46 protein-coding genes (1 of these 46 running past the window's edge) are annotated in these 57,671 nt (G+C 62.9%); 29 read left to right on the top strand and 17 right to left on the bottom strand.

Annotated elements, in window-relative coordinates:
- Positions 1-179: 179 nt before the first annotated feature.
- Positions 180-1,481, top strand: coding sequence for a citrate synthase (gltA, locus tag DK391_RS23165; protein ID WP_109480327.1), 1,302 nt, complete (start codon positions 180-182; stop codon positions 1,479-1,481).
- A 294-nt stretch (positions 1,482-1,775) separates the two neighbouring features.
- On the opposite strand, the gene DK391_RS23170 is transcribed toward gltA, so the two are convergent.
- Positions 1,776-2,516, bottom strand: a complete 741-nt coding sequence (locus tag DK391_RS23170) for a hypothetical protein (protein WP_239482925.1) — start codon at positions 2,514-2,516, stop codon at positions 1,776-1,778.
- Between the two features lie 103 nt (positions 2,517-2,619).
- On the opposite strand from DK391_RS23170, the gene leuC reads away from it, so the two are divergent.
- The 17 genes from leuC (at position 2,620) to DK391_RS23255 (ending at position 21,452) form a co-directional block, all read left to right on the top strand.
- Positions 2,620-4,029, top strand: coding sequence for a 3-isopropylmalate dehydratase large subunit (gene leuC / locus DK391_RS23175; RefSeq protein ID WP_109480328.1), 1,410 nt, complete (start codon positions 2,620-2,622; stop codon positions 4,027-4,029).
- Between the two features lie 7 nt (positions 4,030-4,036).
- On the top strand, positions 4,037-4,189 hold the full coding sequence (locus DK391_RS23180; protein ID WP_109480329.1) for an entericidin A/B family lipoprotein: 153 nt from the start codon (positions 4,037-4,039) through the stop codon (positions 4,187-4,189).
- Between the two features lie 76 nt (positions 4,190-4,265).
- Positions 4,266-4,919 carry a 3-isopropylmalate dehydratase small subunit gene (leuD, locus tag DK391_RS23185; protein WP_109480330.1) on the top strand — a complete coding sequence of 218 codons (654 nt, stop codon included), beginning with the start codon at positions 4,266-4,268 and terminating at the stop codon, positions 4,917-4,919.
- A 46-nt stretch (positions 4,920-4,965) separates the two neighbouring features.
- Positions 4,966-6,033 (top strand): 3-isopropylmalate dehydrogenase, encoded by a 1,068-nt coding sequence (gene leuB / locus DK391_RS23190; protein WP_109480331.1) that lies wholly within the window; start codon positions 4,966-4,968, stop codon positions 6,031-6,033.
- A gap of 299 nt (positions 6,034-6,332) precedes the next feature.
- Positions 6,333-7,454 (top strand): aspartate-semialdehyde dehydrogenase, encoded by a 1,122-nt coding sequence (gene asd / locus DK391_RS23195; protein ID WP_109480332.1) that lies wholly within the window; start codon positions 6,333-6,335, stop codon positions 7,452-7,454.
- Positions 7,455-7,599: 145 nt separating this feature from the next.
- Positions 7,600-9,888: a FimV/HubP family polar landmark protein gene (locus DK391_RS23200; RefSeq protein WP_109480333.1), complete on the top strand. Its 2,289-nt coding sequence runs from the start codon at positions 7,600-7,602 to the stop codon at positions 9,886-9,888.
- The gene (gene truA / locus DK391_RS23205; protein WP_109480334.1) at positions 9,888-10,691 is read left to right on the top strand and encodes a tRNA pseudouridine(38-40) synthase TruA; all 804 of its coding nucleotides are present in this window, start codon (positions 9,888-9,890) and stop codon (positions 10,689-10,691) included. The genes DK391_RS23200 and truA overlap by 1 nt, the downstream gene beginning before the upstream one ends.
- Entirely contained in the window at positions 10,688-11,395 is a 708-nt protein-coding gene (locus DK391_RS23210) for a phosphoribosylanthranilate isomerase (protein ID WP_109480335.1), read from the top strand. The genes truA and DK391_RS23210 overlap by 4 nt, the downstream gene beginning before the upstream one ends.
- A 56-nt stretch (positions 11,396-11,451) precedes the next feature.
- On the top strand, positions 11,452-12,645 hold the full coding sequence (gene trpB / locus DK391_RS23215; RefSeq protein WP_109480336.1) for a tryptophan synthase subunit beta: 1,194 nt from the start codon (positions 11,452-11,454) through the stop codon (positions 12,643-12,645).
- Between the two features lie 11 nt (positions 12,646-12,656).
- Entirely contained in the window at positions 12,657-13,571 is a 915-nt protein-coding gene (locus tag DK391_RS23220; RefSeq protein ID WP_109480337.1) for a site-specific DNA-methyltransferase, read from the top strand.
- 37 nt (positions 13,572-13,608) lie between these two features.
- On the top strand, positions 13,609-14,424 hold the full coding sequence (trpA, locus tag DK391_RS23225; protein ID WP_109480338.1) for a tryptophan synthase subunit alpha: 816 nt from the start codon (positions 13,609-13,611) through the stop codon (positions 14,422-14,424).
- Positions 14,425-14,506: 82 nt separating this feature from the next.
- The gene (gene accD, locus DK391_RS23230) at positions 14,507-15,379 is read left to right on the top strand and encodes an acetyl-CoA carboxylase, carboxyltransferase subunit beta (protein ID WP_109480339.1); all 873 of its coding nucleotides are present in this window, start codon (positions 14,507-14,509) and stop codon (positions 15,377-15,379) included.
- A 120-nt stretch (positions 15,380-15,499) separates the two neighbouring features.
- Positions 15,500-16,810, top strand: coding sequence for a bifunctional tetrahydrofolate synthase/dihydrofolate synthase (gene folC / locus DK391_RS23235; protein ID WP_109480340.1), 1,311 nt, complete (start codon positions 15,500-15,502; stop codon positions 16,808-16,810).
- Between the two features lie 26 nt (positions 16,811-16,836).
- A complete protein-coding gene (locus DK391_RS23240) occupies positions 16,837-17,775 on the top strand; it encodes an SPOR domain-containing protein (RefSeq protein WP_109480341.1) in 939 nt (312 codons plus the stop codon).
- A gap of 7 nt (positions 17,776-17,782) precedes the next feature.
- Complete coding sequence (locus DK391_RS23245) at positions 17,783-18,277, top strand: CvpA family protein (RefSeq protein WP_109480342.1); 495 nt, start codon at positions 17,783-17,785, stop codon at positions 18,275-18,277.
- A 138-nt stretch (positions 18,278-18,415) separates the two neighbouring features.
- Positions 18,416-19,966 carry an amidophosphoribosyltransferase gene (purF, locus tag DK391_RS23250; RefSeq protein WP_109480343.1) on the top strand — a complete coding sequence of 517 codons (1,551 nt, stop codon included), beginning with the start codon at positions 18,416-18,418 and terminating at the stop codon, positions 19,964-19,966.
- Between the two features lie 295 nt (positions 19,967-20,261).
- Entirely contained in the window at positions 20,262-21,452 is a 1,191-nt protein-coding gene (locus DK391_RS23255) for an O-succinylhomoserine sulfhydrylase (RefSeq protein WP_109480344.1), read from the top strand.
- A 43-nt stretch (positions 21,453-21,495) separates the two neighbouring features.
- Here DK391_RS23255 and DK391_RS23260 read toward each other — a convergent pair whose 3' ends face one another.
- Together DK391_RS23260 and DK391_RS23265 are read right to left on the bottom strand one after the other, a co-directional pair.
- Entirely contained in the window at positions 21,496-22,266 is a 771-nt protein-coding gene (locus DK391_RS23260) for an AraC family transcriptional regulator (RefSeq protein ID WP_109480381.1), read from the bottom strand.
- A 31-nt stretch (positions 22,267-22,297) separates the two neighbouring features.
- Complete coding sequence (locus DK391_RS23265; protein WP_109480345.1) at positions 22,298-22,639, bottom strand: FKBP-type peptidyl-prolyl cis-trans isomerase; 342 nt, start codon at positions 22,637-22,639, stop codon at positions 22,298-22,300.
- A gap of 124 nt (positions 22,640-22,763) precedes the next feature.
- Between DK391_RS23265 and DK391_RS23270 the strand changes: the two genes are divergently transcribed.
- The 4 genes from DK391_RS23270 to DK391_RS23285 all read left to right on the top strand — a co-directional run bounded on the left by DK391_RS23270 (position 22,764) and on the right by DK391_RS23285 (position 26,184).
- A complete protein-coding gene (locus DK391_RS23270) occupies positions 22,764-23,561 on the top strand; it encodes a histidine kinase dimerization/phospho-acceptor domain-containing protein (RefSeq protein ID WP_109480346.1) in 798 nt (265 codons plus the stop codon).
- Between the two features lie 124 nt (positions 23,562-23,685).
- Positions 23,686-25,029 carry a hemolysin family protein gene (locus DK391_RS23275; RefSeq protein WP_109480347.1) on the top strand — a complete coding sequence of 448 codons (1,344 nt, stop codon included), beginning with the start codon at positions 23,686-23,688 and terminating at the stop codon, positions 25,027-25,029.
- A 178-nt stretch (positions 25,030-25,207) separates the two neighbouring features.
- A complete protein-coding gene (gene tssD, locus DK391_RS23280) occupies positions 25,208-25,690 on the top strand; it encodes a type VI secretion system tube protein TssD (RefSeq protein ID WP_109480348.1) in 483 nt (160 codons plus the stop codon).
- Positions 25,691-25,701: 11 nt separating this feature from the next.
- Entirely contained in the window at positions 25,702-26,184 is a 483-nt protein-coding gene (locus DK391_RS23285) for a DUF2778 domain-containing protein (protein WP_109480382.1), read from the top strand.
- Positions 26,185-26,510: 326 nt separating this feature from the next.
- On the opposite strand, the gene treY is transcribed toward DK391_RS23285, so the two are convergent.
- The 8 genes from treY to DK391_RS23330 form a co-directional block, all read right to left on the bottom strand.
- Positions 26,511-29,351, bottom strand: a complete 2,841-nt coding sequence (gene treY / locus DK391_RS23295; RefSeq protein ID WP_109480350.1) for a malto-oligosyltrehalose synthase — start codon at positions 29,349-29,351, stop codon at positions 26,511-26,513.
- Positions 29,348-31,540, bottom strand: a complete 2,193-nt coding sequence (malQ, locus tag DK391_RS23300) for a 4-alpha-glucanotransferase (RefSeq protein WP_109480351.1) — start codon at positions 31,538-31,540, stop codon at positions 29,348-29,350. The genes treY and malQ overlap by 4 nt, the downstream gene beginning before the upstream one ends.
- A gap of 5 nt (positions 31,541-31,545) precedes the next feature.
- The gene (gene treZ / locus DK391_RS23305; protein ID WP_109480383.1) at positions 31,546-33,459 is read right to left on the bottom strand and encodes a malto-oligosyltrehalose trehalohydrolase; all 1,914 of its coding nucleotides are present in this window, start codon (positions 33,457-33,459) and stop codon (positions 31,546-31,548) included.
- A gap of 99 nt (positions 33,460-33,558) precedes the next feature.
- Positions 33,559-35,772, bottom strand: coding sequence for a glycogen debranching protein GlgX (glgX, locus tag DK391_RS23310; protein WP_109480352.1), 2,214 nt, complete (start codon positions 35,770-35,772; stop codon positions 33,559-33,561).
- A gap of 776 nt (positions 35,773-36,548) precedes the next feature.
- Positions 36,549-38,774 (bottom strand): 1,4-alpha-glucan branching protein GlgB, encoded by a 2,226-nt coding sequence (glgB, locus tag DK391_RS23315; RefSeq protein ID WP_109480353.1) that lies wholly within the window; start codon positions 38,772-38,774, stop codon positions 36,549-36,551.
- Complete coding sequence (gene treS, locus DK391_RS23320; RefSeq protein WP_109480354.1) at positions 38,767-42,225, bottom strand: maltose alpha-D-glucosyltransferase; 3,459 nt, start codon at positions 42,223-42,225, stop codon at positions 38,767-38,769. The genes glgB and treS overlap by 8 nt, the downstream gene beginning before the upstream one ends.
- On the bottom strand, positions 42,222-45,665 hold the full coding sequence (locus tag DK391_RS23325; RefSeq protein WP_109480355.1) for a maltotransferase domain-containing protein: 3,444 nt from the start codon (positions 45,663-45,665) through the stop codon (positions 42,222-42,224). Before DK391_RS23325 ends, treS begins: the two co-directional genes overlap by 4 nt.
- Before the next feature lie 448 nt (positions 45,666-46,113).
- Positions 46,114-46,764 carry a DUF1345 domain-containing protein gene (locus DK391_RS23330; RefSeq protein WP_109480356.1) on the bottom strand — a complete coding sequence of 217 codons (651 nt, stop codon included), beginning with the start codon at positions 46,762-46,764 and terminating at the stop codon, positions 46,114-46,116.
- A 373-nt stretch (positions 46,765-47,137) separates the two neighbouring features.
- Here DK391_RS23330 and DK391_RS23335 point away from each other — a divergent pair, with 373 nt between their 5' ends.
- The 4 genes from DK391_RS23335 to DK391_RS23350 all read left to right on the top strand — a co-directional run bounded on the left by DK391_RS23335 (position 47,138) and on the right by DK391_RS23350 (position 51,769).
- On the top strand, positions 47,138-47,719 hold the full coding sequence (locus tag DK391_RS23335; protein WP_109480357.1) for a sugar dehydrogenase complex small subunit: 582 nt from the start codon (positions 47,138-47,140) through the stop codon (positions 47,717-47,719).
- 90 nt (positions 47,720-47,809) lie between these two features.
- Positions 47,810-49,411 carry a GMC family oxidoreductase gene (locus tag DK391_RS23340; RefSeq protein WP_109480358.1) on the top strand — a complete coding sequence of 534 codons (1,602 nt, stop codon included), beginning with the start codon at positions 47,810-47,812 and terminating at the stop codon, positions 49,409-49,411.
- A gap of 14 nt (positions 49,412-49,425) precedes the next feature.
- Positions 49,426-50,862, top strand: a complete 1,437-nt coding sequence (locus DK391_RS23345; protein ID WP_109480359.1) for a cytochrome c — start codon at positions 49,426-49,428, stop codon at positions 50,860-50,862.
- A gap of 169 nt (positions 50,863-51,031) precedes the next feature.
- Complete coding sequence (locus tag DK391_RS23350) at positions 51,032-51,769, top strand: metallophosphoesterase (RefSeq protein WP_109480360.1); 738 nt, start codon at positions 51,032-51,034, stop codon at positions 51,767-51,769.
- 19 nt (positions 51,770-51,788) lie between these two features.
- Here the strand turns inward: DK391_RS23350 and DK391_RS23355 are convergent, their stop codons facing one another.
- Together DK391_RS23355 and DK391_RS23360 are read right to left on the bottom strand one after the other, a co-directional pair.
- Entirely contained in the window at positions 51,789-52,490 is a 702-nt protein-coding gene (locus DK391_RS23355) for an RES family NAD+ phosphorylase (protein WP_109480361.1), read from the bottom strand.
- Entirely contained in the window at positions 52,487-52,924 is a 438-nt protein-coding gene (locus tag DK391_RS23360) for an MbcA/ParS/Xre antitoxin family protein (RefSeq protein ID WP_109480362.1), read from the bottom strand. The genes DK391_RS23355 and DK391_RS23360 overlap by 4 nt, the downstream gene beginning before the upstream one ends.
- Before the next feature lie 104 nt (positions 52,925-53,028).
- Between DK391_RS23360 and DK391_RS23365 the strand changes: the two genes are divergently transcribed.
- Positions 53,029-53,388 carry a hypothetical protein gene (locus DK391_RS23365; protein ID WP_109480363.1) on the top strand — a complete coding sequence of 120 codons (360 nt, stop codon included), beginning with the start codon at positions 53,029-53,031 and terminating at the stop codon, positions 53,386-53,388.
- Between the two features lie 4 nt (positions 53,389-53,392).
- Here the strand turns inward: DK391_RS23365 and DK391_RS23370 are convergent, their stop codons facing one another.
- Positions 53,393-54,244 (bottom strand): LysR family transcriptional regulator, encoded by an 852-nt coding sequence (locus DK391_RS23370; RefSeq protein WP_109480364.1) that lies wholly within the window; start codon positions 54,242-54,244, stop codon positions 53,393-53,395.
- Positions 54,245-54,342: 98 nt separating this feature from the next.
- On the opposite strand from DK391_RS23370, the gene DK391_RS23375 reads away from it, so the two are divergent.
- Together DK391_RS23375 and DK391_RS23380 are read left to right on the top strand one after the other, a co-directional pair.
- On the top strand, positions 54,343-54,726 hold the full coding sequence (locus DK391_RS23375) for a tautomerase family protein (protein ID WP_109480365.1): 384 nt from the start codon (positions 54,343-54,345) through the stop codon (positions 54,724-54,726).
- A gap of 98 nt (positions 54,727-54,824) precedes the next feature.
- Entirely contained in the window at positions 54,825-55,655 is an 831-nt protein-coding gene (locus DK391_RS23380; RefSeq protein WP_109480366.1) for a TOBE domain-containing protein, read from the top strand.
- A 10-nt stretch (positions 55,656-55,665) separates the two neighbouring features.
- Here the strand turns inward: DK391_RS23380 and DK391_RS23385 are convergent, their stop codons facing one another.
- The 3 genes in view from DK391_RS23385 to modA are tightly spaced (at most 34 nt apart) and all read right to left on the bottom strand, a layout consistent with a single transcriptional unit that may run on beyond the window.
- Positions 55,666-56,367 carry an ATP-binding cassette domain-containing protein gene (locus DK391_RS23385; RefSeq protein WP_109480367.1) on the bottom strand — a complete coding sequence of 234 codons (702 nt, stop codon included), beginning with the start codon at positions 56,365-56,367 and terminating at the stop codon, positions 55,666-55,668.
- A 1-nt stretch (position 56,368) separates the two neighbouring features.
- Complete coding sequence (gene modB / locus DK391_RS23390; RefSeq protein ID WP_109480368.1) at positions 56,369-57,043, bottom strand: molybdate ABC transporter permease subunit; 675 nt, start codon at positions 57,041-57,043, stop codon at positions 56,369-56,371.
- Between the two features lie 34 nt (positions 57,044-57,077).
- On the bottom strand, positions 57,078-57,671 hold the 3' portion of the coding sequence (gene modA, locus DK391_RS23395) for a molybdate ABC transporter substrate-binding protein (protein WP_204117424.1). It continues 171 nt past the right edge of the window; only the last 594 of its 765 coding nucleotides appear in the window; its start codon lies beyond the right edge, outside the window; the stop codon is at positions 57,078-57,080.

The raw sequence follows: 57,671 nt of genomic DNA on the forward strand, positions 1-57,671 counted from the left end.
GACTTGCTGCTCGCACGCAAGGAACCGGAAGGCGACCTCGCCGACGCCGATGTCGCGCGGGTGCTGGAGATGCTGCGTAACGTGTAATTGCGGTGTAAGCCTCGCCGTTACGCAGGTGAGTTTGATCCAGGCGTGCAATTATCGAAACCCTGTTTCCATACTTCGATTGAGGATGTGCTATGACCCCGTCAGATGTTAAAGCCACGCTATCGTTCAGCGACAACTCGCCGAGCGTTGAATTGCCCATTTATGCGGGCACGATGGGCCCGGATGTGATCGACATCCGTAAGCTGTACGGCCAGACCGGCAAGTTCACGTATGACCCGGGCTTCATGTCGACGGCGTCGTGCAACTCGGCAATCACGTACATCGACGGTGACAAGGGCGAGCTGCTGTACCGCGGCTACCCGATCGACAACCTCGCGCAAAACGCCGACTTCCTCGAAACGTGCTACCTGCTGCTGAAGGGCGAACTGCCGAACGCTGCGCAGAAGGACGAGTTCGTGAAGACGGTCACGAACCACACGATGGTTCACGAGCAGATGCAGTTCTTCTTCCGTGGCTTCCGTCGCGACGCGCACCCGATGGCGATCCTCGTCGCTGCAGTCGGCGCGCTGTCGGCGTTCTACCACGACTCGCTCGACATCAATAACCCGCGTCACCGCGAAGTCTCGGCAATCCGCATGATCGCCAAGCTGCCGACGCTGGTCGCGATGGCGTACAAGTACTCGATCGGCCAGCCGTTCGTGTATCCGCAGAACAATCTGTCGTACAGCGCAAACTTCATGCGCATGATGTTCTCGAACCCGTGCGAAGAGTACCAGGTCAACGAAGTGCTGGTTCGCGCGCTCGACCGCATCCTGATCCTGCACGCAGACCACGAGCAGAACGCTTCGACGTCGACGGTGCGTCTGGCGGGTTCGTCGGGCGCGAATCCGTTCGCGTGTATCGCAGCGGGTATCGCGTGTCTGTGGGGCCCGGCGCACGGCGGTGCGAACGAAGCCGCACTGAACATGCTGGAAGAAATCGGCTCGGTCGATAACATTCCTGAGTTCATCAAGCAGGTGAAGGACAAGAACTCGGGCGTGAAGCTGATGGGCTTCGGTCACCGCGTCTACAAGAACTACGATCCGCGTGCGAAGCTGATGCGCGAAACGTGCTACGAAGTGCTGAACGAACTGGGCCTGCACGACGACCCGCTGTTCAAGCTCGCGATGGCGCTGGAAAAGATCGCGCTGGAAGACGAATACTTCGTGTCGCGCAAGCTGTACCCGAACGTCGACTTCTACTCGGGCATCGTGCAGCGCGCGCTGGGCATTCCGACGTCGATGTTCACGTGTATCTTCGCGATGGCACGTACGGTCGGCTGGATCGCACAGTGGAACGAAATGATCGGCGATCCGGAACAGAAGATTGGCCGTCCGCGTCAGCTGTTCATCGGCGAAACGCCGCGCGAAGCATCGCCGATCGGCAAGCGTTAAGCAGCCGTCGGTATATCGGCGCGGTTTCCGCGCTGAATGCATCGAATGAAACGCCTCAACGGTTCGCCGTTGGGGCGTTTTGTTCTATAGGCCGTCTGGCCAGGCCGGGATGCGCTTGACCCAAAACCGGGAAGAAGCAATAATTACATCTGAAAACTACGTACCAGCGGGTGCGAAAAACGTAGCGCCGCCCGGCAAGCCGGGTCCCACCTGGAGTGGGAGTTCTGTCGAAAGGCAGATAGAGAATCCCGCATGCAACGGCCACCTTGAGTGGCCGTTTGTTTTTTCTGCTTTCTATCTGCGAACCTTTTTCCCGAGATATGCCGCGCGGAGAAGCGTCGCGAAGCCAATCTTGCCGGCTTTTTCCTGACGTTTCGTCAATCCCTTGTCCAGCACGTAGGCCGACTGGATCCGAAGCACCATGCGTCGCTTGCGGATTCGGTCTCGCTCGGCTTCGAAAAAGACTGCGTAGAGCGTCGTCGTGCCGTCTTCATTCATGTTTTCGAGCGTGACGAAGTTAGGCTGATTCTCGTTAGCCACCGTAATGCGCCGCGACGGAAGTTGAATGACGATCTCTCTCAGATATCTTCGTGAAAGTTTGTATCGCTGTGGGTCCAGTACGCGGCGCTCTTTACCGTGATCGTAGATCTCGTCGTCTGGTATCAGATCGGTTGGGCGAGCATCCCATCGGAAGCTGTGGGTAAAGCAGTGGCACGAGAAAAGAACGAGCACGGTGATGTCACCGCCTAGTCCAAGGTCGGTCTTGAAAGTGAATGCATCGAGATGATTGAGATTCCACGGAATTCCACGGTAGCTCACATCGGAAAAACGGTGTGCGGGCTCGTGCAAACGCTCGGCTATCAGACACTCAGGTTGTGACATCGATGGCATGGTCAGGGAGACTAACCATGCTATGTCGCGCACCAGAATGACCGCTATAGACCGTTTGGCCAACCAGGCGCATGTCGTCGCGTGGTCTGAAGCCTCACCCTGGGTACTACCGATACAGGTATCGGCACTACCACCCAACTCCATGTTTTTTATCGGTTTTCTCGATATCTGGTGGTCCCGGAAAGGCAACTGCGTGGCATAATCGACCGGACACAGTCAGCCCGAAGTCATTACTACCCCGCATACCATGGCACAGACTCTCTACGACAAATTGTGGAACACGCACGTGGTCCACACGGAAGAAGACGGTACGACGATTCTCTATATCGACCGTCAACTGCTGCATGAAGTGACCAGCCCGCAGGCGTTCGAAGGGCTGAAGATGGCCGAGCGCCCGGTGTGGCGCATCAGCGCGAATCTGGCGGTGTCGGACCACAACGTGCCGACCACGGATCGCAGCCACGGCATCGCAGATCCCGTCTCGAAGCTGCAGGTCGATACGCTCGACGCGAATTGCGACGCCTTCGGCATCACGCAGTTCAAGATGAACGACATGCGTCAGGGCATCGTGCACATCATCGGGCCGGAGCAGGGCGCGACGCTGCCGGGCATGACCATCGTCTGCGGCGACTCGCACACGTCCACGCACGGCGCGTTCGGCGCGCTGGCGCACGGCATCGGCACATCGGAAGTCGAGCACGTGCTGGCCACGCAAACGCTCTTGCAGAAGAAAAGCAAGAACATGCTGGTGAAAGTGGAAGGCCAGTTGCCGCGCGGCTGCACGGCGAAGGACATCGTGCTCGCCATCATCGGCAAGATCGGCACGGCGGGCGGCACGGGCTATGCCATCGAATTCGGCGGCTCGACCATCCGCGCGCTGTCGATGGAAGGCCGCATGACCGTCTGCAACATGGCGATCGAAGCGGGCGCGCGCGCCGGCATGGTCGCCGTCGACGATACGACCATCGAATACCTGAAAGGCCGTCCGTTCTCGCCGCAAGGCGTTGAGTGGGATCAGGCTGTCGAATACTGGAAGCAGTTTAAATCCGACGACGGCGCGCATTTTGATCGCGTGGTCGAACTGAACGCCGCTGAGATCGTGCCGCAGGTGACGTGGGGCACGTCGCCGGAAATGGTTACGTCCATCGACGGACGCGTGCCGGATCCGGAAAAGGAAAAAGATCCCGTCAAGCGTGACGCGATGGAACGCGCGCTGCAATACATGGCGCTGCAACCGAACCTGCCCATCGAATCGATCAAGCCGGACAAGGTCTTCATCGGTTCGTGCACGAACGCGCGTATCGAAGATATCCGCGCGGCTGCGTGGGTCGTGAAGAAGCTGGGCCGTCGTGTCGCGTCGAACATCCGTCTGGCGATGGTCGTGCCGGGTTCGGGTCTCGTGAAGGCGCAAGCCGAGCGCGAAGGCCTCGACAAGGTCTTCACGGACGCGGGTTTCGAATGGCGCGAGCCGGGCTGCTCGATGTGTCTCGCGATGAACGCCGACCGCCTCGCACCGGGCGAGCGTTGTGCATCCACGTCGAACCGCAACTTCGAAGGCCGTCAGGGCGCGGGCGGACGCACGCACCTCGTGAGTCCTGCAATGGCAGCGGCTGCCGCCATCGAAGGGCATTTCGTCGACATTCGCAAGCTGGGATAAACGTCTTATGAACATCGATCGCACCGCATTTCTGCGCCGATTCGCACTCGCGACGCTAGCCGGGCTGCTGCTCGGCCTCGCTGGTTGCAACACGGTGCATGGCTTCGGCGAAGATCTGCAGCATCTGGGCGGATCGATCAGCAACAAGGCGTCGCAGTAAGCGGATTTTGTCTCGCCGGAAGGCGCGAGCGCTACGTTTGCGCATTCCCTTCCGGCCTCGAACAGGCTAAAGCGTCATGGATAAATTCACTGTACATACCGGCGTCGTGGCGCCGCTCGATCGCGAAAACGTCGATACCGACGCGATCATTCCGAAGCAGTTTCTGAAGTCGATCAAGCGCACGGGCTTTGGTCCGAATGCGTTCGACGAATGGCGTTATCTCGATCACGGCGAGCCGGGTCAGGACAACTCGAAGCGTCCGCTGAACCCCGATTTCGTGCTGAACCAGCCGCGTTATCAGGGCGCGTCCGTGCTGCTCGCGCGCCAGAACTTCGGCTGCGGCAGTTCGCGCGAGCACGCGCCGTGGGCGCTGCAACAGTACGGCTTCCGCGCGATCATCGCGCCGAGCTTCGCGGACATCTTCTACAACAACTGCTTCAAGAACGGTCTGCTGCCGATCGTGCTGACTGAGCAGCAGGTCGACCATCTGTTCAACGAAACATTCGCGTTCAACGGCTTCCAGTTGACCGTCGATCTGGAAAAGCAGGTCGTGCGCACGTCGGACGGCAGCACGGAGTATCCGTTCGAAGTCGCCGCGTTCCGCAAGTACTGCCTGCTGAACGGTTTCGACGATATCGGCCTCACGCTGCGTCACGCGGACAAGATTCGCCAGTACGAAGCCGAGCGCATCGCGAAGCAGCCGTGGCTCAACAACCGCCTCGTGCGCTGATGCGCGCCTGAGATCGAAGCCAGACAGAAACCAGAAAGGAATACGCATGAAGATCGCAGTGTTGCCGGGCGACGGCATTGGCAAGGAAATCGTCAAGGAAGCAGTCAAGGTGCTGAACGTGCTCGGCGAAAAGTTCGAGCTCGAAGAAGCGCCCGTTGGCGGCGCGGGCTACGAAGCGGCGGGTCATCCGCTGCCGGAAGCGACGCTGAAGCTCGCGAAGGAAGCCGACGCGATCCTGTTCGGCGCTGTCGGCGACTGGAAGTACGACTCGCTCGAGCGCGCGCTGCGCCCGGAACAAGCCATTCTGGGTCTGCGCAAGCATCTGCAACTGTTCGCGAACTTCCGTCCGGCCATCTGCTATCCGCAGCTGACGGGCGCGTCGTCGCTGAAGCCGGAAATCGTTTCGGGCCTCGACATCCTGATCGTGCGTGAACTGAACGGCGATATTTACTTTGGCTCGCCGCGCGGCGTGCGTGCTGCGCCGGACGGGCCGTTCGAAGGCGCGAAAGAAGGCTTCGACACGATGCGTTATTCGGAACCCGAAGTGCGCCGCATCGCGCATGTCGCGTTTCAGGCAGCGCAAAAGCGCGACAAGAAGCTGACTTCCGTCGACAAGGCGAACGTGCTCGAAACGTCGCAATTGTGGAAGGACGTGATGATCGATGTCTCGAAGGAATACGCGGACGTCGAGCTGTCGCACATGTACGTCGACAACGCGGCAATGCAACTCGTGAAGGCGCCGAAGTCGTTCGACGTGATCGTCACGGGCAATATGTTCGGCGACATTCTGTCGGACGAAGCGGCGATGTTGACGGGCTCGATCGGCATGCTGCCGTCGGCTTCGCTCGACAAGAACAACAAGGGTCTGTACGAGCCGTCGCACGGTTCGGCTCCGGATATCGCGGGCAAGGGCATCGCGAATCCGCTGGCTACGATTCTTTCGGCTGCAATGATGCTTCGCTATTCGCTGGGCAAGGCCGAGCAGGCTGATCGCATCGAAAACGCCGTGAAAAAGGTGCTCGAACAGGGATATCGCACGGGCGACATCCTCACGCCGGGTTGCAAGCAGGTCGGCACGGAAGCGATGGGCGACGCTGTGATCGCTGCGCTGTAATTGTTGAGAAATACGCGTGAATCGGCCGGTTTTGGGCTGATTCACGCTATTCGCGGCGCCCGCGCCGCACAAATCGGGTTTTCGTGTAGACTCATGTGATGGCGACGATTCCTCAAATCTCCTCGATTTCGACACTGCGCGGCAAAACGGCCCGCGTGGTTGCGCTCGCCATTACCATCAAAACGATTACCCCGAAAACGATCACGAAGCGCTGATCGTCTGTCGTGCCCGCCCATCTTCCCCGCGCGGTCACTGCGGGCAAAGATGCGGGGAAGTGTCCATTCGAAGGGTATGAAGTCATGAACGTAGGTCTCGTAGGTTGGCGCGGCATGGTCGGCAGCGTCCTCATGCAACGTATGCAAGAGGAAGGCGATTTCGATCTGATCGAACCGGTGTTTTTCAGCACCAGCAACGCGGGCGGCAATGCGCCGTCGTTCGCCAAAAACGAGACCAAGCTCAAAGATGCGTCGAGCATCGACGACCTGAAGAAGTGCGACGCGATCATCTCCTGCCAGGGCGGCGACTACACCAACGAAGTGTTCCCGAAGCTGCGCGCAGCCGGCTGGAACGGTTACTGGATCGACGCGGCTTCGTCGCTGCGCATGAAGGATGACGCCGTCATCATTCTCGATCCCGTCAACCTCGACGTGATCAAGAACGCGCTGGTCAAGGGCCAGAAGAATTTCATCGGCGGCAACTGCACGGTCAGCCTGATGCTGATGGCATTGGGCGGCCTGTTCCGCGACAACCTCGTCGACTGGATGACGGCCATGACGTATCAGGCCGCATCGGGTGCGGGCGCGCAGAACATGCGTGAACTGCTGAGCCAGATGGGCACGCTCAACGGCGCAGTGAAGGACGAACTGGCGAATCCGTCGTCGGCCATTCTCGACATCGACCGCCGCGTGCTGGCCGCAATGAACAGCGACAGCATGCCGACCGATCACTTCGGCGTGCCGCTCGCCGGCTCGCTGATTCCGTGGATCGACAAGGATCTCGGCAACGGCATGTCGAAGGAAGAGTGGAAGGGCGGCGCGGAAACCAACAAGATTCTCGGCAAGCCGGCCATGGGCCAGCCGGGTTCGATTCCCGTCGACGGTCTGTGCGTGCGTATCGGCGCAATGCGCTGCCACTCGCAGGCGCTGACCATCAAGCTGAAGAAAGACGTGCCGCTCGACGAAGTGAACGACATTCTGGCTTCGGCGAACGACTGGGTGAAGGTCGTGCCGAACGAGCGTGAAGCGTCGATGCGCGATCTGTCGCCGGCAGTCGTCACGGGCACGCTGACGGTCCCCGTCGGCCGCGTGCGCAAGCTCGCGATGGGCGGCGAATATCTGTCCGCATTCACGGTCGGCGACCAGTTGCTGTGGGGTGCTGCAGAGCCGCTGCGTCGTATGCTTCGCATTCTGCTCGACAAGTAAAGTAAACTAGCGCGTTAGCTGATCGACGCGTAGAAAACTTCCAAAAAGCGTCGCGAATTTCGCGGCGCTTTTTTATTGTGCATTTCAGAATTTTGTCGCCAACACTTCTAAGCATGCGCCGCACGACCGCGCACGAAAGGTCCCGATGACGGCCCGTTTCCTTCATCTTCAAGCCGCCACACGCAGCGGCTCGCAACGGATTGCGGCAGCTGTCGCAATCGTCTTCGCCACTGCAGTTTCGATTCCGGGCGCTGCGTATGCGCAAACGGCGGCCACGGGCGCTGCAAGCGCAGCGGCGTCGGCGAGTGCGCCCGCTGGCGCAGCGTCGGGCGGCACGCAATTCACCGTTCAGCCTGGCCAATCGCTCAACGATGCCGCCGTCGCGATGACGCAGTCGCGTGATCGCGCGGTGCTCGCGCGCGCGGCCAAGGCGATTTTCGACGCGAATCCGAACGCATTCATGGGGCATGATCCGAGCCGCTTGCGGTTGGGCTCGGTGCTGAACCTGCCCGCCGTCGATGCGACGGGTGCGGCGATTGGTGGAGCGTCGGATGCGGCTGCGGCGAGTGGCAGTACGTCCGCAGCGGCTTCCGCGCCTGCGTCTGCGTCTGCTTCGGCGGCCGCGTCGGCGAGTGCCGCGGCAGGCGCCTCGGCATCTGCGGCCATGCAGCAAAACGCCAGCGCGCCCGCGGCAACAGAAACAGCATCTGCAACCGCAGCGAGCGCATTGCCCACGAGCAGCGCTGCCGCGCCCGCGGTCACGAGCGGCACGCAAACCTACACCGGCTCGATCTCAGGCAGCGAAGCATCGGCCACATCGACCGGCACATCTGCCAATAGCAGTGCACAGACAGCATCGCAGGCGCGTCCGTCGAGTCTGCAACAACTGCTCGCGCTGAAAAATCGCGTGCTGATGGAGTTGCAGAAGCACGGTATCGGCAAGCCGCCTGTGACGAATGGCAATGCCGCTGCGCCGGGCGCAGCACAGCCTGCGAGCGCGGCGCCTGGCGCTGCTGCTACCGCCCAGCCCACGCCGGCGGCGCAGCCTGCCAATCAGGCGACAGGCATTCCGCAGGAGTATCTGGGCGGTGCCGCTATCGTTGGTGCAGGACTGGTGGCGCTGCTGGCTGGCTGGTCGATGCGTCGCCGTCGCAAGGCGGCGCGCGCTCAGGCTGCCGCCAACGACGACATAACGCGTGACGAAGAAACGTCGGCGTTCGCGCCCGCGCCGGCCGCCGTCGCATCTCACGACACAGCGCCTGCAGTGGAGCAGACGCAGCCGGAAGCTGAGGCTCACGAAGCGCATGAAGCGCATGAAGCGCCTCATGCTGCATCGGCGGAAGCCATTCCGCACGATGTCGAGCATGAAGCGCAGCCAAAGCACGAACCCGAAACCTTCGATGCCGCTTCCGCCGAAGCCGCGCTCGACGCCGCCGCTACGCTCGGCGCCGACGCATTGCCACGCGAATCGCTCGATCCGGCGCGTGAAGAAGCGCGTGCAGCCGAAGCAGCCGAACTGGAGCAGGCCGCGCGTGAACACGAGCAGACGCCGGATGAACTGGCCGCCGCCACGCCAGCCGCAGACCTGCCGCTCGACGAGGCACCGATCCACGAACCCGTGGAACCCCATTTCGTCGAACCGATCGAAGCCCCGCACGCTGAGTCTGACGCGAAAGACCGGCCTTTCGTGCTCGACCTCGGCACGACGGCGGGAAGCGAGCAGCACGAACCGACGTTCGAACAGCCGGTTGGGTCCGCCGCGCCGCCGATTCAACTGAGCCACGTCGAACCGTCCGCGCAGCACGAACAGCTGATCGAGCCGCTGCCCGAACTCGTCGACGAATTGCATGCGGACGAAGCCGAGGCTGCCGACGAGACGCAAAACCGCGCGGCGGCGTCGCTTCCGCTCGGCGCACCGCCGCCGCTGGAACCGGCCGTGCCGGATGCCTTCCCGCGCGATGCGATGCGCGCGCTCGACAGCATCGACGATTTTGCGTTGCCGCCGCGCGTCGAGACGGCTGCGCCGGGTTCGTCCGATTCGCACGCTGTGACGCAGCCGGTCGTTTCGCCCGGCATTACCGCGCAGCAGGCCGTGCCATCGCACGCGCCGCAGGTGCCGACGGCGGGCGAGGAGATCATCGCCGGCACTGCGGGCGCCGCAGCCGTCGCCGGTCTGGGCGCAGCCCGTTTCGGGGCGTTGAAGCTCGATTTCGACCTGGAACTGCCGCCGTCGCCGTCGCAGGTGGTGCCCACGTTCACGCCTCAGGAAGTCGCGCGCATCTCGCGCAACAAGCTCGATCTGGCTGTCGAATATATCGATCTCGGCGACCTCGTCGGTGCGCGCACGCTGATCAACGAAGTGATCGAATCGAACGATGTAGACACGCGCGCCGACGCTCGCGCGCTGCTGTCGACGCTCGCGCCGCTTTCGTGATGACGCGGATCGCGCTCGGTATCCAGTACGACGGCGCTGCGTTTTGCGGCTGGCAGGCGCAGCCGCACGGCAAGACCGTGCAGGACGAGCTCGAGCGGGCACTGCGCGAGTTCGCGCTGACGCCGCTGCCGACGGTCGTGGCGGGGCGCACGGATACGGGCGTGCACGGGCTGGGTCAGGTTGTGCATTTCGATACCGAACTCGATCGCGCGGAGTTTTCGTGGGTGCGCGGCACGAACGCCTTTTTGCCGTCGACGGTCGCTGTGCAATGGGCCAAGCCGATGCCTGATGATTTCCACGCGCGATTTTCGGCCTTCGAGCGCACGTATTACTACGCGCTCTACGTGCATCCCGTGCGTTCGCCGATGCTCGCAAGCCGTGCCGGCTGGATCCACACGCCGCTCGACGTCGACGCGATGCGCGAAGCGGCGGCTTGTCTGATCGGCGAGCATGATTTCTCGTCGTTCCGCTCGTCGGAATGTCAGGCGAAAACGCCCGTCAAGCATCTGTATCAGATCGATATCCGCCCGCAGGGCGATTTCATCCACTTTCGCTTCCGGGCGAACGCGTTCCTGCATCACATGGTGCGCAACCTGATGGGCTGCCTCGTCGCCGTGGGGCGCGGGCGCTATCCGGCGACGTGGCTCGCCGAAGTGCTCGAAGTCCGCGACCGCAAGCACGCCGCACCGACTTTCATGCCCGACGGGCTGTATCTCGCTCAAGTGGGCTATCCTGAGGTGTTCGCCGTGCCTGCACCGCAAGCGGGCAGCGTTCCGTGGAGCACCGTTTGGACCGACCAATGACTTCTGCCGATACCCAAGCCGCACCCGATTCATCCGCCGACGACACCGTGCCGCACCGCACCCGCATCAAGCTGTGCGGACTGGCCAACGCTGCCGATGTCGCCCATGCCGTCGCGCTTGGCGCCGATGCGATCGGCCTCGTGTTCTACCCGCCCAGCCCGCGCTCTTTGAGCATTGCGCAGGCGGTCGAGATGACGCGGGTCGTGCCGCCGTTCGTGTCGGTGGTCGGGCTGTTCGTGAATCCGACAGATGACTGGTTCAGCGAAGTCACCTGCAACGTGCCGCTATCGGTGCTGCAGTTCCACGGCGACGAAACGCCCGAACAGTGCGAAAAGCTCGCGGGCGTTGCGGGTTTGCCTTGGTTGCGCGCATTGCGGGTTTCGCCCGATACTCAACCGGCTGATTTGGTAAAATCGGCGCTTAACTATTCGGCCGCCAGTGGTCTCCTGTTCGACACGCATGTCGACGGCTATGGCGGCGGCGGGAAGGTCTTCGATTGGTCACTTATTCCAGCAGAGCTCGCGCGTCGGGCCGTTTTGAGTGGTGGGTTGAGCACGCAAAACGTTCGTGATGCGATTCATCGTGTACGCCCGTACGCGGTCGATGTCTCGAGCGGCATCGAAGTGCCGGGCGTAAAGGGTGTGAAGGATCACGCCCGCATGGCGGCGTTCGTACGCGCAGTGCGCGAAGCGGACGCCCGGTGATTCCCAGGCCGCGCCTCGCAGCGAGCGCTGCGGCGAACTGAGAAGAGTGACGGAATATGTACAACTTACCTGATGAACGTGGCCATTTCGGCCAATATGGCGGCGTGTTCGTCGCCGAAACGCTGATGCACGCACTGGATGAGCTGCGTGTCGCGTACGAAAAATACTCTGTAGACCCCGAGTTCATCGCCGAATACGAGCGTGAACTGAAGTACTTCGTGGGTCGTCCTTCCCCTGTCTATCACGCGCAACGCTGGAGCGAACTGCTCGGCGGCGCGCAGGTTTATCTGAAGCGCGAAGACCTGAACCACACGGGCGCGCACAAGGTGAACAACGTGATCGGCCAGGCGCTGCTCGCCAAGCGCATGGGCAAACCGCGCGTGATCGCGGAGACGGGCGCGGGCCAGCACGGCGTTGCCACGGCGACCATCGCGGCGCGCTTTGGCATGGAGTGCATCGTGTACATGGGCGCGGAAGACGTGCGCCGCCAGGCAGCGAACGTCTACCGGATGAAGCTGCTGGGCGCGACCGTCGTGCCCGTCGAATCCGGCTCGCGCACGCTGAAAGATGCGTTGAACGAAGCGATGCGCGACTGGGTCACGAACGTCGAAAACACCTTCTACATCATTGGCACGGTCGCGGGTCCGCACCCGTATCCGATGATGGTGCGCGACTTCCAGCGCGTGATCGGCGACGAATGCAAGGTGCAGATGCCCGAACTGACGGGTCGCCAACCGGACGCCGTGATCGCGTGTGTTGGCGGTGGTTCGAACGCGATGGGCATCTTTTACCCGTATATCGACGATAAATCGGTGAAGTTGATCGGCGTCGAAGCAGCCGGCGACGGCATCGAGACGGGTCGTCACGCAGCCTCGCTGACGGGCGGCACGCCGGGTGTCTTGCACGGCAACCGCACGTACCTGCTGCAGGACGAGAATGGCCAGATTATCGAGACGCATTCGGTCTCGGCGGGTCTGGACTATCCGGGCGTCGGTCCTGAGCACGCGTGGCTGAAGGACAGCGGCCGCGCCGAATACGTCGGCATCACCGACGAAGAGGCGCTCAAGGCGTTCCACGACTGCTGCCGCATCGAAGGCATCATTCCCGCGCTCGAGTCGAGCCACGCGCTCGCGTACGCGGCGAAGCTGGCGCCGACTCTGCCGAAGGACAAAATCCTTCTGGTGAACCTGTCGGGCCGGGGCGACAAGGACATGCACACGGTCGCCGAGCGATCGGGCATCCAGTTCTGAGCGCCCACGCGATGCGCGACGAGTTCGAGCAGCCGCAGCCGCCCGCACCGAGCGGCGACGCAGAAGCACGCGTCGTCGAGGCGTTGCGCGCGGGCGCTGCGCCGCTGTTGCCGGTGCCTGCCGGCATCGAACTGCTGAACCGCGATTTTCTGACCGATGCAGCAAACCTGCCGGACGGCTCGATCGACCTGATCGTGGCCGATCCGCCGTACGGTCTGGGCAAAGATTATGGCAATGATTCCGATATGCGCTCGGGCGAGGATTTTCTTGCCTGGACGCGTAGCTGGCTCGATCTCGCCATTCCGAAACTCAAGCCGTCGGGTTCGCTGTATATCTTCTGCACATGGCAGTACGCGCCGGAAATCTTCGTCTTTCTGAAGAGCCGCCTGACGATGGTCAACGAGATCATCTGGGACCGGCGCGTGCCGAGCATGGGCGGCACGACGCGCCGTTTTACGTCGGTGCACGACAACATCGGTTATTTCGCGGTATCGAAAGATTATTACTTCGATCTCGATCCCGTCCGCATCCCGTACGATGCCGCCACGAAGAAGGCGCGTTCGCGTAAGTTGTTCGAAGGTAGCAAGTGGCTCGAAATGGGCTACAACCCGAAGGACGTCTGGTCGGTTTCGCGTCTGCACCGGCAGCACGCGGAACGCGTCGACCATCCGACCCAGAAGCCGCTCGAAATCGTCGAGCGAATGGTGTTGGCAAGCTGTCCGCCGGGTGGTCGTGTGCTCGATCCCTTTATGGGAAGCGGCACCACGGCCGTTGCTTGCGCCCGACAGAAACGCGAATTCGTCGGCTATGAGATCAATGAAAGTTACTGCGCGATAGCGCGAGAACGCGTCAGTCTGGCCGCAAATCCGCCTGCACCCGTTCCGCGCCGCAAGAGCACTGTCGTCGATCCGACGACAACCGCTTGAGCCGCAACCGCGCAGTTATCGACTTCGAGAGAATTCCATGTCCCGTATTCAAAACACGTTCGCGGCACTGGCCGCGCAGGGCAAGAAAGGTCTGATTCCGTTTTTCACCGCTGGCGATCCCGATCCGGCGCGCACGGTTGAGTTTATGCATGCGCTCGTCAAAGGCGGCGCCGATGTGATCGAGCTTGGCGTGCCGTTTTCGGACCCGATGGCCGATGGTCCAGTGATCCAGTTGTCGTCGGAACGGGCGCTGGCAAAGGGCGTGTCGCTGAAACACGTACTCGCCGACGTCAAGCGTTTCCGTGAAACCAACAACACGACGCCCGTCGTGCTGATGGGCTACGCCAACCCGATCGAACGCATGGGTGCCGATGCCTTCGCGAAGGCTGCGAACGAAGCGGGCGTCGACGGCGTGCTGGTTGTCGACTATCCGCCGGAAGAATCGGTGATCTTCGCCGAAAAGATGAAGGCGGCGGAAATCGATCCGATTTTTCTGCTTGCGCCCACGTCCACCGACGAGCGCATCGCGGAGGTTGGTAAAATCGCGTCTGGTTACGTCTACTATGTGTCGCTCAAGGGTGTGACGGGCGCTGCAAATCTGGACGTTTTGAGCATCGCGAGTAAAATCCCGGCCATCAAGTCGCGCGTACCGCTGCCGGTGGGCGTCGGTTTCGGCATTCGCGACGCGCAATCCGCGCGCGCTGTGGCCGAAGTGTCCGATGCCGTCGTGATCGGCAGCCGTATCGTGCAATTGCTCGAAGAAGCAGCACCCGAGACCGCTGCGAGCAAACTGACCGATTTCATCGCTGAAATCCGTCAGGCGCTCGACGGTATCGGCGCGACTGCCCGATAAACATCATTTTTGTCGCGGTTAGCATGGCGGCGCGGTGTCTGCTGCGCCGCCTTTCGTATCGCGAATCCTGGAAGGAAAGAACATGAGCTGGCTCGACAAACTGTTGCCGCCGAAAATCAAGCAAACCGACCCGAAAAGCCGCAAGGGCATTCCGGAAGGGCTGTGGATCAAGTGTCCGTCGTGCGAAGCGGTGCTCTACCGCAACGACGTCGAGGCGAATCTGCACGTCTGCCCGAAGTGCGACCACCATATGCGGATCGGCGCGCGCGAACGGCTCGACGGCTTGCTCGATCCGGAAGGCCGCTATGAAATCGGCCAGGAAATCCTGCCGGTCGACGCGCTGAAGTTCAAGGACAGCCGCAAGTATCCGGATCGCCTGAAAGAGGCGATGGAAGACACCGACGAAACCGACGCGATGGTCGTGATGGGCGGTGCAATCCACACGTTGCCCGTCGTGGTCGCAAACTTCGAGTTCGCGTTCATGGGCGGCTCGATGGGTTCCGTGGTCGGCGAGCGCTTCGCGCGCGGCGCACAGAACGCGATCGAGCAGCACGTGCCGTTTATCTGCTTCACCGCTTCGGGCGGCGCGCGCATGCAGGAAAGCCTGCTGTCGCTGATGCAGATGGCCAAGACCACGGCCATGCTGACCAAGCTCGCCGAAGCCAAGCTGCCGTTCATCTCCGTGCTGACCGACCCGACCATGGGCGGTGTCTCGGCGAGTTTCGCGTTCCTCGGCGACGTCGTGATCGCGGAACCGAAGGCGCTGATCGGCTTCGCCGGCCCGCGCGTGATCGAACAGACCGTGCGTGAAAAGCTGCCGGAAGGCTTCCAGCGCGCCGAATTCCTGCTGCAAAAGGGCGCAATCGACATGATTGTCGACCGTCGCAAGCTGCGCGAAGAACTCGCGCAACTGATGGCGCTGCTGACGCGCCAGCCGGCTGACGCCGTCGCCTGACGCCGCTTTGGGCCGTGACGTTGTGCGCGGCCAACAGAAAAAACCAACGCGCCGCGGAAGTCTCCAAGCGGCGCGTTGTCATTTCTAGGATAATTCCGGTCCGCACTGCCAGTTTTTCAGATGACCACTTTCCCCACACTCGACGCGTGGCTCACGCACCTGGAATCCGCTCATCCTGTCGGTATCGACATGGGACTTGCGCGCATCAGCAAGGTGCGCGATGCGCTGGACCTGAAGTTTGCATGCCCGGTGATCACCGTCGGCGGCACGAACGGCAAGGGGTCCACCTGCGCGATCCTCGAATCGATCCTGCTGCGCGCGGGTTACACGGTTGGCTGTCACACGTCGCCGCATCTGCTGGCGTTCAACGAGCGCGCGCGAATCAATGGCCAGATCGCAACGGACAGCGACCTGTTGCCGCACTTCGAAGCTGTCGAGAAGGCGCGCCAGACGCTGCCTGAGCCGGTTTCGCTGACGTATTTCGAGTTCACGACGCTGGCGATCATGCATCTGTTCGCCGATCGCGGCCTGGACGTGGTGATTTTCGAAGTGGGTCTGGGCGGCCGTCTGGATGCCGTCAATATCCTCGATACCGACTGCGCGATCATTACCAGCATCGACATCGATCACACCGACTTCCTCGGCGATACGCGCGAGAAAATCGCATTTGAGAAAGCGGGCATTTTCCGCGCGGGCAAACCGGCAATCTGCGCCGATCCCGTTCCGCCGCAAACGCTGATCGATCACGCTGAGCAAGTTGGCGCCGAGTTGTGGCTTTTTGGCCGCGATTTCCGCTACGAAGCGCAACCGGGCAATGAGCGTCAGCAATGGAGCTACATCGGCCCGACGATGCGTCGCTCGGCGCTCGCCTATCCGGCGCTGCGCGGCGCGAACCAGTTGATCAACACGACAGCCGCGCTGGCGGGGCTTGAAGCGCTGCGCGACCGTCTGCCGGTGTCGGCTCAGGACATTCGGCTGGGGCTTGCGAACGTCGAATTGCCGGGCCGCTTCCAGGTGCTGCCGGGCAAGCCGTCGATCGTGCTCGACGTCGGCCACAATCCGCATGCAGCCGCCGTTTTAGGCCAGAATCTCGGCAATATGGGCTATTTTCCCTATACGTACGCCGTATTTGGCTCGATGCGCGACAAGGACGTCGCCGGCGTGCTGGAGCATCTGAAAGGCGAAATCGACCACTGGAACGTCACCGATCTGCCGACGCCACGCGCCGCCAGCACGGATGAACTTGAAACGGCATTGCACGAGGCAGGCGTCATCGAAGGGCCGGATTGTAGTGTCACGCGTTTTGCCACACCGGCAGAAGCTTTCCAGGACGCGCTAAAACGAGCCACTGACAATGATAGATTCGTGGTTTTCGGCAGTTTCTATACGGTTGCAGGCGTGATGGCCTACCGTAAATCGCAGCAACACTGAACGCGCGGGCCTCGACCAAGCCATTCATGGGTATTTTCTCGTTCGGCAAGAAAGACGACGCACCTACGCGGCGCGGCGCAAATTCCAGTTCCTCTCGCGGTAGTCGTACCGAGCGCGCTGACCGCGCGGAGCGGGTCGAACGGCGCAGCCGCCGCACGGACCGTTCCGGCGACGCAGATGCGATGCTGCTCGACCCCACGCTTCCTGAGAAACAGCGCGCACGCCGCCGCCTGGTGGGCGCAATTGCGCTGGTGATTGCCGCCGTCGTGATTCTGCCGATGGTGCTGGATTCGCATCCGAAGCCCGTCACCGACGACATTTCCATCGATATTCCGAGCCATCCGGCGCCGAAGGCGCGCGCATCGGAAGACACTGACACGCAAGCCGCCGTCGCACCTGACAATCCCGCCGCACCGGATGCTGCGATGGCCGCCTCCGGCCTCGCTCCCGCCGCGTCGGGCTCGGCGGCCACGGGCGCCGTGGCATCGCAGCGCGACAAAGCCAGCGGCAACAGCCAGGACGCGCCCATCGCCATGCCGCCGGCGAAGCCGCAGACGTCGAACATGGCCGCGAACAATGCAACGGCGCAAGCGGCGAAACCGGCAGCGAAGCCTCAAGCCGACACGAAGCCCACGGCAAAACCAGAACAGAAACCCGCAGTCACGGACACGGCACAGGCACCCGCGTCGGGCACCGAAACCGGCACGCCCGCAGCGCCTCCCGGCAGCCGCTTCGTGGTGGCGCTCGGCTCGTTCCCTGACGACGCCAGCGCGCATGCGTGGACGAACAAGTTGAAAGCGGCGGGTGTGCCCGTATATACGGAGCGTCGCAAGCAGGCTGACGGCTCTTCCCGTACCCTGTTGCGCGCGGGTCCGTTCGCGGATCGTGCGGCGGCGTCGGCGGCTATCGCGAAGGTGCGCGAGGCCGGGCTGACGTCGGGTGCGAACAACGGCACTGCGCAGTAATCCGGCGATGTTCACCGCGTTCGACTACGCTGTAATGGCGGTGATCGTCCTGTCCGCCATGCGCGGCACGTGGCGCGGCTTTTTGTCCGAGGTATTCGGGCTGATCGGCTGGGTCGTGGCGTTTCTGGTGGCAGCGCGGTTCGTGACCCTGCTGGTGCCCTACGTGCCGGCGAACTGGCCGGGCGGCGCGCTGACGCAATGGCTGATCGCGTTCGCGGCGATCGTGATCGGCGTGATGCTGGTGGCCAGCGTGGCGAATGCGCTGCTGCACCGGCTGGTGCAGGTGTCCGGCCTGGGCGGTATCGACCGCTCGCTTGGACTGATGTTCGGCCTCGTACGCGGGGTCATACTGGTGCTGGTTCTGGTCGCCCTCGCTGGCTTGACCGAACTGCCCAAACAGGAATTCTGGCGCAACGCGCTGCTGCGGCCCTACGCCGAGCAGGGCGTGCGAGAGTTGAAGCCTCTGCTTCCCGATACCCTCGCCGCCTACGTCCACGTGTAACGACTACGTTGCACGCAAGAAGGGGCGAAGGCGGATGACAAGGCGGGCCGATGGTGAAGCATGCAGGACCACGGCGCGCGCGGCTGCCTCCCAGGCAGGCCGCACTGATCGAATTTCGTACCCTTTGAAGGACATGCCATGTGCGGCATCGTAGGCGTAGTTTCCCAGTCTCCCGTCAATCAGCTTCTGTATGACAGCCTGCTGCTGCTGCAGCATCGCGGTCAGGACGCGGCCGGCATCGCCACGGCGAACGGCAACAATTTCCACATGCACAAGGCCAACGGCATGGTGCGCGACGTGTTCCGCACGCGCAACATGCGCAGCCTGCCCGGCAACAGCGGCATTGGCCAGGTGCGTTACCCGACGGCGGGTTCTGCGTCGAGCGAAGAAGAAGCCCAGCCGTTCTACGTGAACGCGCCGTTCGGCCTCATCCTTGCGCACAACGGCAATCTGACGAACTGGCAGCAGTTGAAAGACGAGATGTTCCGCATCGACCGTCGCCACATCAACACGAATTCCGACACGGAAGTCATGCTCAACGTGTTCGCGCACGAATTGCAGCTGTCCAGCTCGGGCCTGCAACTCGATCCCGCCGCGTTGTTCAAGGCGGTGTCGGGCGTGCATCGCCGGGTGCGTGGCTCGTACGCGATCGTGTCGCTGATCTCGGGCTACGGCCTGCTTGGTTTCCGCGACCCGTTCGGCATCCGTCCGCTGTGTATCGGCAAGCTGGAAACGGCGTCGGGCACGGAGTGGATGCTGGCGTCGGAATCGGTGGCGCTGGAAGGTATCGGTTTTGAATTCGTGCGCGACGTGGCGCCGGGCGAAGCGATTTTCATCGACTTCGAAGGCAACTTCCACTCGCAGCAGTGCGCGCCGAACGCGAGCCTGAACCCGTGCATTTTCGAACTCGTGTATCTCGCGCGTCCGGACTCGGTGCTCGACGGCGTGCCCGTCTACAACGCGCGTCTGCGCATGGGCGACTATCTGGCCGAGACGATCCTGCGCGAACTGCCCGAAGACGTGAAGATCGAGGTGGTGATGCCGATTCCCGATTCGTCGCGCCCGGCAGCCATGCAGGTCGCCGCGAAACTCGGCGTCGAATACCGCGAAGGCTTCTTCAAGATCCGCTACGTGGGCCGCACCTTCATCATGCCGGGCCAGGCAGTGCGCAAGAAATCGGTGCGCCAGAAGCTGAACGCGATGGGCATCGAGTTCAAGGGCAAGAACGTGCTGATCGTCGACGATTCGATCGTTCGCGGCACGACCTCGCATGAAATCGTGCAGATGGCGCGTGATGCGGGCGCGAACAAGGTGATCTTCGCTTCGGCGGCGCCGCCCGTGAAGTTCCCGAACGTGTACGGCATCGACATGCCGACGCGCAGCGAACTCGTCGCGCACGGCCGTTCGGACGAAGACGTGGCACGTTTGATCGGTGCCGACTTCCTGGTCTATCAGGACGTCGACGCGCTGAAAAACGCGATCCGCGACATCAACCCGGCGCTGAAGGAATTCGAGGCTTCGTGCTTCGACGGCAACTACATCACGGGCGATGTGACCTCGGAATACCTCGACCGCATCGAATCGGCCCGTCTCGCGCCGTCCGCGCAATCGGACCGCGATGCAGCCAGCGAAGCGATCGACGGCGGCGCAGCGCGCTCGCAATTGCACTTGCAGCTGTCGGTCGAGTAACGCGTCGTAAGCGCGCGAGATTCGCTCAAACGCAATCTCGCGCGCCTCGTTTGAGAACGGAAGCCCGCGCGCAATGTTAGTATCGGGTCTTGCGTCGATTTGATCTCAGCTTGCGGACGCGGGGAAACCCAAAACAGCTAAAGCGAACGGTGAGCAGCAACACTCATCGCGCTGACAGCGTTCCCCGCACACGAAGCCCGCTTATGCCGACGCAAAGCGGGCTTTTTTGTCGCTATCGCGTGCATGTGCCTCAACGGCAAGTGAGCGTGGCCTGAAAAAACGGAACAGAACGGACATGGACGACTCCCTCAACTTCGACACACTCGCGGTCCGCTCGGGCACGTTGCGCAGCGATTTCGGCGAACATTCGGAAGCGATCTTCCTGACATCGAGCTTTGTGTTCGAGAGCGCCGCCGATGCAGCCGAGCGCTTCAAGAATTCCGAAGACTATTACACGTACTCGCGCTTCACGAACCCGACCGTGACGATGTTCCAGGAACGTCTCGCGGCGCTCGAAGGCGGCGAGGCTTGCATGGCGACGGCGTCGGGGATGAGCGCGATCATGTCGGTCGTGATGTCGGCGTTGCAGGCGGGCGATCATCTTGTCAGTTCGCAGAGCCTGTTCGGTTCGACGCTCGGCATGTTCTCGCAGATCTTCAGCAAGTTCGGCATCACGACCACGTTCGTCGATCCGACCGATCTCGACGCGTGGAAAAACGCCGTGCGTCCCGAGACGAAGATGTTCTTCCTCGAAACGCCGTCGAACCCGCTGACGGAGATCGCCGATATCGAAGCGATCAGCAAGATCGCGAAGTCGGCGAATGCGCTGTTCGTCGTCGACAACTGTTTCTGTAGCCCGGCGCTGCAGCAGCCGCTGAAACTCGGCGCGGACGTCGTCATGCATTCGGCGACCAAGTTTCTCGATGGGCAAGGGCGTGTGCTCGGCGGCGCGCTGGTCGGCTCGAAGCAGTTCATCATGGAGAAGGTGTTCCCGTTCGTGCGCAGCGCGGGTCCGACGCTGTCCGCGTTCAATGCGTGGGTGCTGCTGAAGGGCATGGAAACGCTGTCGCTGCGCGTCGAGCGTCAGTCGGCGAACGCGCTTGAAATCGCGCGTTGGCTCGATCAGCATCCGGCAGTGAATCGCGTGTTCTATCCTGGTCTCGAATCGCATCCGCAATACGAGATCGCGAAGCGTCAGCAGAAGGCGGGCGGCGCGATCGTGTCGTTCGAACTGAAGGGCGGCACGCCCGAAGAAATGCGCGCGAATGCGTGGCGCGTGATCGACAGCACGAAGATCTGCTCGATCACGGGCAATCTCGGCGATACGCGCACGACCATCACGCATCCCGCCACGACCACACATGGCCGCATCACGCCGGAGGCACGCGCGGCAGCGGGCATCACGGAAGGGCTGATCCGTCTGGCCGTTGGTCTGGAGAATGCCACCGATATCCGCGACGATCTGGCGCGCGGTCTGGCAGGCTGATGACGTAATGAAAACGGGCGCTACGAAGCGCCCGTTTTTCATTTCAATGCAGCAACGCGCGCCACTGGCCCGGCGCCATACCGAAGCGCCGTGTGAACGCATGCGTATAAGCGCTCTGATCGCCGAAGCCGACTTCGAGCGCCACGTCCGTCAATGAGCGGCGTGGATCGGCCAGCAACGTAACGGATGTATCGAGTCTCAGACGCTGCAGATAGCGATGCGGCGTTTCGCCGAATGCGTCGATGAACAGTTGATGAAAACGCCGCATGCCGAAACCGCAATGCGTAGCGAGATCCGCGATGCGCAGCGGTTCGGAAAGATGTGCGCGCAGCCATGCATCGATGCGTGCGAAATCGAGTCCCGCGCCGGGCGCAGCATCCACTGTGCCCGTGTCTTCGATGATCGCCGCGCACAAGCGCGCGGCAGCGTCCCAGTTGAAGCGCCGCCAGGCCGCGTCGCCGTCGATATGTCCTGTCGCGCGGCCCGCGATATGCGCAACCAGTTGCGTGAGCGACGAATCGATCGTCACGGCACGGGCCCGATCGAACAGACGTTGCGGGACCGCGACCGATGACGCGGGCAAATCCAGCACAAGTTGCCGGTTTTCACCGACACCCGCATAGTCGTGCCGCGCGCCCGCCGGAATGAGCCACGCGGACGTGCTGTCGATTTCATTGGCGACGCCATCCACGGCCATCACCATCGACCCATCCAGCCCGCGCACGATCTGATGAAAATCGTGCACATCCGACGCTTCTACCGCGCCGTAACGGCGCAGTGAAACGCTGGGTGCGTCGATGACGGCGTGACTCACGATCAACCGGCTGCCAAAACAGCAAACACGCTCAGACGTCGAGCAATTCGACTTCGAACACGAGCGTGGCGTTCGGCGGAATCACGCCGCCTGCGCCGCGCACGCCGTAGCCGAGTTGCGGCGGAATCGTGAGCTTGCGCACGCCACCCACCTTCATGCCCTGCACGCCTTCGTCCCAACCCTTGATGACCATGCCGCCGCCCAGCACGAACGCGAACGGGTCGTTGCGATCCTTGCTCGAGTCAAACTTCTGGCCGTCGGTCAGCCAGCCGGTGTAGTGCACGCTAACGGTCTGGCCGGCTTTCGCTTCGGCGCCCGTGCCTTCCGTCAGGTCTTCGTACTGGAGGCCCGAGGCCGTGGTGACTGTGGACATGCGATGCTCCTTGTAATCGTTCGAAACCGCTATTGTAGGCGTGTTGTCGTACTGTCGAGAAGATTGGCCGGACGGCCATGCCTATAATGTCCAGACCGCAACCAACGATGAACCGCCAACAAGGATGTCGATCGTGACTACGTCTACCCCGTCTTCTTCCGGCAACGAGGAGATGTCTGCCGTCACCGAACGAACCGCGCGACGCAGCGCGGAAACGGCGCTCTTCATGCGCGACCATGTGCTGTCGCTGGTCTCGCATGATCTGCGCAGTCCGCTCAACGCGATTCACAGCTGGGCCTATGTGCTCGATCGCAAGATCGATGCAACCGACGCCACTGCGCAACGCGCGCTCGAAGGCATTCGTAGCGGCGTCGAGCAGCAGGTGAAGCTGCTCGAATCGATTGTCGATACGACGCGTGCCGAAACGCGCGCGCTTGCGTTGCAGCGCGCACCGTTTGCAGTGCGTCCACTGCTCGACGAAACCATCGGCGATGTGCGCGCCGCGCTTGCGGTGCGGCGTGATGTCGCGCTCGAACTGAACACCGCGCTTGCCGAACAGCGTATCGATGCCGATCGCGAGCGTCTTGCTGCGGCACTGTGGTTACTCGCTGTGTTCGCAGTCGAAGCCAGTGCGCGTGGCGCGACGGTGACGCTCGATGCTTCCGTCGATGCTTCCATGTTCCACGCGAGCGTTTCCTGGCAGGCCACGCCGGCCGCGCTAACGGATGCCGCGCTGCCTCACGTGCTCGAAAACTTCGCGCGTGCGCAAGCGACACACCCGCGCGAAGCAGGCCGCATTTCGTGGGTGCTGGGGCTGTGCAAACGCGTGGCAGAGGCACACGACGGCGCTTTCGAGCAGGGCGAATGGACGGACGGCGTGCCGACCACGCTCAAGCTGCGCGTGCCGCTCGCGGGCGCATGACGCCCGTCCACGCACGCAACCGGCGGCGCACGACCTGGCCGGATGGCCAGTTCACGCGCGACCGGCACTTTCAGATGCCTTTCGCACTCTATACTGACGGCTTTAGTTGCCGGAGTCCTTCGCTTTGATCCAGTTCGTCGCCCTCATTGGCGCGTTGTTGCTCGTTGCCCTCAACGGTTTCTTTGTCGCCGCAGAATTCGGCCTCGTCAAGCTGCGGCAGACGCGCGTGCAAACGCTCGCCGCGAAGCATGGCTTGCGCGGCAAGCTGCTCGCGAAGGTGCATGGCCGGCTGGATGCGTATCTGTCGGCGTGTCAGCTCGGTATCACGCTGGCATCGTTGGGTCTTGGCTGGATCGGCGAACCGGCTTTCGCTGAATTGCTGAACCCGGTGTTTCATTTGCTCGGCATCCAGAACGAGCAATTGATCCACGGCATCTCGCTGTTCTTTGCGTTCTCGTGCATTTCGTTCCTGCACATCGTGGTGGGTGAACTGGCGCCGAAGTCGCTGGCCATCCGTCAGTCCGAGCATGTCTCGCTGTGGACGGCGATGCCGCTGTACGGCTTCTACTGGGCGATGTACCCGGCCATCTGGGTGCTCAACTCGAGTGCGAACGCCGTGCTGCGCCTCGCCGGTCTCACGGCCGATCACGGCGGCGACACACATTACTCGACAGACGAACTCAAGTTGATCCTGCGAGGCCGCCACGCAAGCGTGGCGAACGAACTCGACGGCCCGAAAGATGCCTATTCGCAGGACGAATGGAACACCATCGCGCACTCGCTCGATTTCTCGCGCATGACCGTGTCCGATCTGATGCGTCCCGCGCACGAACTGGTGAGCCTGCGCCGCGATCTGCCGTGGCGCGACAACATGCAAATCATCGCGCGGCATCGCTTCAGCCGTTATCCGTTGCTCGAAGATGCAACGGGCGAGCGCGTGGCGGGCACGATCCATCTGAAGGATCTGCTGCTGGCGCGTCATGCGGGCAGCACGCTCGACGACCTGTCGCATTACGTGCGGCCTGTGCAGTACGTGAAGCCGAACATGCCCGCGCTCGAACTGTTTCGCCGTTTCCGCAAGGGCGCGCCGCATCTCGCGCTGGTTGGGCAGAAGAACGCGAAGCCGATCGGCTTTCTCACGCTCGACAATCTGCTCGGCGCGCTTGTCGGCCAGATTCACGACGAGTTCCGCCAGGGCGATGCCGACTGGACCCGCATGGACGACGGCACGCTGATGGGCAAGGGCAGTCTGCCTGTGGTGTCGCTGGAGCGTGCGCTGGGTATCGATATTGACGAAGGCAGCGCTGAATCGGTCGGCGGTCTGGTGATCAACGCACTGGCTGATTTGCGCGAAGAAGGGCAGCGCGTCGAGTTCGACCGTTTCGATGTGGTCGTGAAGCGGATGAAGGGGCCGCGTATCGTGCTTGTGCGTGTGTATCCGAAGGTGTTTGATGATGAGGGTGGTTAGGGCATCCGTTCAACTCACCTGATCTACTAGATCCCGCCTTCCCGCCAAGGCGCGATATCGCCGATTGGCGCAGACGAAAGCGCTTCGCTCCTGCGCCAGCGCCTTTGACTGTTTTTGACATGAATCGACTGATGGATATGCTAAAACGGAAGGATCACTAAATAAGGAGATCCGCCCGATGGCAGTTCCATTGCATCTTTGGCTGAAAGACGAAAGCGGTGCGGACATTCGAGGTTCCAGTGAAGTCTACGGGCGAGAGGGAAGCATTGAAATCTTGAGTCTGACGCACGGCCTTCATTCACCTACGGATAGCAACACTGGAAAGCTTATCGGCGCACGGTCTCATCGTCCTTTAACCGTCGAAAAGGAAATAGACCGCTCAACGGCTCTTCTTTACAAAGCAGTTGCGCAAGGCGCGACATTGCAGTCGGGGGAGTTGAGGTTTTATCGCACGACCGATGCGGGGAGGGAAGAAGCGTACTTCACGATTTACATGAAGAACGTGAAAGTGGTGGGTGTTTCTCCGAAGGTACTGAATATCAAGGAGGTCGAGAGCCAGCACCGTAATCATTTCGAAATCGTAGAATTTCGCTATGAAGAAATATCGTGGATCTATGCTGACGGCAATTTGATATTCAAAGATGCCTGGTCGTACATTTGAAGGGGAAGGCTGTGACCATACGGTGCACTTTCCTGTTGAATGATCAGGCAACCTCTCAGTTATTTTGTTCCGGATTCGGCTCTGTTGAAGCTTATTCTGGCACGAGACAAGGTCGCGATAATCCACGCGCTACGGCCATGCCGAACGTCGGTCCACTACCAGTTGGAACATATTACATTGTTGACCGGGAGTCGGGCGGAACACTTGGATGGATAAAGGACTGGTTTTCTGCGCACGGATGGGGAACGACTGATCGTTCCAGATGGTTTATGCTTTGGAATCCGAAGAGTGGTGATACGACCATGATCAACGGTATTCAGCGAGGAAAATTCAGACTGCATCCCGAAGGGCCCATGCATCTGAGCGAAGGCTGCATCACTGTAGTCAACGCATTCGCATTCGATAACCTGCAACGCTATATCCGAACGCGCAAGCCCGACTTGCCCGTTCCCGGTGGTCTAATGCGTGCGTATGGGACAGTCGAGGTGAGATGACAGCGTTTCGCTTTCGCATTGTGTATCTCTTCGGACATACCGCCGCCTCATGTATCGGCGGGTGGTATCTGGGGGCGCTTGTGTCCCGCATGCCGTTCTGGATGCCGCAGTGGTTGTACGCGTCGATTCACGCCGCACTGAATTTTATCGGCCTGAATAAGATAGATAACGAAGACGATATCGAAACATTGGGTCTGGTTTGTTTGCTCGTAACGAGTTGCGCTGTGGTAGCGATCGTGTTGTGGACTGCCATGACCGTTATCACGCGGTACGTGCGAAGATGGCCTCGCTCGTCATGATATGACGTCGTCAACGGCCAGGCGCCATCAAACCCGCGGCACCCCATCCTCAACCAGCACGGCCACGGGCATCGTCGTCAGTGCATCGCGCAGATAGAGCCGGCCCGTATCCTCGACCTTCGGCGCAGCGGGACTCAGCCAGTCGAACAACGCGCGTCCGAACAGTTCTTCGGGCATCTGCACAGCCGTATCGTCCCACGCAATCGGATCGATCAGCGGCAGATCATTGCCCGCATCGAGCAGCGCCATCGAAAGACGCGTCGCGATCACCACGGCCCAGCAGTTGCCCTGCCTGCGCGCGAATGCGATCACGCGATCCGCGTGCTTGCCTTGCACCGTGAGCGGGATATAGCTGCCGTTGCTCAGCAACTCGGGTATCTGCATGCGCAGCGCGAGCATCCGCTGGATGATCGCGAGCTTCACGCGGCCGTCGCGCCAGCCAGCGAGGTATTCGGAAGGTGGCGCTTCCGCGAGCAGCGCGTTGCGCCGCGTGAAATCGACGGGCCGGCGGTTGTCGGGATCGACGAGACTGAAGTCCCATAGTTCGGTGCCCTGATAAAGATCGGGAACACCGGGCGAAGCCAGTCTCAGCACAGTCTGCTGCAGACTGTTCACCACACCCGCCTTGCCGATGCGAGTCGCGAATCCGCTCAACTCGCGCAGAAAATCATCGCGGCGTTGCGGCGCAAGAATATCGAACAGAAACTCGCGGCAGCCGTTTTCGAACGCTTCGTCGGGTGCAAGCCAGGTGGTGCGCAGCTTGGCTTCGCGCAGCGCCTTCAACTGCCATTGGGCGACGCGCTCGGCGAGCGCCTTGACGCCGGCTTCGTCGTCGGGAGCAAGACCTGGCGGCCAGCAGCCCACCAGCGTTTGATAGAGCATCGCTTCGGCGGCAAGGCCGGGCGCCCAGTCCTCCGTGTTGCCGTCCATCGCGCGCCGGTGTGGCGTGTTCAATGCCGTCCATGTGCGCAGCGTCGCAATCCACTCGTCGGCGATTTCGCTCAGCACGGCCATGCGCGCGCGCGCGTCCTCGCCGCGTTTGTGGTCGTGAGTCGCCGTTGCGAGCATCGCATGCGGAAAGCGGCGCGCGCGTTCCTGATTTGCCGCATGAAACTGTTCGACGGTCAGCGCGAACTCGCCAGGGTCCGCACCCACTTCGCAGCGCGACAGCAAGCGTCCGTAGCGATAGCACGCGGTGTCTTCAATGGCTTTCGCGGCAACGGGCGCCGTCAGTTGCGAGAACAGCGTCTGCACGGTGCGGCGAGCCGACGCCGTGTGATTGAACGCGCCGGCGCCGCCGTTCTGCTGCGGCGCCTGATTGGCACCGTTACGCGCGCCATTGCCGGTTTCGTCGGCGCCACTGCCCAGCCACGCATCGACGCGCGCCAGCACACCGAAATCGGCACGCGACAGCTGTTGTCGGGCCATATCCAGCGCGACGTCGAAGTACACGTTATCCGCCGCGCTGCGCAACCCGTTCTGCGGATAGATGCGATAGACGGGAAAGTGCGCGGCAAGCTCGCTGGTGACGCGGCGGATCGCCGTGTAGGTGAAGTCGCGCGTGTTGATGCTGTCACGCGCCAGCCGATGCAGTGCGCGCGCCGAGCGGTCGAGTTCCGCCGACAGATTCTCCGCGAGAATCTTGCGCCGTGCGGGCAGTGCTTCGTCTGCGAAGCGCGCGGGGCGGCCGCTCAATTCGGCCCACGCCTGGGCGAGCGGCTCGGCGCCTGCGGGATCGTGCAGCAGTGCGCCGGCGTCGTTCATGAAGTCATAGCCGGTCGTGCCATCCACGGGCCAGTCATCACGCAGCGCCTCGCCGCGCCCAAGAATCTTCTCGACGACGATATACGGCGTCGTGCCTTCGCGCAGTTCCGACAGCCGTTGCCGCAACCGCTGTGTGTATTCGCGCGGCTCGGCCAGTCCGTCGATATGATCGATGCGCACGCCGTCGATCACACCATCGGCATAGAGCCGGAAAACCAGCGCATGCACGGCGTCGAACACCTCGGGACGCTCGACGCGCACGGCCGCCAGCGAACTGATGTCGAAGAAGCGGCGCCAGTTCACTTCGTCGGATGCCGTACGCCACCACGCGAGCCGGAAATGCTGGCGCTCGATGAGCCGGTGCAGGCGGTCGCGCGTGACAGGCTCGTTGGGTGAATACGCTTCGAGCACGAACTCGATGGCCGACGCGCCGTTCTGCCTGACGAACTCGCGCAACGCTTCGCGGCCTTCGGCGGCGCGCGGGTGATCGGTGGGCTGTGTGGTGATCGACGTGAAGCGCTCGGCGAGCGCGCTCAGATCCGCGCGATCCGCCGATTGCAGGATCGCCGCGTAATCGATCGGGCAAACGGGACACGCATGCTCGCCATAGACGATGCTGAAGCGCCCGTTGTCAGCGTCGAAATGCAACGCGATGCGGCCCGCCACCAGTTCGTCGCCGTACGACCCGCCGAGCACGGGCATCAGCACCTTGCCGCGCAGGGCAGGGTCGGGCGAATGCCAGTCCACGTCGAAATAGCGCGCGAATGCGCTATGGCGGCCCCATTCCAGGATGTCCTGCCACCACGCATTGTGGCTGCTCACGCCCATGTGATTCGGCACGACATCGATGATCAGGCCCATGCCGAGCTCGTGCAGCTTGTCGGTCAGACGCCGCAAGCCATGTTCGCCGCCGCATTCGGCGCTGACCTGGCTGTAGTCGACCGTGTCGTAGCCGTGTGTCGAGCCAGGCGTAGCTGTCGTGATCGGCGAAGCGTACAGGTGGCTCACGCCGAGCGCGGCGAAATAGTCGACGTGCGCAAGCGCATCGTCGAACGTGAAGTCGCGATGGAACTGGAGTCGGAGCGTGGCGCGCGGAACGGTCATGGCGTATCGGACAACGAAGAAGCGGAGGTTGGGTTGATGCGTGCCTGCTCGCGGGATTGTTCGATGGCCAGCAGACGGTCGCAGAAGGTGTCGTCGGCGAACAGTTCGTCGACGGGCTGGAGCATGCGTCGCCGCCAGTTCGGATGTTCGTCGATGGAGCCGGGCAGATTCGGCTGATCGGCGAGCGCGAGGAGGTCCTCGAGCGGCAACGTGACAAGCGGCGACGGTGTCGCGGCGACGAAGGCCAGCGCTTCGTCGACGGGCGCGGCACCGGGCGGCGGCGGCTCGACATCGGATGCGGCAAGGCCAGCCTGCTGGAACGCCTGCCAGAGCGCGGCGCGGTCCTCGGCGCGTTCGGCCTGCGCGAGCGCGACGGGGTCGCGGCCCTCGGCGCGCGCCGCCGTCTGGCCGACACGGTTGCGCCACACGATATCCTCGCCGCGCCACCAGCCGGTGACGGTGGGCAGATCGTGCGTGGTGGTCGTGCCGACGGCGCCGCGATCCCATTCGTTCGGCGCCATGAAGCCCTTGCCGTCACGCGTGCGCTCGAACCACAGCACGCGGATGCCCGCCAGCCCGTGTTCGCTGAGCCGCTCGCGAAAACCGGGCGGCACAGTGCCGAGATCTTCGCCGATCACAATCGCGCGATGCCGCCACGATTCGAGCGCGATCAGCCGCAGCATGTCTTCGAGCGGATAGCGCAGATACGCACCATGTTTCGCGGGTTCGCCTTCGGGCACGAGCCACAGTCGCCGCAGCCCGAGAATGTGATCGATACGGATGCCGCCCGCGCACGCAAACGCCGCACGCAGCATGTCGATGAATGCCGAGAAGCCCTGATTGCGCATCGCGCGCGGCGAGAACGTGGTGAGTCCCCACGACTGCCCCGCCTGGTTGAACAGATCGGGCGGTGCACCGACGGATACGCCATGCAGCATGTCGTCGCGATACGACCAGGCGTGCGAGCCGGCGCTATCGCAACCCACGGCGAGATCGGCAATCAGTCCGACGGCCATGCCGGCGTCGCGCGCCGCATGTTGCGCGTGCGACAAGCCCTTCGACGCAAGCCATTGCAGGAACAGATGAAACTCGACTTCATGCCGATGCTCGTTCGCAAACGCCTCGACTTCAGGGCTGCGCGGGTCTTGCAGCGCATCGGGCCATTTGCGCCAGTAGCCTTCGCCGCTGTTGAGCAACTGGAACGCATGCAGCGCCTCGAAGCGCGCGTGGTCTTCGAGCGCGCGGCCACCGCGTTCGCAGAAGCCGTGAAATTCGAGTGCGCGCGGCGAATCCTGCGCGCGGTCATTGGCGCAGAAACGCTCGAACAGTACGCGCAGCACCTTGAGCCTCAGCGGCGTCGCCGTTTTCCAGTCGATCAGCGGCAGCGTTTCGAGTTGCGGCCACACGTCGACGCCACCCGCTGCATCGAGCGCGGCCTGGGCGGCTTGCGCGCCGAACACGGCGGCAGGATCAATATGCGTGACGTTCAGCCACAAGCGCGACGACGGCGAATACGGACTGAACGATCCCGGCAGCGCGCTGAACATCGCGTGCGTCGGACTGATGGCGAGCGCGTTGGCACCGCGCTTCGCGCTCTCGACCGCGAGCGTCGCGAGGGCCGTGTAATCGCCGATGCCGCCATCGCCGATACGCCGCAGGCCGTAAATCTGCGCAGCGATGCCCCACAGCGGCGGCACCTGCGCGTCGTCGCCATGCATCGCGCGCCATGCGTCGGCGACGGTGTAGCACTGCGCGGGCGCGACGGCGAGTGTCATGCGGTGATCATTGAGCACGAGCGTGTGATAACCCGGCTCATCGATGGGCGACAGCAACGCCGCTTCACCGCGCGGCGCCGTGAAGCGGCCGTCGATCAGCGAGCCGCTTTCCAGTTCGATCCGGTAGTGACTGCCCGATTTGATCGCGGCAGCGGGCAGCGCAATGCCGCGCCCGCATTCGACCGTCATCAAGGGCGGCAGCTTGCGGCCTGACAATTCGGCCTCGAGCGCGGCGGCGCTCTGGCGAATCTGCGTAGCGTTGCCGCATGGCAGGCCCATGCGGTCGAGCAGCGCGGCAAGCGTGCTGTCGGGTACGCGCTTGCGATTGTGGTGCGCGTCTTCCCATTCGACTTCGAAGCCCGCGCGTGCGGCGAGCGTGGCGATGGAAATGCCGGGGCGTCGAGTCGTGGCCACGCGGGTTACTCCATAGAGAAATGCTTGCGCGCGTCGTGGCCGACGGCGTAGTCGCTGACATCGCCCGTCAGCCACGCGATGAATGCATTCGACGGCAACGCGCCTTCATCGACGCGATCGCGCACACGCGGCGGCGTTTCGAAAATGACTTTGCCGGCGGGCTGTTCGTCGAGTGGCGCGGCTTCGTTGCCGAGATTCACCGCAATCGATAGCGTCTCGCCGTCGTCGAGTTTCCAGCGCGCGATGAGTGCATTGGCGTCTCCACCGCTCGCTGCTTTCAGCACGGCCGCGCCCAGCGCCTTCGCGTGCCGCAGACGCGGCGCAATCAGTTTGGCGCGCACCGCGAGCGCGGACTTGTAGAAATGCATCCAGTCGAGTGCGTCTTTTTCATCAGGCGTTTCGCCGTGACGCCCGGTAGGCCGTTCGGGCGGCGATGACATCGCGAGCGTCTTCGGATCGTTCGGATCGGGAATCAGCGCACGGCGTTTTTCATCGGCGAAAGCGGAGAAGCGCGCGAACTCCTTGCGCCGTCCTTCGCGTACGGCATTGGCGAGATCGCCGGTGTAATCGGTGAAAAACAGGAATGGCTGCTTCGAGCCGTATTCTTCATCCATGAACAGCAGCGGAATTTGCGGCGACAGCAGCAACAGGCCCGTTGCTGCGCGCAGCGCGTCGTCGGAACACAGCGTGCGCAGACGCTCGCCCATCGCGCGATTGCCGATCTGATCGTGGTTCTGCAGGAACGCGACGAACGATGCAGGCGGCAGATGGCCGCTGGGCTGCCCGCGTGGGTTGCCGTCGTGGATCGGCGACGGATCGCCCTGATAACCGAAGCCGCTGCCGAGTATGCGTGCGAGCCGCTGTATCGGCTGATCGGCGTACGCGGCGTAATAGCCTTCGTGTTCGCCCGTCAGCAAGACGTGCAGTGTGTTGTGCGCGTCGTCGTTCCACTGCGCGGTGAAATGCGTGCCGAGCAGTTCAGCCGTATTGCGCTCGTTTTCCAGCACCAGATGCACATGACGGCCATGCTGAACGTGCGCGCGCACGTGATCGGCGAAACCGCGCAGCCAGTCGTGGTTGTCGATGGCGTGCACGGCGTCGAGGCGCAGGCCGTCGAAGCGATATTCGTTGAGCCAGTACAGCCCGTTGTCGCAGAAGAACTCGCTCACTTCGCTGCGTTCGAAGTCGATGGCGGGGCCCCACGGCGTATGCGTGCCTTCGCGGAAGAACGTCTTCGCATACTGATGCAGATAGTTTCCGTCTGGGCCGAAGTGGTTGTACACCACGTCGAGAAACACGGCGAGACCGTGCGCGTGTGCGGCATCGATCAGCGCTTTCAGCTGCTCAGGACGACCATACGAAGCGTCGGGCGCGTAGGGCAGCACGCCGTCATAACCCCAGTTGCGCGAGCCGGGGAAATCGTTGAGTGGCATCAGTTCGATCGCCGTGACGCCGAGCGCCGCGATGGCGGGCAGGCGCTTCATCACGCCTTCGTAGCCGCCGAGCGCACCGACATGCAGTTCGTACAGCACCGTTTCTTCCCACGGCCGGCCAGACCAGTGCGTGTGCTCCCACTTGTACGCACGCGGATCGATCACTTCGCTCGGGCCGTGCACGTCCTGCGGCTGGAAGCGTGAGGCGGGATCGGGAATCAGCAGCCCGTCGTCGAGCTTGTAGCGATACAGCGCACCCGCGCCGCAGCTGATCTCCGTGTCGAACCAGCCGCCGCCCGTCGCGCTCATGTCGTGCACACCGGATGCGTCGCCGTTTTCGATCACCACCTGCACCTTCGCGCACGATGGCGCCCACAGCCTGAAGCGCGTGCGCGGCTTCGCGCTCGCCGCGCCGAGCAGCTGCGCGCCGAATGGCAGGCAGTGCGCGTGATGATGCGCGTGAGGGTCGATCGGACGTTCATGCATGATTGTCACCATTCATCGGCATGTTGATTCGCCTGGTAATCGTTGCGACATGTACAGCATGGCTTTGCTGTCGATGCTTCCGGTTGCCGCTGCGTGCAGTCAGCCGGATTGCTCCGGATCGGGCATCGAGGTGCCGGGATCCGGCGGCAACGCCGTCAGCAGACGCGGACCATACTGCGCTCCCGCGCGCCAGCTTGCCTGCCAGTCCGCATCGCCCGTGGGCTGCGCCGCGAGCACCACCATGCTGTGTGCAGCGACTTCGAGGTCCGGTGCGGCGAGCGGCGCAGGCGCCGTTTCCGGGTTTGCCGTATCGAGCAGCACATGCCATTCCAGGTGCGGCGGCGGTGGCGTGAAACGCACCGCGCCGCCCGACGCATTCAACATCAGCAACAATACTTCCGTTTCGCCATTCAGTCCCGCGCCCGCGCGACGCAGCGTGAAGGCGCGGCCTTCGGGGTCTTGCCAGGCTTCGATGGTGAGCGCCTCGCCATGTTCGTCGAACCAGCCGACGTCGAAAAGACCAGGCAACACCTCGCGGTCGCCGAACAGAAAGCGGTTTTCGCGCAACAGCGGATGCTGCTTTCGCAACGCGATGATGCGCGCAAAGAACATAGACATTTTGCGCCCATGTGGGAGCGCGGCACGTTCCCAATCTACCCAGGAAATTTCGTTATCCTGGCAATACGCGTTGTTGTTGCCGCGCTGGGTACGCCCCATTTCGTCGCCGGCGAGCATCATCGGGGTGCCGAGCGCGATGAACAGCGTGGCGATCAGCGAGCGCGAGACGCGCTCGCGCGTCTCGACGATGGCCGGTTCATCCGTCGGCCCTTCGTTACCCCAGTTCGAGCTGTAATTTTCGTTGTGGCCGTCGTTGTTGTTTTCGGCGTTGATCTCGTTGTGCTTCTGCGAATAGGCGACGAGATCGGCGAGCGTGAAGCCGTCGTGCGACGTGACGAAGTTGATCGACGCCGTCGGCTTGCGGATACGCCGGTTGAACAGATCGGCCGAGCCTGTCAGGCGCGCGGCGAGATCGGGGCGCATGCCGGCGTCGCCGCGCCAGTAACGCCGCACGGAATCGCGGACACGGTCGTTCCATTCGCTCACGCCGGGCGGATGATTGCCGAGCTGATAGCCGCCGGGACCAATATCCCATGGCGCGCAAATCAGCTTGCGTTGCGACAGGATGGGGCCTTGCCGAAGCGCGACGAAGAAGCCCGAACCGGGATCGACACCCGAGTGCTCACGACCGAGCGTGACGCCGAGATCGAAACGGAAGCCATCGATATTGAAGGCCGTCGACCAGTAGCGCAGCGAATCCTTCACCATTTGCAGCACGCGCGGGTGGGGCAGGTTGAGCGTGTTGCCGCAGCCGGTATCGTTGATGTGATGGCGTTCATCGCCTGGAATGAGGCGGTAATAGCTGGCATTGTCGAGTCCGCGCCACGACACGGTGGGGCCCATCTCATTGCCTTCGCACGTGTGGTTATAGACGACGTCGAGTATCACCTCGATTCCCGCGGCGTGCAGTTGACGGACGGCGATGCGCATTTCATCCAGCCGATGCGCCGACAGATACGAGGGCTCAGGCGCGAAGAACGCGGCCGTGTTGTAGCCCCAGTAGTTACGCAGTCCGCGCTCGACGAGAAAGCGGTCGTTGAGGAACGCGTGGACGGGCAGCAGTTCGACAGCGGTGACGCCGAGCTTGAGCAGGTGCTCGATGAATTCCGGCGACGCGAGTGCGGCGAAGGTGCCGCGTTCGGGCGCGCGCAGGTCTTTGCGCAGCATCGAGGCGCCGCGCACGTGGGTTTCGTAGATGACGGTTTCATTCCACGGCACGTTGGGGCGGGTGTCGTGAGACCAGTCGAAGGCTTCATCGACGACGACGCATTTGGGCATGGCGGGCGCCGAGTCTCTGCGGTCGATGGACAGGTCCATTCTGTTCGAATGCACGCGGTAGCTGAAGAGCGCGTCGGACCAACGGAACTGGCCAATGAGTTTTCTTGCGTACGGGTCGAGCAGGAGCTTATGCGGGTTAAAACGGTGGCCGTTTTGCGGTTGATAGGGGCCGTGGGCTCTGAACGCGTAGACGGTCCCTGGGTGGGCGTGGGGCAGGTAGCCGTGCCATACCTCGTCGGTGCATTCTGGTAATGCGTAACGCTTTAGCTCTTTTCTGCCTGTCGGCTCGAAGAGGCATAGCTCTATTCTCTGCGCGTTCGCTGAGAAGACCGCGAAGTTGACGCCTAAGCCGTCCCAGCTTGAACCCAGCGGGTACGGGCTGCCCGGTAGTAGTCGGTCTGGTAGTACGTGCGGCATTTTTTTTTGCCTTCGGCGGTTGAAGCTGGTTTGTGGTTTGGTTTTGCGTTCGCAGTTTGCTTCTTCTCTGGCATCCGCGATGTGATGTACCACTTCTCGCGTCGCCCCTGTGCGGGGCGGCACCTACTTTTCTTTGCCGCCGCAAAGAAAAGTAGGCAAAAGAAAGCGGGCTAACACCGCTAACTCTTCTTCCTGCCTGCGGGACCTTAACCGGTCCTACACTTCGCACGGCGTCGTGCTCGTCCATGATCGTTGCAAACGTTCTAAGGCACGCATCACCCGCTTCATCTTCCCGCGTCACCGCACGCGCGACCAAATTGCCCAGGTTCTCCAGGTGGCAAACTGTGTGTCGGCTTTCGCGCCGTACACGCTCCACTCCGGACTGAAAAGCAAAGGCGGTGTGTCTTGTAGGAGCGCCGACGTGTAAGGCGCGCCAACCTACACACCGTTTGCCACCTGGGCGGCCTGAATCGTTCGCTGCCATTTGCCGATGTACGGATATCTGGAGCGGGTGATGCGTTGGTCAAGCATGTTGGTAACGAACATGTGCGAGTGCGTTACCGGGTGAAGCACGGGGCCGTTGGGGTCCCGCAGGCAATAACAAGAGCTTGCGGTGTTAGCCCGCGTTCTTTTGCCTACTTTTCTTTGCGGCGGCAAAGAAAAGTAGGTGCCGCCCCGCACAGGGGCAACGCATGCGAACCAACAACAAAACGCGGATGCCAGCGCAAAACTAAAACCCACCAAACCCAACCCCAAAGCCTCGCAGAGAAAAAAACCTAATCAGCACGAAGCACAACAGTCCCCAACGGCGGCAGCACCAAAGATGCGGACTGCGGCCGCCCATGCGCCGCCACCTCATCGGTATAAATCACACCTCCATTCCCAACATTAGACCCACCATAAACCCCAGCATCGCTATTCAAAATCTCAACCCACCGCCCCGGACGGGACATCCCAATCCGATACCCATGCCGTGGCACCGGCGTAAAGTTGCAAACAGTAATAACTTCACGCCCAGCCCCATCCACGCGCCGCCAGGCAAAAACCGAATTCCCGCTATCGTCGCCAATGATCCACTCGAACCCGCCCGGCTCGGTATCCAGCCGATGCAACGCAGGTTCCTCGCGGTAAAGCCGGTTCAGATCCCGCACCAGCCTCTGCACCCCATGGTGCAACTCATCATCGAGCAGATGCCAATGCGGCGACCCATCGTGATCGAACTCGGCCATCTGCCCAAACTCGCCACCCATGAACATCAGCTTCTTCCCGGGATGGGTCCACATAAAAGCCAGATACGCACGCAGATTCGCAAACTTCTGCCAGCGGTCGCCAGGCATCTTGCCCAATAGCGATCCCTTGCCGTGCACCACTTCATCGTGCGAGAGCGGCAGAACAAATTTCTCGGAGTACGCATACACCATCGCAAACGTCATGTTGTGGTGATGCCAGCGTCGATTGATGGGATCTTCATGCATGTAATGCAGCGTGTCGTGCATCCAGCCCATGTTCCACTTGAACTGAAAGCCCAGCCCGCCATCTTCGGTGCGCGCCGTCACGCCCGGCCATGCCGTCGATTCCTCGGCAATCGTGATGGCGCCATGTACATCGGGCATGTGCTGCACTTCATGATTCAGTCGCTTTAAAAACGCAATCGATTCGAGGTTCTCGCGTCCGCCATAAATATTCGGCACCCACTCGCCCGCCGCGCGCGAATAATCGCGATACAACATCGATGCGACGGCATCCACCCGCAAGCCATCGACGTGATAACGCTTGAGCCACGCCAGCGCGGACGCAATCAGGAACGCGCTCACCTCGTTGCGGCCGAGGTTGTAGATCATCGTGTTCCAGTCCTGGTGATAGCCCTCGCGCGGATCGGCGTGCTCGTAGAGCGGCGTGCCGTCGAACTCCACCAGCCCATGCGCATCGTTCGGAAAGTGCGCGGGCACCCAGTCGAGTATCACGCCCAAGCCTGCTTCGTGTGCACGATTCACGAAGTGCGCGAACTGCTCCGGCGTGCCGAAGCGCGCGGACGGCGCGAACTGCGACAAAGGCTGATAGCCCCACGATCCACCGAACGGATGCTCGGCCACCGGCATGAACTCGATATGCGTGAAGCCCATTTCCTTCGCGTACGGAATCAGGCGGTCCGCCAGTTCGGCCCAGTTCAGCCCGCGATGCCCTTCCTCCGCAATGCGCAGCCAAGACTCCGCATGCACCTCGTAGATCGAGATCGGCGATTGCGGCGTCTGCTTCGATGCGCGCGTTTGCATCCAGTCGCCATCCGTCCACGGAAAGCGCTCGACGTCGTCGACATGCGCGACCACGGAAGCCGTCGCAGGCGGCTTCTCCGTCTGCATCGCGCAAGGGTCGGCCTTCAGCGGCAACGGATGGCCGTCGCGTGTCAGCATCTCGTACTTGTAGCGCGTGCCCGCGCCGATGCGCGGTATGAACAGCTCCCACACACCCGCCTGATGACGCAACCGCATCGGATGACGGCGGCCGTCCCATGCATTGAAGTCGCCCACCACCGACACGCGCCGTGCATTCGGCGCCCACACCGCGAAGCGCACGCCAGGCACCCCATCGACGGTGTAGGGCCGCGAGCCGAGGCATTCGAGCACGGCATACGGGTCGCCCCACGCGACGCGCTGCAACGGCTCATCGCCGAGCACTGGGCCGAACGAATACGTGTCCTCGATTTCCTGCACAGGACCATGCCAGTCGATCCGCAAGCGATACGGCACGGCTTCGCTGACCGGCCCGGCGAACAGGCCGCCCGGATGCAACTGCTCCAGTTCGCCGAGCAGCCTCCCCGTGTCGCGCGCGATCACGGAGACGCGCGCGGCGTTGGGCAGCATCACGCGTACGACGGGACCGGCACTTGTGTCGTGCATGCCGAGTTGCGAAAACGGATCGTGATGACGCGCATCGACGAGCGCGTCCAGGTCACCGCGATAGAGACCCGCTGCTTCCAGTTGAACGTTGTGGTGCTCACTCATAATCACCCTCTGATGCTGCAGGAGGCGCCGACGCGGCCGTGGGCGAATGCGGCCCTGCACCCGTATCGCCGAGCAGGCGGCTGGTCAGTGCCGCCAGCCCGCGTACGGGCAAGCCGAGCCACGTGGGCCGGTTGGCTGCTTCATAGCGGATTTCATAGGCCGCCTTCTCGATCAGGAACAGATCGAGCAGCGCCTGTTCGTTCTCCGGCGCGACGAGTGGCTGCGTCGCGGCTTGCGTCGCCTCGCGATACTCGCTAAGGAACGCTTCGGCGGCAGCGGCGCGGAAGCGCTCGAACAGCGCGCGCTTGCGGTCGGCCGTCATTTGCGGCGCGGCTTCCATCGTCGATTGCGCGGCTGCGCTCGCATACGACAGCGAACGCAACAGGCCTGCGACATCGCGCAACGGGCTGGACTTCGCGCGACGCTCTTCGAGTTCGCGCGCCGGCTCGCCTTCGAAGTCGATCAGGAACGCGTCGCCTTGCGCGACCAGCACCTGGCCAAGGTGGAAATCGCCGTGGATGCGCGTGCGCAGCGCATGGGCGTCAGGCTTGACCAGGTTGGCGACGGCTTCGATCAGCTTGTCCTTGCGATCGAGAATGCTGTGGCCGAGCGCGGCGCCATCGTCGCCGAGATGATCGACGTTCTTCTCCAGCAGTTCGAGCGCGGTGGCGAGCAGCTTCTGCGTGCCGTCGATCCACGCCTGCACCTGCTTACTGTCGGCGGGTTCGGGGTTGAACGCGGGGTTGTCGGAAGGCGTTGAGAGCGCGACGTGCAACTCGCCCAGCCGCTTGCCGATGATGCCCATATACGACGCGTAACCTTCGATGGCCTCTTCTTCGTTCACGCGATCCTGGCTCGCCTGGTTATCGTTGGCGCCTTCGCCTACGAGCGCGAGTTCGTCGATCGAACGGCGCAGCGTGTCGAGTTCCCAGTTCCACGCATCGCCCTGGTTGTCGACGAAGCCTTGCAGGATGCACAGCGTGTGCGGCACGTTCTCGGGATCGACACGCACCACTTCGCCATACAGCGGTGCCGTGTTCGCGTAGCCAAGCTGCGTCAGATAGCGGCTCATTTCCGCTTCGGGATGCATGCCCTTCAGCAGACGCCGCACGAGTTTCAGCACCACCTTGTCGGCGATCACCAGCGAGCTGTTGCTTTGCTCGGCGGCGAGCCAGCGGATTTCGGGCTGATCGTCGAGTTCGAGTTCATCGAAGCGGTCAGTGGGGATGAAGTGGATCGTGCTCTTCTGCACGGTCGGCACGGCGGCGCGCTCGCGCAGCTTGCGCAATGTGCCGTAGGCGAACTGCGGCAGCGCGAATGCATCCGTGAGATGGCCGACGGTGCGACCACGTCGTACGCGCGCCAGAGCAAGCTGCATGAAAAGCGGCGTGGTCGTGTCCGCGCCCCACGTGATGGCGAGCGGCAGAACATAACGCTCGGTGTGATCGCCGACGTCCGCTTCTATTTCCGTGAAGGCAAAACCGGCTTCGGGAATGGTCGTGAGCGCGGCCAGGCGCACGGCATGCATCTTCTGATCTTTCGATGCGAACCAGCGGCGGCGTTTCAGCCACGACGGCAATACCTCCGATTCCAGCAGCCGCACATTCTCCGGCGTCGGTCCGCCTTGTCCTTCGCGGATCACGATGGTCACGAAGTCGGGCAGCGGTTCGGACGGCGCCTGGCTCCATGTCGGACGGCCTCCGCCTTCGCAAAGAAGGAACCACAGGAAACCGTACGGCGGGAAGGTCAGCAGATAGGTGAGTTGACCGATGCGCGGGAACACCGAATCCGCTGTCATTTCGATCGGCACGGCGCCGTTGAATTCGGACAGATCGAGTTCGACTGCCTGCGGTGCGCGCGACAGGTTCGCCACGCAGAGAATCGGCGCCTCGCCCGGCAACTCGCGCAGATACGCGAGGATCTTGCGGTTGTTCGGCTTCAGGAAGCGGATTGTGCCGCGTCCGAACGCGTGCTTGGCGCGGCGCGTCGACAGCATGCGGCGCGTCCAGTTGAGCAGCGAATGCGGATCGCGGGTCTGCGCTTCGACATTCACTGCGTCGAAACCATACAGCGAACCCATCACGGGCGGCAGCACCAGTTGTTCAGGATCGGCGCGCGAGAAGCCGCCGTTCCGGTCCGACGACCATTGCATCGGCGTGCGTACGCCATCGCGGTCGCCAAGGTGGATGTTGTCGCCCATGCCGAGTTCGTCGCCGTAATAGATCACGGGCGTGCCGGGCATCGACAGCAGCAGCGAATTGATCAGTTCGATGCGGCGGCGGTCGCGTTCCATCAGCGGCGCCAGCCTGCGGCGAATGCCGAGGTTCAGGCGCGCGCGCCGGTCACTCGCATAGGTATTCCACAAATAGTCGCGCTCGGAGTCGGTGACCATTTCGAGCGTCAGTTCATCGTGATTGCGCAGGAAAATCGCCCATTGATTCGACGGCGCGAGATCCGGCGTCTGCTTCATGATGTCGGTGATCGGGAAGCGGTCCTCGCTCGCAATCGACATGTAGATGCGCGGCATCAGCGGGAAGTGGAACGCCATATGGCATTCGTCTTCGTTGCCGAAGTATTCCTGCACGTCTTCCGGCCACTGGTTCGCTTCGGCGAGCAGCATCCGGTTCGGATAGTCGGCGTCGATGGCTGCGCGGATTTTCTTCAGGATCGCGTGCGTCTCGGGCAGGTTCTCGTTGTTGGTGCCTTCGCGTTCGACGAGATACGGCACTGCATCCAGCCGCAACCCGTCGATGCCCATGTCGAGCCAGAAGCGCATCACCTGCAGCACTTCGCGCATCACAGCGGGATTGTCGAAGTTCAGGTCGGGCTGGTGCGAATAGAAGCGGTGCCAGTAATACTGGCCCGCGACCGGGTCATGCGTCCAGTTCGACGGCTCTGTATCGATGAAGATGATGCGGGTCTTCTCGTACTTCTTGTCGGTATCGGACCACACGTAGTAGTTGCGATGATTCGAGCCGGGCTTCGCGCGGCGCGCGCGTTGGAACCACGGGTGCTGATCCGACGTATGGTTGATGACGAGTTCGGTAATCACGCGCAGGCCGCGCGCGTGCGCTTCCTGGATAAAGCGTTTGACGTCGGCGAGCGACCCGTAGTCCGGATGGACGCAGCGGTAGTCGGCGATGTCGTAGCCATCGTCGCGTCGCGGCGAAGGATAGAACGGCAGCAGCCAGATCGCCGTCACGCCGAGTTCCGCGATGTAGTCGAGCTTCGCGATCAGGCCGGGGAAATCGCCTACGCCATCGTTGTTCGCATCGAAGAACGACTTGATATGCACCTGGTAGATGATCGCGTCCTTGTACCAGAGGGGATCATCCGACAGCGTCGACGCCTTGCCGCGGCGCGACGCGCGCGGCTGCGATGGCGCGGACGCGGCCGTCGTGTCGCTGTAATGCGCTTGCGTCGTGCTTTCGGCGGTATCGTCACGTTTCATATCGCACCTTCGTTGAAAGTGGTTTCCTGAGCAGCCCGATGTGCATCGGTTTCATCGGGCACGGGCTCGCGCGGCAGGCCGCCCGCGGGCGCAATGCGCCAGATCGCGAAGGGCCGCGTGCCGGGATCGAGCCGCACGTGTTGCCATCTGCCTTGCCATTGAAACTGCTCGCCTGTCATCTGATCGATCACGTCGATGGTTCCGTGATCGGGCAGGCCCCAGCCGTTGAACGTTCCCCACGACAGTTCGATATCCGCGCCCTGCTCGTTGTACGGATCGAGATTGATCGCGACGACGATCACGTTGTCGCGCGATTCCGTGGCCTTTTCGAAGAACAGGATGCTCTCGTTGTGCGCGGGCAGGAACGTGATATTCAGATGCGAGTGCAGCGCCGGGTTCGTGCGACGAATGCGATTGAGCTCCGTGATCTCGCGCACGATATTGCCGGGCCGGTTCCAATCCCACGCGCGGATCTGATACTTCTCCGAGTCCAGATATTCTTCGCTGTTCGGCAGCGCGGCGGCCTCGCACAGTTCGAAGCCGCTATACACGCCCCACAGGCCGGAGAGCATCGTGGCGAGCGCGGCGCGAATCAGAAAGCCCGGACGTCCCTGCGCCTGCAGATGTCGCGGGTTGATGTCCGGCGTGTTGACGAAGAAGTTCGGCCGGAACGATTCGCGCAGATCGGTCTGCGTGAGTTGCGTCATATATTCGGTGAAGTCGCGCTTCGATTCGCGCCACGTGAAGTACGTGTACGACTGCGAGAAGCCGAGCTTCGCGAGACGCGCCATCACGCGCGGACGCGTGAACGCTTCCGCGAGGAAGATCACATCGGGATGCCGCGCGCGTACGTCGCCGATCATCCATTCCCAGAACGGGAAAGGCTTCGTGTGCGGATTGTCGACGCGGAAAATGCGCACGCCCGCGTCGATCCAGAACAGGATCACGTCGCGCAATGAAAGCCACAACTCGGGCTTCGCGTCGCGCGCGTAGAAGTCGGGATTGACGATGTCCTGATACTTCTTCGGCGGATTCTCTGCATAACGCAGCGTGCCGTCGGGACGCCATGCGAACCACGTCGGATGCTGCTTGAGCCACGGATGATCGGGCGAGCATTGAATCGCGAAATCGAGCGCGATTTCGAGGCCGTGATCATGCGCGGCGGCGAGCATGCGCTTGAAGTCGTCGAGCGTGCCGAGTTGCGGATGCACGGCATCGTGGCCGCCCGCTTCGCCGCCAATTGCATAGGGGCTGCCGACATCGTCCGGTCCCGGCGTCAGCGTGTTGTTGCGGCCTTTGCGGTTGGCGATGCCGATAGGGTGAATCGGCGGAAAGTACAGCACGTCGAAACCCATGTCGCGAATGCGCGGCAATTTGCCGATCACGTCGTCGAAGTTGCCGTGACGATGTTCGTCGTCGCTCATCGAACGCGGGAAGATCTCGTACCAGCTGGCAAAGCGCGCGCCCGCGCGATCGGCGTCGATGCGATACACGACGGGATCGCGCGACAGCCCCGGACGATGACGTGCGGCGGCGAACGCCTGCGCCGTGGTCGGCGCGAGCACGATGGCGAGACGCTCGCCCGTGTCGGCCTTCATGAACTCCTTGACGATCGCTTCGAGCTGATGTCGCTCGGAGCCTTCGACCGTTTCCGTCTCGGCCAGCGCGAGCGCCAACAGATGCTTCGCCTCCTCGACTTCGAGATCGACGGATTGCTCGGCCTTCAGCTTCTTCTGGATGTGATCGACCAGCGACGCGAAATCGTCGCGCCACGCGATCACCGTGTATTCATGGCGTCCGACGCGCTCGAGCGGGATGCGCGCTTCCCAGATGTCGTTGCCGGCGGGCTGCGCGGGCGTCATCGGTGCTTCATGCCAGGCGGTTTCGTCGGCGGCACGCCAGATCACTGCGGCAGCGATCTTGTCGTGGCCTTCCGCGAACACGGCAGCCGTGATGTGCGCACGCTCGCCGACGATGCGCTTGGCCGGAAAGCGCCCGTGATCGACGGAAGGCGACACGCTTTCGATTGCCACGCGCGAGTTTGCAATTGCGTCGAGCACGCTCTTGTGGCCGGAGGTCTTGCTCTTCTCCTTGTCGATGGGCGGCGCGAGCACGCCGGGCTTTTCCGCGACCGCGCGAAACAGCCGGCACGCGCCCGGCGCGAGCGTGAATGCGCCGAGCGGCTGCGGCGCGCCGCGCGAATCGGTGCCAAGCTGCACGAAGCGCGTGAAGCTGCCCGGCACGCCGTCCAGAAAGCGCGTGGGCTCGACGCGCACGGGCGTGCCCAGTTCGGGATTGATCGCGATCATCACGGCTTCGTCGGCGTCGCGCAGATCGCGTTCGTCGCCGCGCAAGAGGATCGCGGCATGCGTGTCCGGGCCGGACAGCGAGCGCAATTCGCCGTTGGTCTGCAACGACCATGTATCGCGTGCAATTGCGTTTGCGTGCCGTACGCGCTCGGACAGATCGAGGCGCGCGCCGTTGCGAAGATCGGCGTAATGCGCGGCATCGCCGAGTGTATGAGAGATCGGTTCCGCGATGCCGTACTCGAAGCCCATCGGCATCATCCAGCCGGTGCCCGTCGAGACCGCCGTGAACAACGCACGCCGATACGCACGCTCGACGATGGCCGCGTCGTGTACGTGTTCGAGGTCGGCTGCGAGGCGCGTGCCGTAGGGCGCTTCGGGAAACGCGACCGGCGAGCCGATGCGCATCAGCAGCGCATGTTCGTCGAGCATCCACGGCGCGCGAAAGTCCCACCAGCGCGACGATGAAAACACGGCGTCGAAGCCGACTTGTTCGAGCGCGACGACATCCGCGCGATTGAGGCCGGGCGTGGCGGCAAGGAAGCGCGTCGACGGATGGCGCGACGCGCGCACGGCATTAAGCAGGCGCCGCCACGCAAATACCGGCACCCGATGCGGCGAATCGAAACGGAAGCCGCCGATGCCTGCGTCCGCGAGCCGGTCGAGCGTTTGCGCCCACCAGTCGATCAGCGGCGCGGCGACATGTTCGTTGTCGAAGTTGGCATAGGCGACATTGTCTTCATGACGCGCATGCCGCGGATCGAGCCGCTCTTCTTCCGGCTCGAACGGATGAAACCAGTCGCGGTGCTCGCGGATGAACTGGCCGTCGGCAGCGGCGCGGTCGATCACGAGATCGACCAGCAGCGTGAGGCCATGCTGGCTGGCGGTTTCCGCGAGACGTTGCAGCACTTCGTCCGCGCTCAGGCTGGTGGCGAGCGCGGGGTGCAGCCGCGCGTGATCGCTGACGATCTGCGCGTGGCCGGCCTGTCCCGGCTGGAACAGCCCGCCGATCAGCACATGATCGAAACCGAGTTGCGCGGCATGCTCGAACTGCGCAGGCCATGCTTCCAGCCGTCCAACGAGGGGAGAATGAACGAAGTAAATCCGCGGCGCATAGGCGTGGGGAGCTTCCATCGGTCGTTTCCAGATTTCGTCCTGCTGTGCGGCGTGGATGCACCTGGGTGCGATCACGACCGCCAATTAGGCTTCAGAGCCGGATGCCGCGCGATGCGTCCTGCGACGGCGCGTACTGCTCAATGTAGTGCATTGATCGACATGCGGCGCGTCAGTTCAAATTGATCGCGACGTGCGCTGCACATCGTTGGTCCGGGACCAATCGACAGGCGGTTGTTCAGCAAGCGCTATGCCAGAAAGCAGTACAGCAAGGAAACGGTTGAAACGGCGAAAGGCGTGCGGCGACGGCTGGACAGCCTGGTACGGCGCGACGAAACGGATGCGGGCGCCGTGTCATTCATACGAATGACACGGGAAAACAGAAGGAAGACGTGTAAATCGGGCGTGTCGTCAGGTGGCTGTTACATGGCATGTTGCCATACTCGCGTGGGCGCGACAGCACAGCACGCTATGAGCCGAGCAACCCGGCCGCCATGTTGATGCACAACCCGAGCACGGCGACATTGAAATAGAACGACAGCACCGACTGCGCCAGCGCCGCCCGGCGTATTTCGCGCGAGCGCAGCACGACGTCCGATGTCTGCGACGCCACGGCGATCGTGAAAGAGAAATACAGAAAGTCCCAGTAGTTCGGATCGAGCTTGTGATCGGGGAACTTCAGCGCGGTTTCCTGCATACCGGTGGCGAAGTGCATGCGCGCGTAGTGAAGCGTGAAAATAGTGGGTATCAGGAACCACGCGCCGATCAGCGTGATGCCCGTCACGAGATAGTGCGACACACCCGTGCTGCCCTTCGATTGCGCCAGCTCCAGCACGATGGCCGCCACGCTCGCGATGGTCGCGAGGCAAACGATGGCGAGCACCACGCCTGCGTTTTCGTCTTCGCGTTGCGCGATCTCACGCACGCGGTCGTGATCGGCGCGCGCCATTTCCAGCCACCTCAGCGCGAGATAGGTCCACACGGCGACATCCCACGAGACCAGCACGCGGATCATTGGGCGCATGTGCGCGCCCGCCAGCAGCACGCCGATCACGATGCCGAGCACGAGGCCCGTTACCATGCGCGGGCGGTTACGCAATACCTGTGGATAGACACTCATCAGTGTGTGCTCCTCGCAGCGGGATATGACAAGGTTATGTCGCGAAGCGACAGTAAAGGTTGCGACGGTTGCACGTGGATATGCTGCATGATTTGTCGAAAGGGGTATCGGGACGTTATAGTTTTCCCGCAGTTTTGCTCAATGGCCTTGCATGCGGCTTTCACCCGTTGCTGCGTTCTCGCGCGCAGCGACCCGTGAGCATGCAATAGCGACACGCCGACGGCAGGTTTCCTGTCGCATGGCCAGGCATCAGAGACCGCGAGACAGCGGCGCAAGACCAGTTTTGGGGCGGACGCCCGGCGTGCCTGCATGAATCGGCCAATGGCCGGATGCGGCGCGCGCCGGTCGAATACAAACATCATCTGGAACCCCCATGACAGATGTTGATCGTCACGCTGTGCACGCTCATGCCGCGCGCTCGCCGCGCCGCCGTGCATGGCTGATCGGCACGCTCGCTTCGGCGGCCGGCCTTGCGTTTGCATCGGCGGCGCGTCATGGCGCAGCGCCGGGCATCGCGACGGCACTCGCGCAAACGCCACCGCCCGCAGGCGGCGCGAATGCCGGATATGCCGCCTTCATCGCGCTGTCCGGCAAGCTCACCGGGCATCCCAGCTTCGATCCGGTGCACGGCAAGCGTGCATATGACGCGCTTTCCCACGCCGACGCACAGTTCGCGCAGAACGTGGCCGCGCTCAATACGTGGCTCGGCTCGCACGGCGGCGTGCCGTCTGATGTCGTCACGCAAGCCTTGCAGATCGATCAGCCGCAACTCGCGAAGACCATCAGCGCGATCACGCGCGCGTGGTATCTCGGGCTGGTCGGCGAGATGCCGAACGTGCAGGTGATTGCCTACGAACGCGCGCTCATGTTCGAACCCGTCAAGGACATTCTGACCGTCCCGTCGTACTGTCGGGACGTGCCGTTTTACTGGACGCGCAAGCCGGCCAATGCGTAGCCGCGGCGTATCCATGTCGCACGATAGCGTTGCGTGGACATCGACAGAAACAAGCCAGCAGACGAATAAGAGGGCACCGAAGAGGCAAGCATGGCAAACGCAAATTCCGCCGACATCGTTGTCGTCGGCTCGGGTGTGGCGGGCAGTCTCGTCGCGTACCAGATGGCGCTCGCGGGCGCTTCGGTGATCCTGCTCGAAGCCGGGCCGCGCCTGCAGCGCGGGCAGATCGTCGAGAACTTCCGCAACTCGCCGGCAAAAGCAGAGTTCGCGACGCCGTATCCTTCGACGCCTTATGCGCCGCATCCTCAGTACACGCCCGCCAACAACTATCTGATCCAGAAGGGCGAGTATCCGTATAACTCGCAGTATGTGCGGCTGGTCGGTGGCACGACATGGCATTGGGCGGCTGCGACCTGGCGTCTGCTGCCATCGGATTTTGAACTGAAAAAGCGCTACGGCGTGGGCCGCGACTGGCCGTATCCGTATGAAACGCTCGAGCCGTGGTACTTCGCGGCTGAAGTGGAGCTGGGCGTGTCCGGGCCGGATTCATCCGTCGATCTCGGCTCGCCGCGCTCGAAGCCGTATCCGATGAACGCGTTGCCGCTGTCGTACATGGACCAGCGTTTTTCCACCGTGCTCAACGCGAACGGCTTCAGGGTCGTGCCCGAGCCGGTCGCGCGCAACAGCCGTCCGTACGATGCGCGGCCCACCTGCTGCGGCAACAACAACTGCATGCCGATCTGCCCGATCGGCGCGATGTACAACGGCATCGTGCACGCCGACAAGGCCGAGCGCGCGGGCGCGAAGCTGATTGCGCAAGCAGTCGTTTATCGCGTCGAGGCGGACAACAAAGGGCTGATCACGGCCGTGCACTACAAGGATCCGAACGGCAACAGCACGCGCGTGACGGGCAAGCTGTTCGTGCTGGCGGCGAACGGCGTCGAGACGCCCAAGCTGATGCTGATGTCGACCTCGGACGCCTTTCCGCACGGCATCGGCAACCGTTCCGATCAGGTGGGCCGCAACCTGATGGACCATCCCGGCACGGGCGTGACGTTCCTCGCGAACGAATCGCTGTGGCCTGGACGCGGGCCGATGGAAATGACCTCCGTGGTGAACTTCCGCGACGGCGCGTTCCGCTCGGAATACGCGGCGAAGAAGCTGCATGTATCGAACGGTGTGCCGACCATGGCGATCACCGCGGCGCTGCTCAAAGGCGGTCTGACGGGTGCAGAGCTCGACCGGCAGATCCGCGACCGCGCCGCGCGCACGGTGACCATCAACAGCTTCCACGAGCACTTGCCCGAGCCGCAAAACCGCATCGTGCCTTCCGCCGATCACAAGGACTCGCTCGGCATCGCCCAGCCCGAAATCTATTACTCGATCAACGATTACGTGAAAAAAAGCGCCGCGCACACGCATGAGCTCTACGCACAGATTGCCGGGCTGTTCGGCGGCACCGAGGTTTCGTTCGACGATACCTACGCGCCGAACAACCACATCATGGGCACGACGATCATGGGCAGCGATCCCGCCAGTTCCGTCGTCGATGCGGACTGCCGCACGCACGATCACCCGAATCTGTTCATCGCGAGCAGCGGCGTGATGCCGGGCGCGGCATCGGTGAATTGCACGCTGACGATTGCCGCGCTGTCGCTGAAGCTCGCCGACAAGCTCAAGCACGAAATCTGAGGGCCCGTTTGCATATGAAACGATCAGACGGACAGGGCGGCAACCTCGATGCAACGGTCTTCTCGGCGAGCCGGCATGCGGCGCTCAGGACCCGCCGGCGCGTGTGGAAGATGGCGGCGCTGGCGGCGGCGTTTTCGCTGTTCGCGCTGTATCTCGCGTGGCTCGAAGCGTACGACGCCGAGCCGCATCACAGCGACGAATCGCCGCTTGGCGAAGCCGTCGCGCAGGCCAGCGCGCCCGCGAGCGGCGCGTCGGGGCGCGGGCCCGATCTTGTGAAGCGCGGCGAGTATCTGGCGCGCGCCGGCGACTGTATCGCCTGCCATACGTCGGACAAGGGCCGACCGTTCGCAGGCGGCCTCGCGATCAGCACGCCGTTCGGCACCATCTACACACCGAACATCACGCCCGATCCGGACACGGGCATTGGCCGCTGGACGGACGCCGATTTCCTGCGCGCGATGCACCAGGGTATCGGCAAGGAAGGCGAGCGGCTGTATCCCGCGTTCCCGTATGCCGAGTACACCAAGGTCACCGATCAGGACGTGCAGGCCATTCGCGCGTATCTGAATACGGTGGTGCCCGTGCATTACACGCCGCCGCCGAACGAGATGCGCTTCCCGTTCAACCAGCGCTGGTTGATGGTCTTCTGGAACATGTTCAATTTCGATGAAGGGCGCTTCGTGCCCGATCCGAAACAGAGCGCGGAATGGAATCGCGGTGCGTATCTGGTCGAAGGGCTGGCGCATTGCGGCGAATGCCACACGCCGCGCAACTTCACGCAGGGATTGCAGACCAGTGAGCGCCTGTCGGGCGCGATCCAGGCCGGCTGGCACGCGTACAACATCACGCCGCACAAGACGAGCGGGATTGGCGGCTGGTCGGATCAGGACATCGTCAGCTATCTGTCGACGGGCATCGCGCAGGGCCGCGCGAATGCAGCGGGACCGATGGCCGAGGTGGTCTCGGACAGCACCCAGTATCTGAACGGCGAAGATCTGCGCTCGATTGCCGTCTATCTGCGTTCGCTCAAACCCGTCGATCGCGGCGAGCGTCGCTCGCGCGCCGAATGGGGTGCGCCTGCCAGCGACGCGGTAGCGTTGCGCGGCGTGCGGATCGACGGCGTGAACGGCGCGCAGCTTTTCCTTGCCAATTGCGCGAGCTGCCACCAGTGGACGGGCGAGGGCGTCGGCGCGGGCGCATCGGGTGCGTATCCGTCGCTGATCCATAACAGCGTCACGGGTGCGGGCGACGCCAACAATCTCGCGATGGTGATCCTGCATGGCGTGCATCGCACGACTAAAGACGCCGATGTGCTGATGCCCGCATTCGACCGCGAACTGACCGATGCGCAGATCGCCGCCGTGACGAACTATGTGACGAGCCGCTTCGGCAATCCGCAATCGACGGTGAGCGTCGAGCAGGTCGGCCAGTTGCGCGCGACGCCGCAGTGAGCGTGGCGGCGGATGCCGGTGTTCTGGCGGCGCGTCTGAGAACCTTTTGCAGAAATGCATGCACGACGCATGCAAAGTGCCGCGTCTTGCTCGATTCTTGCTGACGATAGGCGTGGGAACGCGAGATGCCGCGCATACACAGCTTGCGCGCTCGCACTATCATGCAGTAATGGATGCCACTCTTGTCACTGTCGTCGAACATCATGCCGTCAATAGAGCCGGACGCGATTTCGTGGTCGGCGATCTGCACGGCTGCGTCGATGCGCTGCGCTTTCTGCTGCGCGAGGTCGAATTCGATTCGTCGCGCGACCGGCTGTTTTCCGTCGGCGATCTGGTCGATCGCGGCTCGCAGTCGGAAGAGGCGCTAGCGCTGCTCGACAAGCCGTGGTTCCATGCCGTGCTCGGCAATCATGAAGACACGCTCTGCGCCGTCGCGGAAGGCCGGTTGAAGAAGCAGTGGTGGTACGGGATCGGCGGGTTGTGGAGCGCGCATGTGCCGATCGAACGGCTGCGTGCGTATGCGCAACGTTTGCGCGCGTTGCCGCTGGTGCGCGTGATCGGCTCGGGCAGCGAGCGTTTCAACATCCTGCACGCAGAGTTTCTCGGCACGGACGCCGAACTCGACGCCGACCACTTCTCCGACGAAATCCGTCAGCAATTGCTGTGGGGCCGCAGCCTGGCGATGGGCGCGGGCGACCCGATGCGCCAGCTAGGGTTGTCGCTCACCTATTGCGGCCATACGCCCGTGCGCGAAGTGCAGCAAATCGGCGCTCAGGTGTTCATCGATACGGGTGCCTTCGGTCCTGGCGGCAAGCTGACCATTGTCGAAGCGCGCACGACGAAACGCTGGTCGGTGACGAACGACGTGGCGCGTTCGGTCGGCGCTTCGGCGCTGGCACTGCCTTGATGCTGCCAAGCCAGCGCCTTCACCCTACCTGATTCAGTTCGAAGACCATATCGACGGCGCTGCCGTTCCAGTTGTATTCCAGATACGCGGCGTGATGGCAGTCGCGCAGCAACGTCGTCCTGAACGCGGCGAGACACGCGCCGCCCGCATCCCTCACCGACGGATACACGATGCCCGGCGCGCCCCCTTCGCGGGCCGCGCGGCCGAGCGCCTGGCCCGGCGTGTAATCGTTCGGCGACAACACGGATGGATCGGCTGCATCCGCGCCGCACAGGTCCACTACCTCGCCTTGCGCGATAACCGTGTAAAGACGCATCTGCTGGCGCATCGGCGGTTCCTGCGTGGCGGCGAGGAAGAGGCCCGAGTGAAAGCGCGTCTCGGCGATGGCGGTTTCCCGCGAGCGCGCGCAGTAGAAGACGCCGTAGGTGCCGTCCGAGAAGCGGCTGCCTTGCGGATTCAGATGCGTGAGCGCGGCCATGATCGGCCCGTAGCCGGGACCGAAGCGCCGTTCTTCGCGCGGCACGAGATCGAGATCGCCGACTTCGGTGCGCACGCGATCGTTGGTCATCGCTTCGAGTGCGTAGAGCGCTTCGAAGTCTTCCGGCGACGCGACACGGTCGAACAGATTGACAGCGGGAAAACGCGTCGGAATCACGCGGAACGCAGGTGTCCAGGCGAGCGGCGTGGCGCGCCAGCGGTCTTGCCAGTTCAGTTCAGTCACGCCCAGCCGCCTCGCATCGCGTCGAGATACTGGCGCACGGCCACGAGATCGCTGATGTTGCCTGCCAGCATGCGGTCGAGCGCGCGGCGGCCGCCGAACGGTGGCGCGCTGTTGGGACGCTTGATCCAGCTATCGGCGGCGGCGGGTTGCGGCAGCAGGATTTGCAGCGCCTTGTAAATGCCGAGCAGCAGCGACAGCCGCTCCAGCGTGTCGCGGCCAAGGCGGGCGGATTGCGGGGTTTTCTTCCACTGGAAGAAGGTCGATCGGCCGGGTGAGCCGAGCAGGACGATCTGCTCGTCGGTGCTCAATTCCCAGGCGTTGGCGATGTTGAAGAACGCGCGCAGACCGGCGGCGGACATGTCCGCCATCGACGGTTCGGCGGGTGCTTGTCGCAGCGGTCGTTCGGCGCTCGAGTAGTGGGCGGCGGAAGACATGATTGGAGTCCTGAGTTGAACTTTTTTCACATATTAGTCTATATATGGATTAATGCAAGATGACTTGTATAATCCGTGCCTCGAGTTTTTGCACGGAGACGGCGGTGTTGCTGCGTTCGAAGGTGTGGGTGATGGTTGGGTTGTTGTGCGCGTCGACGATGGCGCGCGCGGAATACAAGGAAGTGTGGAATCCGCCGGAGGCTGCGCGGACGGTCCGGCACAGCGCGCATGCAACGAAGAGTGCGAGTTACTCGAAGCCTGTGCCGCATGCGAAGGCTGCGGCGAAATCCGTTGCATCGACGAAGCCGAAGCCCGGCAAGGCGAAGGTCGCTGCAAATAAACCGGCTCCTGTGCACGCGAAACACGTCGAAGCCGCTGCGAAACCACATCCTGTCGCGCAAAACAACACGAACCAAGCCGCCAGCGCGCAGCCGCCGCGCGAACTTCCGCCCATCCTCCACTAACGCGTTATTGGGCGCTCAGGCCATTCGTCACGAGCCGCAGCGACTCGATCGAACGCGCATCGCGCACGCGCGAATGCAGCGTCACGCGCGATTCCGGCAACGGCGGCAGGCCGAGCCGCGCGCCTGAATCGACGAGACCGCGCGGTGCGACACGCCTTGCCAGCGGCGACACGGCGAGTCCCGCCGCAGCCGCCGCGCCGACCGCCAGCACGCTGCCGCCCACGAATGCCCCGCGCCACGCGATGCCCGCACTATCGAGCATGCGCACCGCCACGCCGCGCACGTTGCACGGTGAGGCGAGCAGCGCGAGCGGCAGCGGCTCGCCCGTCCGCGGCTGCCATTCGGGCGTCGCGAGCCACGACAGCGGCTCAGTGAACAGCAACTGACCGACTTCGCGCGGGATATCGTCGGGTTCGGAGCGCACCACCACGGCGTCGAGCCGCCGTTCGTCGAACTGCTGCAGTAACGCCGACGACAACCCCATGTGCAACTCCAGCACCAGTCCTGGATCGTGTGCATTCACGCGCGCCAATAGCGCCGCGAGGTCGACGCCCGCGACGTGCTCGCTCAAGCCCAGCACCAGACGGCGCCGGTCGGCGGACAACGCGCCGAGCGCGCGGTCGTGCGCGCCCAGCAGTTCGCGCGCGCCGTCGAGAAACGCCTGACCGTGTTCCGACAGCCGCACGACGCGCGGCGTGCGCTCCAGCAGAGGCTTGCCTAGATGGGCTTCCAGCCGCTTCAGCTTGAGGCTGACGGCGGATTGCGTGGTATCGAGGGCATCGGCGGCGCGAGTGAAGCTGCGCAGATCGGCGACCAGTACGAAGGCCCGCACGGCATCGAGATCGAGTACTTTCATTTCAGATCGAAATAGATGAAATATCCAGCTATGTCTGTTTATTATCATAGGCGCGAACTACTCTGAATGCACTTTCTCTTCATTCACAGGAGTTCGACATGCCTCTCACCCGCATCGCAGTTCGCGCCGGCAAGTCCGCTGAATATCGCCGGGCGCTCACGCAAGGTATCCAGCGCGCGCTGGTCGCCGAGTTCAACGTGCCGGAAGACGACATCTTCATGGCCATCACCGAACACGACGAAAGCAACCTCGTCTATGACCGCCGCTACCTCGGCATCGAGCGCAGCGACGATTTCGTGATGATCCAGCTCACGGTCACCAACTCGCGCACGCAGGAGCAGAAGAAGGCGCTCTACGCACGCATCGCCGATAACCTCGCCGAGCATCCCGGCGTGCGGCGCGAAGATGTGTTCATCAATCTCGTTGAAGTGCTGAAGGAGAACTGGTCGTTCGGCAATGGCATTGCGCAGTACGCGCTTTGAGCGTGCTGCAAAGGCTCGCGTGCGTCGGGTTTGCGGAAAGTGCGTCGCTATAATGGATTGCACTTTCCTCCGTTCTTCAGCCCACGCGCACGCGAGCCATGACAACCGATAACAACGACGCATCTCCCGATTCCCTGCAGTTTGGCGGCTCAGTCTGGTTCCGTTCCGGCGAGCAGGCGCTCGGCGGCGCACAACGCATTGCGCTGCTCGCTGCAATCGGCGAAACAGGTTCGATCACGGGCGGAGCGAAAGCGATCGGCATGAGCTACAAGGCTGCGTGGGACGCCGTCGACGCGATGAACAACCTCGCGGGCGAAACCCTCGTGATCCGCTCGACGGGCGGCAAGGGCGGCGGCGGCACGACGCTCACGCCGCGCGCGCTGACGCTGATCGACACGTTTCGGGCCGTCGAGCGTGAGCATCGGCTGTTTCTGGAACGCGCGGGCGCGGCGGTCGCCGGTTTCTCCGATGACTGGCAACTGATTGGCCGCATCGGCATGAAGACGAGTGCGCGTAATCAGTGGTACGGCAAGGTCAGCGCGATCCAGCGCGGCACCGTCAATGATGAAGTTGCGCTGACGTTGCCTGGCGGGCAACCGGTGGTCGCAGTCGTCACGCACGAAAGTACCGAGACGCTCGGGCTTGCGGTGGGCGCTGAAGCCGTGGCACTGGTGAAGGCGTCGTCGGTCTTGCTGGTCGCCGACGATGGCGCGGCGGACCGGCTATCGACGCGCAACCGCCTGCGCGGCACGGTGTCGGCGGTGCAGCTTGGCGCGGTCAATGCGGAAGTGTCGTTGACGCTCGAAGGCGGCGCGGTCGTGACTGCTGTCGTGACGAACGAAAGCGTGTCGGAACTGGGCGTGGCAGAAGGGCAGCCGCTCGTGGCCGCGTTCAAGGCATCGAGCGTGATTCTGGGTGTGACGGCCTGAGCATCTTTCGTTACGACACCGTGCGCGGATAACCCTTGAACGGCGCGCCTTCGCGCACGCTGCCGTCGTAGACCTGCACGACCTGATCGCCGAATGCGGCGACATCGTCGGGATCGTGCGTGATCAACAGCATCGGAATATCAAGCCGCGTTTGCAGATCCGACAGTTCGCGCCGCATGCGCGCGCGCAACGCGTGATCGAGCGCGGAAAACGGCTCATCGAGCAGCAAAAGCTTAGGATGCGCAACCAGCGCACGCGCCAGCGCCACCCGCTGCTTCTGTCCGCCCGAAAGCTGCGTGGGATGCTGCCCGGCGACGGCTTTAAGATCGAGCGCATCGAGCCAGTAATCGATCTGCGGGTGCACGAAACGCCGCCCCGGGTTCAGCCAGCCTTTGTGCATGCCGAAGCCGATGTTCTGCCGCACGTTCAGATGCGGAAATAGCGCGTAGTCCTGAAACAGATACGCGAGTTGCCGCGCTTGCGGTTTCTGGTCGATGCCGCGCGCGCTGTCGAACAGCGCGTCGCCGTGCAGCACGATCGAGCCTTCGTCGGGACGCAGCAGGCCTGCGATTGCCTGCAGCGTCAGGGTCTTGCCCGAACCTGACGGCCCGAACAGCACCATCCGGTGCGCGCTGGCCGTGAACGACACGTTGAGCGTGAACTCGCGCTCGGCCGTGCGCAGCGTTTTGCGGATATCGACGGTGAGCGGCATGTCAGCGGGACGTCATCAGCGAATGCTGCGGCACGAGGCGCCCCGCGAGCACGAGAATCACGACGCAGGTGACAGACGTCACCAGCACGAGGAAATTGGCCGTGCTGTCGTCGCCGGCCTGCACGGCGGCGTAGACGGCCACCGACAGCGTCTGCGTGCGGCCCGGCAGATTGCCCGCGATCATCAGCGTGGCGCCGAACTCGCCGAGCGCGCGCGCGAACGCGAGCAGTGCGCCCGCGAGAATGCCGCGCGACGCGAGCGGCAGCGTCACGCGAAAGAAGATCGCGGCTTCGCTGATGCCGAGCGTGCGTGCCGCGCGCTCCAGTTGCGGATCGACGGATTCGAAGGCGGCGCGCGCCGACTTCAGCACCAGCGGAAACGCCACCACCATCGACGCGATCACCGCGCCCTGCCACGTGAACACCAGCTGGATATCGAAGCGGTCGAGCCACGCGCCGAACACGCCGCGCCGGCCCAGCAGCACCAGCAGGTAATAACCGAGCACCGTGGGCGGCATGACGAGCGGCAGCGTCAGCAGCGAGTCGATCCAGTCGCGCGCGCTGGAGCGCCAGCGCGCGAGGCCGAAGCCTGCCGCGACGCCGAACACGATGTTCAGCGCCGTCGCCCAGCCCGCGACCTTCAGCGACAGCATCAGCGGAATCCAGGCCTGTTGCATGATCTCGGCTTCGCGTTTTCTGTTGCTGGCTGGCTTAGTGCGCCGGCTTGAATCCGTTCTTCGCGAGCACCGCCTGGCCTGCCGGCGACAGCACGAACGAGATGAACGATTGCGCGTCGGCGGCGTGCTTGCTGCCTTCGACTTCCGCGATCGGATAGGTGATCGGCGTGGTGGTCGGCACCGTCAGCGCGACCTTGACCTTGTCGGCCATCACGGCGGCGTCGGTACCGAACACGAAGCCGGCGTCGACTTCGCCGCGTGCCACGTAATCGAGGCTCTGACGCACATTCGACGCGAGCACGCCCTTCGCGCTGACCGCGTCCCACACGTTAGCCGCCTTCAGCGCGCCTTCCGTGTAACGGCCGACAGGCACGAATGCCGGGTCGCCGTAAGCGATGCGCTTGACGCTTGCCGCCGTCAGTTCATTCAGGTTCGACGGCGCGAGCTTGCTGTCCGTCGGCACGATCAGCACCAGCGAGTTGGCGGCGAAGTCCTTGCGCGTGGACGGCACGATCACCTTCTGCTCGGCGGCCTTGTCCATTGCCTTTTGATCGGCGGAGGCGAACACGTCGGCGGGTGCGCCCTTCACGATCTGTTGCATCAGCACATCCGACGCGCCGAAGTTGAA

It is taken from the genome of Paraburkholderia sp. C35, from assembly GCF_003121405.1.
In the GTDB taxonomy this organism is placed as follows: Bacteria; Pseudomonadota; Gammaproteobacteria; order Burkholderiales; family Burkholderiaceae; genus Paraburkholderia.

Bases quoted from the DNA above. Each gene is read 5' to 3' on its own strand.
- glgB (WP_109480353.1), bottom strand. From the start codon at position 38,774: ATGAGTGAGCACCACAACGTTCAACTGGAAGCAGCGGGTCTCTATCGC.
- accD (WP_109480339.1), top strand. From the start codon at position 14,507: ATGAGCTGGCTCGACAAACTGTTGCCGCCGAAAATCAAGCAAACCGAC.
- DK391_RS23345 (WP_109480359.1), top strand. From the start codon at position 49,426: ATGAAACGATCAGACGGACAGGGCGGCAACCTCGATGCAACGGTCTTC.
- gltA (WP_109480327.1), top strand. From the start codon at position 180: ATGACCCCGTCAGATGTTAAAGCCACGCTATCGTTCAGCGACAACTCG.
- folC (WP_109480340.1), top strand. From the start codon at position 15,500: ATGACCACTTTCCCCACACTCGACGCGTGGCTCACGCACCTGGAATCC.
- trpB (WP_109480336.1), top strand. From the start codon at position 11,452: ATGTACAACTTACCTGATGAACGTGGCCATTTCGGCCAATATGGCGGC.
- DK391_RS23200 (WP_109480333.1), top strand. From the start codon at position 7,600: ATGACGGCCCGTTTCCTTCATCTTCAAGCCGCCACACGCAGCGGCTCG.
- DK391_RS23240 (WP_109480341.1), top strand. From the start codon at position 16,837: ATGGGTATTTTCTCGTTCGGCAAGAAAGACGACGCACCTACGCGGCGC.
- DK391_RS23265 (WP_109480345.1), bottom strand. From the start codon at position 22,639: ATGTCCACAGTCACCACGGCCTCGGGCCTCCAGTACGAAGACCTGACG.
- DK391_RS23270 (WP_109480346.1), top strand. From the start codon at position 22,764: ATGTCGATCGTGACTACGTCTACCCCGTCTTCTTCCGGCAACGAGGAG.
- DK391_RS23180 (WP_109480329.1), top strand. From the start codon at position 4,037: ATGAACATCGATCGCACCGCATTTCTGCGCCGATTCGCACTCGCGACG.
- glgX (WP_109480352.1), bottom strand. From the start codon at position 35,772: ATGCCGCACGTACTACCAGACCGACTACTACCGGGCAGCCCGTACCCG.
- DK391_RS23335 (WP_109480357.1), top strand. From the start codon at position 47,138: ATGACAGATGTTGATCGTCACGCTGTGCACGCTCATGCCGCGCGCTCG.
- DK391_RS23325 (WP_109480355.1), bottom strand. From the start codon at position 45,665: ATGGAAGCTCCCCACGCCTATGCGCCGCGGATTTACTTCGTTCATTCT.
- DK391_RS23380 (WP_109480366.1), top strand. From the start codon at position 54,825: ATGACAACCGATAACAACGACGCATCTCCCGATTCCCTGCAGTTTGGC.
- DK391_RS23340 (WP_109480358.1), top strand. From the start codon at position 47,810: ATGGCAAACGCAAATTCCGCCGACATCGTTGTCGTCGGCTCGGGTGTG.
- purF (WP_109480343.1), top strand. From the start codon at position 18,416: ATGTGCGGCATCGTAGGCGTAGTTTCCCAGTCTCCCGTCAATCAGCTT.
- DK391_RS23360 (WP_109480362.1), bottom strand. From the start codon at position 52,924: ATGTCTTCCGCCGCCCACTACTCGAGCGCCGAACGACCGCTGCGACAA.
- treS (WP_109480354.1), bottom strand. From the start codon at position 42,225: ATGAAACGTGACGATACCGCCGAAAGCACGACGCAAGCGCATTACAGC.
- leuC (WP_109480328.1), top strand. From the start codon at position 2,620: ATGGCACAGACTCTCTACGACAAATTGTGGAACACGCACGTGGTCCAC.
- truA (WP_109480334.1), top strand. From the start codon at position 9,888: ATGACGCGGATCGCGCTCGGTATCCAGTACGACGGCGCTGCGTTTTGC.
- tssD (WP_109480348.1), top strand. From the start codon at position 25,208: ATGGCAGTTCCATTGCATCTTTGGCTGAAAGACGAAAGCGGTGCGGAC.
- leuD (WP_109480330.1), top strand. From the start codon at position 4,266: ATGGATAAATTCACTGTACATACCGGCGTCGTGGCGCCGCTCGATCGC.
- DK391_RS23255 (WP_109480344.1), top strand. From the start codon at position 20,262: ATGGACGACTCCCTCAACTTCGACACACTCGCGGTCCGCTCGGGCACG.
- treY (WP_109480350.1), bottom strand. From the start codon at position 29,351: ATGACCGTTCCGCGCGCCACGCTCCGACTCCAGTTCCATCGCGACTTC.
- modB (WP_109480368.1), bottom strand. From the start codon at position 57,043: ATGCAACAGGCCTGGATTCCGCTGATGCTGTCGCTGAAGGTCGCGGGC.
- asd (WP_109480332.1), top strand. From the start codon at position 6,333: ATGAACGTAGGTCTCGTAGGTTGGCGCGGCATGGTCGGCAGCGTCCTC.
- leuB (WP_109480331.1), top strand. From the start codon at position 4,966: ATGAAGATCGCAGTGTTGCCGGGCGACGGCATTGGCAAGGAAATCGTC.
- DK391_RS23330 (WP_109480356.1), bottom strand. From the start codon at position 46,764: ATGAGTGTCTATCCACAGGTATTGCGTAACCGCCCGCGCATGGTAACG.
- treZ (WP_109480383.1), bottom strand. From the start codon at position 33,459: ATGCATGAACGTCCGATCGACCCTCACGCGCATCATCACGCGCACTGC.
- DK391_RS23375 (WP_109480365.1), top strand. From the start codon at position 54,343: ATGCCTCTCACCCGCATCGCAGTTCGCGCCGGCAAGTCCGCTGAATAT.
- DK391_RS23385 (WP_109480367.1), bottom strand. From the start codon at position 56,367: ATGCCGCTCACCGTCGATATCCGCAAAACGCTGCGCACGGCCGAGCGC.
- DK391_RS23350 (WP_109480360.1), top strand. From the start codon at position 51,032: ATGGATGCCACTCTTGTCACTGTCGTCGAACATCATGCCGTCAATAGA.
- DK391_RS23370 (WP_109480364.1), bottom strand. From the start codon at position 54,244: ATGAAAGTACTCGATCTCGATGCCGTGCGGGCCTTCGTACTGGTCGCC.
- DK391_RS23170 (WP_239482925.1), bottom strand. From the start codon at position 2,516: ATGGAGTTGGGTGGTAGTGCCGATACCTGTATCGGTAGTACCCAGGGT.
- DK391_RS23245 (WP_109480342.1), top strand. From the start codon at position 17,783: ATGTTCACCGCGTTCGACTACGCTGTAATGGCGGTGATCGTCCTGTCC.
- DK391_RS23210 (WP_109480335.1), top strand. From the start codon at position 10,688: ATGACTTCTGCCGATACCCAAGCCGCACCCGATTCATCCGCCGACGAC.
- trpA (WP_109480338.1), top strand. From the start codon at position 13,609: ATGTCCCGTATTCAAAACACGTTCGCGGCACTGGCCGCGCAGGGCAAG.
- DK391_RS23220 (WP_109480337.1), top strand. From the start codon at position 12,657: ATGCGCGACGAGTTCGAGCAGCCGCAGCCGCCCGCACCGAGCGGCGAC.